Annotated in this window: 52 protein-coding genes, 1 tRNA gene and 1 pseudogene (1 of these 54 cut by a window edge); 32 read left to right on the plus strand and 22 right to left on the minus strand. The window is 65.6% G+C overall.

What is annotated here, in order from left to right:
* Positions 1–20: 20 nt before the first annotated feature.
* Together ACWEFV_RS22280 and ACWEFV_RS22285 are read left to right on the plus strand one after the other, a co-directional pair.
* A pseudogene (locus tag ACWEFV_RS22280) lies at positions 21–1403 on the plus strand (non-ribosomal peptide synthetase); the annotation flags it as partial.
* 114 nt (positions 1404–1517) lie between these two features.
* Positions 1518–7793 (plus strand): amino acid adenylation domain-containing protein, encoded by a 6276-nt coding sequence (locus ACWEFV_RS22285; RefSeq protein WP_450071912.1) that lies wholly within the window; start codon positions 1518–1520, stop codon positions 7791–7793.
* A 38-nt stretch (positions 7794–7831) separates the two neighbouring features.
* Here ACWEFV_RS22285 and ACWEFV_RS22290 read toward each other — a convergent pair whose 3' ends face one another.
* Positions 7832–8506, minus strand: coding sequence for a methyltransferase family protein (locus ACWEFV_RS22290; RefSeq protein WP_450071763.1), 675 nt, complete (start codon positions 8504–8506; stop codon positions 7832–7834).
* 163 nt (positions 8507–8669) lie between these two features.
* Here ACWEFV_RS22290 and ACWEFV_RS22295 point away from each other — a divergent pair, with 163 nt between their 5' ends.
* Positions 8670–9014 carry a hypothetical protein gene (locus tag ACWEFV_RS22295; RefSeq protein WP_450071764.1) on the plus strand — a complete coding sequence of 115 codons (345 nt, stop codon included), beginning with the start codon at positions 8670–8672 and terminating at the stop codon, positions 9012–9014.
* 6 nt (positions 9015–9020) lie between these two features.
* On the opposite strand, the gene ACWEFV_RS22300 is transcribed toward ACWEFV_RS22295, so the two are convergent.
* Positions 9021–9097, minus strand: a tRNA-Leu gene (locus ACWEFV_RS22300).
* A gap of 83 nt (positions 9098–9180) precedes the next feature.
* Between ACWEFV_RS22300 and ACWEFV_RS22305 the strand changes: the two genes are divergently transcribed.
* The 7 genes from ACWEFV_RS22305 (at position 9181) to ACWEFV_RS22335 (ending at position 15547) form a co-directional block, all read left to right on the plus strand.
* Positions 9181–9807 (plus strand): ANTAR domain-containing response regulator, encoded by a 627-nt coding sequence (locus ACWEFV_RS22305; RefSeq protein WP_135454576.1) that lies wholly within the window; start codon positions 9181–9183, stop codon positions 9805–9807.
* Positions 9808–10004: 197 nt separating this feature from the next.
* Complete coding sequence (locus tag ACWEFV_RS22310; RefSeq protein WP_450071765.1) at positions 10005–11216, plus strand: branched-chain amino acid ABC transporter substrate-binding protein; 1212 nt, start codon at positions 10005–10007, stop codon at positions 11214–11216.
* An 84-nt stretch (positions 11217–11300) separates the two neighbouring features.
* Complete coding sequence (locus tag ACWEFV_RS22315) at positions 11301–12338, plus strand: branched-chain amino acid ABC transporter permease (RefSeq protein WP_135454579.1); 1038 nt, start codon at positions 11301–11303, stop codon at positions 12336–12338.
* On the plus strand, positions 12335–13537 hold the full coding sequence (locus tag ACWEFV_RS22320; RefSeq protein WP_135454581.1) for a branched-chain amino acid ABC transporter permease: 1203 nt from the start codon (positions 12335–12337) through the stop codon (positions 13535–13537). The genes ACWEFV_RS22315 and ACWEFV_RS22320 overlap by 4 nt, the downstream gene beginning before the upstream one ends.
* A gap of 8 nt (positions 13538–13545) precedes the next feature.
* Complete coding sequence (locus ACWEFV_RS22325; protein WP_135460042.1) at positions 13546–14388, plus strand: ABC transporter ATP-binding protein; 843 nt, start codon at positions 13546–13548, stop codon at positions 14386–14388.
* Positions 14372–15118, plus strand: coding sequence for an ABC transporter ATP-binding protein (locus ACWEFV_RS22330; protein ID WP_450071766.1), 747 nt, complete (start codon positions 14372–14374; stop codon positions 15116–15118). The genes ACWEFV_RS22325 and ACWEFV_RS22330 overlap by 17 nt, the downstream gene beginning before the upstream one ends.
* A 102-nt stretch (positions 15119–15220) precedes the next feature.
* Entirely contained in the window at positions 15221–15547 is a 327-nt protein-coding gene (locus ACWEFV_RS22335) for a YnfA family protein (RefSeq protein WP_135460043.1), read from the plus strand.
* 3 nt (positions 15548–15550) lie between these two features.
* Here the strand turns inward: ACWEFV_RS22335 and ACWEFV_RS22340 are convergent, their stop codons facing one another.
* Both ACWEFV_RS22340 and ACWEFV_RS22345 read right to left on the minus strand, forming a co-directional pair.
* Positions 15551–16438 (minus strand): SCO6745 family protein, encoded by an 888-nt coding sequence (locus tag ACWEFV_RS22340; protein WP_450071767.1) that lies wholly within the window; start codon positions 16436–16438, stop codon positions 15551–15553.
* Between the two features lie 8 nt (positions 16439–16446).
* Positions 16447–17163 carry a FadR/GntR family transcriptional regulator gene (locus ACWEFV_RS22345; RefSeq protein ID WP_450071768.1) on the minus strand — a complete coding sequence of 239 codons (717 nt, stop codon included), beginning with the start codon at positions 17161–17163 and terminating at the stop codon, positions 16447–16449.
* Positions 17164–17287: 124 nt separating this feature from the next.
* Here ACWEFV_RS22345 and ACWEFV_RS22350 point away from each other — a divergent pair, with 124 nt between their 5' ends.
* On the plus strand, positions 17288–17803 hold the full coding sequence (locus ACWEFV_RS22350; protein ID WP_450071769.1) for a gluconokinase: 516 nt from the start codon (positions 17288–17290) through the stop codon (positions 17801–17803).
* Positions 17800–19245: a GntP family permease gene (locus ACWEFV_RS22355; protein ID WP_450071770.1), complete on the plus strand. Its 1446-nt coding sequence runs from the start codon at positions 17800–17802 to the stop codon at positions 19243–19245. The genes ACWEFV_RS22350 and ACWEFV_RS22355 overlap by 4 nt, the downstream gene beginning before the upstream one ends.
* A gap of 62 nt (positions 19246–19307) precedes the next feature.
* Here the strand turns inward: ACWEFV_RS22355 and ACWEFV_RS22360 are convergent, their stop codons facing one another.
* Genes ACWEFV_RS22360 through ACWEFV_RS22370 form a run of 3 tightly spaced genes read right to left on the minus strand, consistent with a single transcriptional unit; the run spans position 19308 to position 21475 of the window.
* Positions 19308–19802 carry an RDD family protein gene (locus ACWEFV_RS22360; RefSeq protein ID WP_450071771.1) on the minus strand — a complete coding sequence of 165 codons (495 nt, stop codon included), beginning with the start codon at positions 19800–19802 and terminating at the stop codon, positions 19308–19310.
* Between the two features lie 9 nt (positions 19803–19811).
* Positions 19812–20606 carry a DoxX family protein gene (locus ACWEFV_RS22365; RefSeq protein ID WP_450071772.1) on the minus strand — a complete coding sequence of 265 codons (795 nt, stop codon included), beginning with the start codon at positions 20604–20606 and terminating at the stop codon, positions 19812–19814.
* Between the two features lie 47 nt (positions 20607–20653).
* Positions 20654–21475 carry a tat pathway signal sequence gene (locus ACWEFV_RS22370; protein ID WP_450071773.1) on the minus strand — a complete coding sequence of 274 codons (822 nt, stop codon included), beginning with the start codon at positions 21473–21475 and terminating at the stop codon, positions 20654–20656.
* Positions 21476–21525: 50 nt separating this feature from the next.
* Between ACWEFV_RS22370 and ACWEFV_RS22375 the strand changes: the two genes are divergently transcribed.
* The 8 genes from ACWEFV_RS22375 to ACWEFV_RS22410 all read left to right on the plus strand — a co-directional run bounded on the left by ACWEFV_RS22375 (position 21526) and on the right by ACWEFV_RS22410 (position 31221).
* Positions 21526–22224: an MBL fold metallo-hydrolase gene (locus tag ACWEFV_RS22375; protein ID WP_450071774.1), complete on the plus strand. Its 699-nt coding sequence runs from the start codon at positions 21526–21528 to the stop codon at positions 22222–22224.
* Positions 22225–22268: 44 nt separating this feature from the next.
* Complete coding sequence (locus tag ACWEFV_RS22380) at positions 22269–23090, plus strand: acyl-CoA thioesterase domain-containing protein (RefSeq protein WP_450071775.1); 822 nt, start codon at positions 22269–22271, stop codon at positions 23088–23090.
* A 421-nt stretch (positions 23091–23511) separates the two neighbouring features.
* Positions 23512–25146, plus strand: coding sequence for an ABC transporter substrate-binding protein (locus tag ACWEFV_RS22385; RefSeq protein ID WP_450071776.1), 1635 nt, complete (start codon positions 23512–23514; stop codon positions 25144–25146).
* Entirely contained in the window at positions 25143–26066 is a 924-nt protein-coding gene (locus tag ACWEFV_RS22390) for an ABC transporter permease (protein ID WP_450071777.1), read from the plus strand. The genes ACWEFV_RS22385 and ACWEFV_RS22390 overlap by 4 nt, the downstream gene beginning before the upstream one ends.
* Position 26067: 1 nt before the next feature.
* Positions 26068–26934: an ABC transporter permease gene (locus ACWEFV_RS22395; protein WP_450071778.1), complete on the plus strand. Its 867-nt coding sequence runs from the start codon at positions 26068–26070 to the stop codon at positions 26932–26934.
* Positions 26931–28640 (plus strand): dipeptide ABC transporter ATP-binding protein, encoded by a 1710-nt coding sequence (locus ACWEFV_RS22400; protein ID WP_450071779.1) that lies wholly within the window; start codon positions 26931–26933, stop codon positions 28638–28640. Before ACWEFV_RS22395 ends, ACWEFV_RS22400 begins: the two co-directional genes overlap by 4 nt.
* Positions 28637–30007 (plus strand): LLM class flavin-dependent oxidoreductase, encoded by a 1371-nt coding sequence (locus ACWEFV_RS22405; RefSeq protein WP_450071780.1) that lies wholly within the window; start codon positions 28637–28639, stop codon positions 30005–30007. Before ACWEFV_RS22400 ends, ACWEFV_RS22405 begins: the two co-directional genes overlap by 4 nt.
* The gene (locus tag ACWEFV_RS22410; RefSeq protein WP_450071781.1) at positions 30004–31221 is read left to right on the plus strand and encodes an acyl-CoA dehydrogenase family protein; all 1218 of its coding nucleotides are present in this window, start codon (positions 30004–30006) and stop codon (positions 31219–31221) included. Before ACWEFV_RS22405 ends, ACWEFV_RS22410 begins: the two co-directional genes overlap by 4 nt.
* On the opposite strand, the gene ACWEFV_RS22415 is transcribed toward ACWEFV_RS22410, so the two are convergent.
* From ACWEFV_RS22415 to ACWEFV_RS22430, 4 genes are all read right to left on the minus strand, one after another.
* Positions 31218–31715, minus strand: coding sequence for a GtrA family protein (locus tag ACWEFV_RS22415; RefSeq protein ID WP_450071782.1), 498 nt, complete (start codon positions 31713–31715; stop codon positions 31218–31220). The two genes, ACWEFV_RS22410 and ACWEFV_RS22415, sit on opposite strands and share 4 nt — an antisense overlap.
* A gap of 78 nt (positions 31716–31793) precedes the next feature.
* On the minus strand, positions 31794–33101 hold the full coding sequence (locus ACWEFV_RS22420) for a cytochrome P450 (RefSeq protein WP_450071913.1): 1308 nt from the start codon (positions 33099–33101) through the stop codon (positions 31794–31796).
* 2 nt (positions 33102–33103) lie between these two features.
* Complete coding sequence (locus ACWEFV_RS22425) at positions 33104–33568, minus strand: hypothetical protein (protein WP_135454610.1); 465 nt, start codon at positions 33566–33568, stop codon at positions 33104–33106.
* A 41-nt stretch (positions 33569–33609) separates the two neighbouring features.
* Entirely contained in the window at positions 33610–34968 is a 1359-nt protein-coding gene (locus tag ACWEFV_RS22430) for an aromatic ring-hydroxylating oxygenase subunit alpha (protein WP_450071783.1), read from the minus strand.
* A 172-nt stretch (positions 34969–35140) separates the two neighbouring features.
* On the opposite strand from ACWEFV_RS22430, the gene ACWEFV_RS22435 reads away from it, so the two are divergent.
* The 4 genes from ACWEFV_RS22435 to ACWEFV_RS22450 are packed head-to-tail and all read left to right on the plus strand — an operon-like array spanning position 35141 to position 37496.
* Complete coding sequence (locus ACWEFV_RS22435; protein ID WP_450071784.1) at positions 35141–35614, plus strand: hypothetical protein; 474 nt, start codon at positions 35141–35143, stop codon at positions 35612–35614.
* A 19-nt stretch (positions 35615–35633) separates the two neighbouring features.
* The gene (locus ACWEFV_RS22440; protein WP_135454616.1) at positions 35634–36251 is read left to right on the plus strand and encodes a TetR/AcrR family transcriptional regulator; all 618 of its coding nucleotides are present in this window, start codon (positions 35634–35636) and stop codon (positions 36249–36251) included.
* Positions 36252–36286: 35 nt separating this feature from the next.
* A complete protein-coding gene (locus tag ACWEFV_RS22445) occupies positions 36287–37120 on the plus strand; it encodes an EamA family transporter (RefSeq protein ID WP_450071914.1) in 834 nt (277 codons plus the stop codon).
* A 19-nt stretch (positions 37121–37139) separates the two neighbouring features.
* A complete protein-coding gene (locus ACWEFV_RS22450) occupies positions 37140–37496 on the plus strand; it encodes a hypothetical protein (RefSeq protein WP_450071785.1) in 357 nt (118 codons plus the stop codon).
* A gap of 2 nt (positions 37497–37498) precedes the next feature.
* On the opposite strand, the gene ACWEFV_RS22455 is transcribed toward ACWEFV_RS22450, so the two are convergent.
* From ACWEFV_RS22455 to ACWEFV_RS22475, 5 genes are all read right to left on the minus strand, one after another.
* The gene (locus ACWEFV_RS22455) at positions 37499–38344 is read right to left on the minus strand and encodes an ABC transporter permease (protein ID WP_450071786.1); all 846 of its coding nucleotides are present in this window, start codon (positions 38342–38344) and stop codon (positions 37499–37501) included.
* Complete coding sequence (locus ACWEFV_RS22460; RefSeq protein WP_135454622.1) at positions 38341–39216, minus strand: ABC transporter permease; 876 nt, start codon at positions 39214–39216, stop codon at positions 38341–38343. Before ACWEFV_RS22460 ends, ACWEFV_RS22455 begins: the two co-directional genes overlap by 4 nt.
* A gap of 5 nt (positions 39217–39221) precedes the next feature.
* Entirely contained in the window at positions 39222–40415 is a 1194-nt protein-coding gene (locus tag ACWEFV_RS22465) for a polyamine ABC transporter substrate-binding protein (RefSeq protein ID WP_450071787.1), read from the minus strand.
* 60 nt (positions 40416–40475) lie between these two features.
* Complete coding sequence (locus ACWEFV_RS22470; RefSeq protein WP_450071788.1) at positions 40476–41504, minus strand: ABC transporter ATP-binding protein; 1029 nt, start codon at positions 41502–41504, stop codon at positions 40476–40478.
* 428 nt (positions 41505–41932) lie between these two features.
* Positions 41933–43402, minus strand: a complete 1470-nt coding sequence (locus tag ACWEFV_RS22475) for an MFS transporter (RefSeq protein WP_450071789.1) — start codon at positions 43400–43402, stop codon at positions 41933–41935.
* A gap of 121 nt (positions 43403–43523) precedes the next feature.
* Here ACWEFV_RS22475 and ACWEFV_RS22480 point away from each other — a divergent pair, with 121 nt between their 5' ends.
* The gene (locus ACWEFV_RS22480) at positions 43524–44945 is read left to right on the plus strand and encodes a purine-cytosine permease family protein (protein WP_450071790.1); all 1422 of its coding nucleotides are present in this window, start codon (positions 43524–43526) and stop codon (positions 44943–44945) included.
* Here ACWEFV_RS22480 and ACWEFV_RS22485 read toward each other — a convergent pair.
* Positions 44907–45971, minus strand: a complete 1065-nt coding sequence (locus ACWEFV_RS22485) for an isocitrate/isopropylmalate dehydrogenase family protein (RefSeq protein WP_450071791.1) — start codon at positions 45969–45971, stop codon at positions 44907–44909. The two genes, ACWEFV_RS22480 and ACWEFV_RS22485, sit on opposite strands and share 39 nt — an antisense overlap.
* A gap of 15 nt (positions 45972–45986) precedes the next feature.
* The gene (locus ACWEFV_RS22490) at positions 45987–46841 is read right to left on the minus strand and encodes an alpha/beta fold hydrolase (RefSeq protein ID WP_450071792.1); all 855 of its coding nucleotides are present in this window, start codon (positions 46839–46841) and stop codon (positions 45987–45989) included.
* 405 nt (positions 46842–47246) lie between these two features.
* Between ACWEFV_RS22490 and ACWEFV_RS22495 the strand changes: the two genes are divergently transcribed.
* Positions 47247–48125 carry a hypothetical protein gene (locus tag ACWEFV_RS22495; protein WP_450071793.1) on the plus strand — a complete coding sequence of 293 codons (879 nt, stop codon included), beginning with the start codon at positions 47247–47249 and terminating at the stop codon, positions 48123–48125.
* A gap of 64 nt (positions 48126–48189) precedes the next feature.
* Here ACWEFV_RS22495 and ACWEFV_RS22500 read toward each other — a convergent pair whose 3' ends face one another.
* Together ACWEFV_RS22500 and ACWEFV_RS22505 are read right to left on the minus strand one after the other, a co-directional pair.
* Entirely contained in the window at positions 48190–48492 is a 303-nt protein-coding gene (locus ACWEFV_RS22500; RefSeq protein ID WP_450071794.1) for a hypothetical protein, read from the minus strand.
* A gap of 357 nt (positions 48493–48849) precedes the next feature.
* Complete coding sequence (locus ACWEFV_RS22505; protein ID WP_090511401.1) at positions 48850–49371, minus strand: nuclear transport factor 2-like protein; 522 nt, start codon at positions 49369–49371, stop codon at positions 48850–48852.
* 160 nt (positions 49372–49531) lie between these two features.
* Between ACWEFV_RS22505 and ACWEFV_RS22510 the strand changes: the two genes are divergently transcribed.
* Positions 49532–49711, plus strand: a complete 180-nt coding sequence (locus ACWEFV_RS22510; protein ID WP_450071795.1) for a hypothetical protein — start codon at positions 49532–49534, stop codon at positions 49709–49711.
* On the opposite strand, the gene ACWEFV_RS22515 is transcribed toward ACWEFV_RS22510, so the two are convergent.
* Together ACWEFV_RS22515 and ACWEFV_RS22520 are read right to left on the minus strand one after the other, a co-directional pair.
* Entirely contained in the window at positions 49708–50553 is an 846-nt protein-coding gene (locus ACWEFV_RS22515) for an alpha/beta fold hydrolase (protein WP_135454644.1), read from the minus strand. The genes ACWEFV_RS22510 and ACWEFV_RS22515 overlap by 4 nt on opposite strands.
* Before the next feature lie 128 nt (positions 50554–50681).
* Positions 50682–52100 carry an MFS transporter gene (locus ACWEFV_RS22520; protein WP_450071796.1) on the minus strand — a complete coding sequence of 473 codons (1419 nt, stop codon included), beginning with the start codon at positions 52098–52100 and terminating at the stop codon, positions 50682–50684.
* A gap of 64 nt (positions 52101–52164) precedes the next feature.
* Between ACWEFV_RS22520 and ACWEFV_RS22525 the strand changes: the two genes are divergently transcribed.
* From ACWEFV_RS22525 to mgtA, 5 genes are all read left to right on the plus strand, one after another.
* Entirely contained in the window at positions 52165–52689 is a 525-nt protein-coding gene (locus tag ACWEFV_RS22525; RefSeq protein ID WP_450071797.1) for a CGNR zinc finger domain-containing protein, read from the plus strand.
* Between the two features lie 205 nt (positions 52690–52894).
* Positions 52895–54265 (plus strand): bifunctional lysylphosphatidylglycerol flippase/synthetase MprF, encoded by a 1371-nt coding sequence (locus ACWEFV_RS22530; RefSeq protein ID WP_450071798.1) that lies wholly within the window; start codon positions 52895–52897, stop codon positions 54263–54265.
* Positions 54266–54308: 43 nt separating this feature from the next.
* Complete coding sequence (locus ACWEFV_RS22535; protein ID WP_210115516.1) at positions 54309–55103, plus strand: rhomboid-like protein; 795 nt, start codon at positions 54309–54311, stop codon at positions 55101–55103.
* Positions 55100–56401, plus strand: coding sequence for a TrpB-like pyridoxal phosphate-dependent enzyme (locus tag ACWEFV_RS22540; RefSeq protein ID WP_450071799.1), 1302 nt, complete (start codon positions 55100–55102; stop codon positions 56399–56401). Before ACWEFV_RS22535 ends, ACWEFV_RS22540 begins: the two co-directional genes overlap by 4 nt.
* A 250-nt stretch (positions 56402–56651) precedes the next feature.
* On the plus strand, positions 56652–57412 hold the start of the coding sequence (gene mgtA, locus ACWEFV_RS22545; protein WP_450071915.1) for a magnesium-translocating P-type ATPase. It continues 1873 nt past the right edge of the window; the window shows 761 of its 2634 coding nt (coding positions 1–761); the start codon lies at positions 56652–56654; its stop codon lies beyond the right edge, outside the window.

Genomic DNA, 57412 nt, shown 5'->3' on the forward strand with positions numbered 1-57412 from the left:
TGCTCTCTGACTCCGCGCCGATGGCTGTGGTGACCACCGCTGATCTGGTGGATCGGTTGGGCGGACGTGGGTTGACGGTGATCGATGTCAACGACTCCGCTACGGCCGGTCGGCCGAGTACTCCACCGCCGGTCGAACCAACCGGCGAGGATGTCGCGTATCTGATCTACACGTCGGGTACTACGGGTGTGCCCAAAGGTGTGGCGGTTGCGCATCGGAATGTGGCGCGGTTGCTGCGGGCGGTGGACGCCGATGTCGAGTTGTCTGCGGGTCAGGTGTGGACGCAGTGTCATTCGTTGGCTTTCGACTTTTCGGTGTGGGAGATTTTCGGCGCACTGCTGCACGGCGGCCGGCTCGTGGTGGTGCCCGAAGAGGTGACGCGTTCGGCCGAAGAGTTCCACGCGTTGTTGGTCGATGAACATGTGAATGTGTTGAGTCAGACGCCGTCGGCGTTCTATGCGCTGGCCGCCGCAGATGTCGCCCGGCCTGACAGTCAGCTCTCACTCGAGCTCGTGGTGTTCGGCGGTGAGGCGCTGGAACCGCAGCGGCTTGCATCGTGGTTGGACCGGCATGCGGTGTCGCCGCGGTTGATCAATATGTACGGGATCACCGAGACGACGGTGCATGCGTCGTTCCGGGAGATCACCGCGGCCGATGTGGTGAACGCGGTCAGTCCGATCGGTGTACCTCTGGACGATCTCGCGTTCTTCGTGCTGGATCGCTGGTTGCGGCCCATGCCTGCGGGTGTGGTGGGCGAGTTGTACGTGGCCGGTGCGGGTTTGAGCTATGGCTATGTCGGTCGTTCTGGACTGAGCGCGTCGCGGTTCGTCGCGTGTCCGTTCGGTGAGGCCGACACGCCGGGGTTGCGGATGTATCGCACCGGGGATCTGGTGTCTTGGAACCCGGAAGGGGAGCTGCAGTACCTCGGGCGGGCCGATGAGCAGGTCAAGATTCGTGGCTATCGCATCGAGTTGGGTGAGATCGAGTCGGCGTTGAGGGCTTTGGCTGGGGTCGAGCAGGCGGTGGTGATCGCCCGTGAGGACCGTCCCGGCGACAAGCGTCTGGTCGGCTACATCACCGGGACCGCCGATCCGTCGGCAGCCCGTGCCGCGCTGGGGGAGAAGCTGCCGGCCTATATGGTGCCCACCGCGGTTGTGGTGATTGATGCGTTGCCGTTGACGGTCAACGGCAAGCTCGACAAGAAGGCTTTGCCTGCACCGGAATATCAGCACATCGATGACTATCGGGCCCCGTCGACTCCGACCGAGGAGATCCTGGCCGGGATCTACGCCCAGATCCTCGGACTGGACCGTGTCGGCGTGGACGACTCCTTCTTCGATCTCGGCGGGGATTCTCTACAGGCCATGCGCCTGGTCGCCGCGCTCAACAGAACCTTGGACGCCGGCCTCGAAGAGCGCGTCGTATTCGATGCCCCAACGGTAGCCCAGTTGGTCCATCGCATCGGTGGTGATGAGGCTCGGCGGCAGCCGTTGCTGGCCGTCGAGCGGCCAGAGGTGATGCCCCTGTCGTTCGCGCAGAGCCGGTTGTGGTTCATCGACCAATTGCAGGGCCCCTCACCGGTTTACAACTTGGTGGCAGGGTTGCAGCTTGACGGTCGGGTCGATGCCGATGCGCTGGGCGCGGCCTTCGCGGACCTGCTCGGTCGCCACGAGAGCCTGCGCACGTTATTCCCGACGGTCGACGGGACGCCTCAGCAGTTGGTTGTTCCCGCCGAGCAGACCAGGTTCTCCTGGGACGTCGTCGACGCCGCCGGATGGTCCGCCAGCCGGTTGCAGGACGCCGTCGAGGTAGCGGCGCGGCACAGTTTCGACCTGGCTGCCGAGATCCCCTTCCGGGCAACGATTTTCCGCGTTGCCGAGGACAAGCATGTGCTGGTCACGGTAGTGCACCACATCGCCGCCGACGGCTGGTCGATCACGCCGCTGGTGGCCGATCTGGGGACGGCATATGTCAGTCGGCGCGCAGGGAACGCGCCCGGCTGGGAACCGCTGGCGGTCCAATATGCCGATTACACCCTGTGGCAGCGCAGGCAGCTCGGCGATCTGGAGGACAGTGCCAGCCGTATCTCTCAGCAACTGAGTTTCTGGGCGGAATCACTTGCCGGGATGCCTGAACGGGTGGCGTTGCCGACCGACCGCCCGTATCCCCTGGTGGCTGACCATCATGGCGACAGGGTTGATGTGGCGTGGCCGGCCGAACTGCAGCAGCAGGTTGCTCGCCTGGCTCGCGATCACAACGCGACCAAGTTCATGGTGATCCAGGCGGCGCTGCTGACCCTGCTCTCGAAGCTGAGCTCAAGTTCCGATGTGGCCGTTGGCTTCCCGATCGCCGGACGTCGTGATCCAGCCCTCGATGAGCTGGTCGGGTTTTTCGTCAACACGTTGGTGCTACGCGCGGATCTGGCTGGAGATCCCAGCATTACCGAGGTGCTGGCTCAAGTGCGAGCCCGCAGCCTCGGCGCCTTCGAGCACCAGGATGTGCCTTTCGAGGTACTCGTCGAACGACTCAATCCAACCCGTTCGTTGACCCATCACCCTCTGGTGCAGGTGATGTTGGCCTGGCAGAACGTTCCGGGACAGGCCGATGCTGCCGGTGGCGGTTTGGTGCTGGGAGATCTGGAAGCCACCCAGCTTCCGCTGGACACCCACACCGCGCGCATGGATCTGTCCTTCTCGTTGGCCGAGTGCTGGACTGAAACCGGCGAGGCCGCAGGGATTTCCGGGACCGTGGAGTTCCGCACTGACGTGTTCGACGCAGCAAGCGTCGAAGCGTTGATCGATCGGTTGCAGCGGGTGCTCGAGGCGATGGCCCTCGACCCGACCCGGCGACTGTCCGCGATCGATGTGCTCGATGCCGATGAGCAGGCACGTCTGAATACGGTTGGCAATCTGGCGACACTGACGCGCCCGGCACCCGACCCGGTGTCGATTCCCGCGTTGTTCGAGGCACAGGTGGCCCGCGATTCTGATGCGACGGCGGTCATTTCCGACGGCAGACACATCACATATGGAGAGCTCGATCGCGCCGCGAATCGCTTGGCGCACAGGCTTATCGAGCAGGGTGTGGGCCCGGGGCAGCGAGTGGTCCTGCTGTGTTCGCGGTCAGTCGAGGCGATCGTGGCGATTTTCGCGGTGCTCAAGACCGGTGCGGCGTATGTGCCGATCGACCCAGCGGTACCCGACTCCCGACTGGAGTTCGTGGTGACCGACTCCGCCGCGGTGGCCGCGGTAACCACCGCTGATCTGGTCGACCGCCTGAGCGGGCATCGGTTGCGTGTGATTACCATCGACGACGCCGCGGTCGCCGAACGGCCGTACAGCGCACCGCAGGTGGGACCCCGCCCGGACGATATCGCTTATCTGATCTACACCTCCGGTACCACGGGCACGCCGAAAGGCGTCGCGATCCCGCACCACAATGTGACCCGGTTGCTACAGGCGCTGGACGCCGATCTCGAGTTGTCTGCGGGTCAGGTGTGGACGCAGTGTCATTCGTTGGCTTTCGACTTTTCGGTGTGGGAGATTTTCGGCGCGCTGCTGCACGGCGGCCGGCTGGTGGTGGTGTCCGATTCGGTGGCCCGATCGCCTGAAGAGTTCCATGCCTTGCTGGTCGCCGAGCGCGTCAGTGTGTTGAGTCAGACGCCGTCTGCGTTCTATGCGCTGCAAACGGTGGACGAGCTTTCCCCGGGAGCAGGTTCTGAGCTCCAACTCGAGTTGGTCGTGTTCGGCGGCGAGGCGCTGGACCCGACACGGCTGGGGGAGTGGTTGCAGGACCATCCGGTGCTTCCGCGGTTGATCAATATGTACGGGATCACCGAGACGACGGTGCACGCGTCGTTCCGGGAGATCACCGCCGCCGATACCGAGGTCGCGGTCAGCCCGATCGGTGTTCCGCTGAAGCACCTGGCCTTTGTCGTCCTGGATCGCTGGTTGCGGCCGGTGCCGGTCGGCGTGGTGGGTGAGTTGTATGTGGCCGGTGCGGGTTTGGGTGCCGGCTACGTGGGCCGGGCCGGGTTGAGTGCGACGCGGTTTGTGGCGTGTCCGTTCGGAGTGCCGGGACAGCGGATGTATCGCACCGGGGATCTGGTCTGTTGGCGCCCGGACGGGGAGCTGCAGTACCTCGGGCGTGCGGATGAGCAGGTCAAGATCCGCGGGTACCGCATCGAACTCGGTGAGATCCAGTCGGCGTTGAGGGCTTTGGATGGGGTCGAGCAGGCGGTGGTGATCGCCCGTGAAGACCGTCCGGGAGACAAGCGTCTGGTCGGTTACGTCACGGGAACCGCCGATCCCGATGAGCTGCGTGCCGAACTCGCGACAAAGCTCCCGTCCTACATGGTCCCGACCGCGGTGGTAGAGATCGAGGCTCTGCCATTGACGGTCAACGGCAAACTCGATGTTCGTGCGCTGCCGGCACCGGAATACCAGGACATCGATCGTTACCGTGCTCCGGCCACTCGTGTCGAGGAACTTCTGGCCGGCATCTTCGCCGAGGTCCTCGGGCTGGAGCAGGTCGGAGTCGACGACTCGTTCTTCGACCTTGGTGGAGACAGCATTTCGGCCATTCAGGTGATCTGGCGCGCGCACGGCGCCGGCCTGACCGGTCGACCACGCGACATCTTCGTCCAGCAGACCGTGGCCCGGCTCGCGCGGGTGGTCAGGATGGCCGACAGCACCGGCGGTGTGATCGACGAAGGGCTCGGCCCGGTGGTGGCGACCCCGATCATGCGGTGGTTGAAGAGCCTGGAACGCGCCGACGGCCCGATCGACGAGTTCAATCAGACCGTGGTGCTGCAGGCGCCCGCTGGTGCCTCCGAGGACGACGTCGTAATTCTGTTGCAGGCCTTGCTCGATCGGCACGGCATGCTCCGGTTACGCGCCGAGGATGACGGCGCCGGCGGATGGTCGTTGACGGTGCCAGAAGCGGACATGGTGGACGCGCGAGGTTACCTGCACACGGTCGACCTGTTGACGGAAGACGCGCTGGCAGCGGCGCGGTCGCGGTTGAATCCTGCCGCCGGGGCGATGTTGAGCGCGTTGTGGAGTTCGGCCACGGGACAGCTGGCGTTGGTCGTACACCATATGGCGGTCGACGGCGTGTCATGGCGAATTGTGTTGGAGGACCTCAATATCGCCTGGACTCAGCATCGCGGCGAGCAGCCCGTGCTGCTGCCGCCGGCGGGGACGTCGTTCAAGGGATGGGCCGAAGTGCTGGCCGAGTATGCGCGCGACCCCGAGGTGGTCGGCCAGGCGGAGGCGTGGCGGCAGGTGACAGGCATCCCGCCCGCGTTGCCCGCCCCGCGGCCCGCTGAGGATACGTTCGCGACCGCCGGATACCTGTCGGAATTCCTGGACGCCGAGACCACCCACATGCTGCTCGGCGACGTGCCGGCGGCATTTCACGCCGGAGTGCAGGAGATCCTGCTGATCGCGTTTGCCTTGGCGTGGGCGCAGTACCTGGGCACTGGCGGCGCGCCGATCGCGATCGATGTGGAAGGTCACGGGCGTCAAGAGGAGTTGGCCGGTCTGAGCGGCCCTGACGACCGAGATATCGACCTGTCGCGCACGGTCGGCTGGTTCACCACCAAGTACCCGGTGTCGTTGCACTTCGGGGGCCGCGGTGGCGGGCTGCGCTGGACGCAGGTGGTAGCTGGCGACGCGGCGCTCGGTGCGGTCATCAAGGATGCCAAAGAGCAGCTCCGGGCGCTGCCCGACGGCCTGACCTACGGCCTACTGCGCTACCTCAACCCCGACGTCGATCTGGCCGGATCCGATCCGGTGATCGGGTTCAACTACCTGGGCCGGCTGGGCTCCCCGGCGGCGTATGCGTCGGGTGACGTGTGGCGCTTCAGCCAGGAAGGCTTGTCGTTGACCGGCGCCGCTGGGGCGATGCCCATCGCGCTGGCGCACTCGGTGGAACTCAACGCGGTCACCATCGACACCGACAGTGGCCCCCATCTGAACGCCACCTGGACGTGGGCGCCCACCGCGCTGGATCGCGAAGCTGTCACCCGGATCAGCCGGTTGTGGTTCGACGCCCTGGCGGGTATCTGTGCCCATGTCAGGCGGGGTGGAGGCGGGTTGACCCCGTCGGACATCGCACCAGCACGGCTGGGGCAGCAGCAGATCGATGCGCTGCACAGCGAATTCCCCATTGCCGACGTGCTTCTGCTGACGCCCTTGCAGCAGGGACTCCTGTACCACGCCGGCATTGCGAACTCGTCCGGTGATGACGTCTACGCGGTGCAACTCGACCTGGCATTGAGTGGTCCGCTCGATGTGCACCGGCTCCATGACGCCGTGCAGACAGTGGTCAGCCGACATCCGCATCTGGCGGCCCGCTTCTGTCCACAATTCGAGCAACCCGTGCAGGTAATTCCCACCGATCCGGTGACGCCCTGGCGGTATATCGAGTTGGATGCCAACAGCATTGGCGTCGACGAGCAGATCGAGGAGATCTGCGCGGCCGAACGTGCCGCAGTGTGCGACCTCGAGAACCAGCCCGCCTTCCGAACCGCGCTCATCCGCATCGCGAACGACCGGCACCGGTTTGTACTGACCAATCACCACATCGTGCTCGACGGCTGGTCGATGCCGATCCTGATGCAGGAGGTCTTCGCCTGCTACCAGGGACTGCGGCTGCCCGCGGCCTCGCCGTATCGCAGTTTCATGACATGGCTGGCCGAGCGCGATCACCATGCCGCCCATGCGGCGTGGCGTGAGGTGTTGGCCGGTTTCGACACTCCGATTCTCGTGGGACCGCCGCAACAGCTGCGGTTCGGGCAGCGAAGCGTCGGCTCGTATCGGCTGCCTGCGAAGACGACGAGGGCCCTCACCAAGCTGGCGCGCTCGCATCACACCACCGTCAACGTCGTATTGCAGGGGGCCTGGGCACTTTTGCTCAGCTCGCTGACCGGAGAACATGACGTCGCCTTCGGAACTGTCGTCTCCGGTAGGTCGCCGGAGGTGGACGGCGCGGATTCGATGGTGGGCCTGCTGATCAACACGGTGCCGGTGCGGGCCACCTTCACCCCGGACACGACCACGGCGGACCTGCTGGACCAGCTGCAAAGTGCCCACAACGACACGCTCGAACACCAGCACGTGGCGCTCAGCGACATCCATCGCATGACCGGCCAGGACAAGTTGTTCGACACCGTCTTCGTCTACGAGAACTACCCGACTGACGTCGGAACGCAACCGGGCGGGGACGGATTGGCCATCACTGGTTTCAGCAGCCGCGACTACTACCACTATCCGATCGCGGTGCAAGCCGGGCCGGGCCGCGAGTTGGAGCTTCGCGTCCAATATGACACCGATGTGTTCGACGCGGAGACCATCGAAGCGCTCATGGAGCGGTTCAAGAAGGCATTGGTGGAGATGACCGCTCATCCGGGCCGCCGGTTGTCGTCCCTGGATCTGCTCAAGAGGACAGAGAAGTCGCTCCTGGATAGGTGGGGCCGCACAGCGGCGTTGGCTCCGTTGGCGACGACAGGGGCACCTGAGCCCGCAACATCTGGGACCGACGGCGCCTATCGCCCCCCGGCCACCTTGATTGAGCAGATCCTGGCCAGCATCTATGCCGAGGTGCTCGGTGTGGACCGGGTCGGGGTGGAGGAGTCGTTCTTCGATTTGGGCGGTGATTCGATTTCTGCGATGCGTGCTATCGCCGCGATCAACGGAGCTCTCGACGTCGAACTCACGATGCTCACACTGTTCGATGCCCCGTCGGTGCGGCGCCTGGCCCAGGAGTTGGCAAACGCGCCGGCGCAGTGAACGGTCGCCGCGCCGACCGCGGGGGACCGGCGCGGCGATCACCACATATAGGGCACCAGGCGGTAGCGGGCTTTCTGCGCGTACTCGCGGTATCCGTCCAACTCTTCGACCAGTAGCTTCTCTTCATCCCGGATGCGGACGATGAGCATGACGACGCCCGGTATGACGGGCAGGAGACCCCAGTAGGAGCCGAGTGCCAGGGGGAAGCCGATGATCGTCAGCACGTTGCCGGTGTACATGGGGTGCCGCACGAGCCCGTACAGGCCCGTGGAGACGAGCTTCTGATCCGACTCCACCTGGACGGTGGAGGCCGCGAAGCTGTTCTGGATGACCACCAGGCTCGTGACGCCCAGCCCGACGGCTACCAAGACATCACCGGCCACGCAGATCGCTGCCGGCACCGACGACCAGCTGAAGCGATGGTCGAGGGCGCTGACCACCACCATTGCCGCCAGTGAGGCGTACCAGCCGGCGATGAGGACTTTCTGCAGGGTCCGAGTCTCCGCACCCGGCCCGGCGTGCTTGCGCCGTTGGTGCGCATCAGGGTTTGCGCGTTGCAGGTAGATGGTGGGGATCCACGTCGAAAGGGCGAACACCACGAGGAAGGCCCAGGCTTGCCAGAAGTCGAAAGTTCCGGCGAGGGCGAACAGCACCAAGCCGAACACGGCGAGCTCGACGAGCCCGAATCCCACAACTCTCGCAACGGCTTTCACAATCCTCCTGTCGTCCGTCGCAGCATCGACTGCCCGCGGGCACAATGCAGCGCAGGGCTCAACCTACCGTCGGTCAGTCGGAAGACGGGTGCGTTTGGCCTCATGGCGCGATCCGGGCGGTGCAGCCACGTTTCGAAGACTTGCTGCCGTAGCGTCCGCTCGTATGTATGAAGTTCCCGACGGCAGACGGAAGACGGCCACCACGGTTGCCGTGGCCTCGGCAATCATCCTGGCGGTTTCTTTCGTGGCACTCTTTCTCGTCTTGAGCAGCGATGCGCTGACATCAAATCTGATGAGCGGCGCCTATCCGTCGACCACAGAGATGGTGCAGGCGCGCGGGGGAGCGGTACTGAGTGTTGCTTTGGCGATAGTCGGCTATGGCGGACTGATCCGGGCCGCGGTGATAAGCAAAACCACGACGGTGAAAGTTCTGAGCGGGGTGTTCGGCGTCGCGCTGATCGGGTACCTACCCGCCGCGCTCTTCGTCTGCGCTACTGCCTTCCAATGACTTCTCTGGTGCCCTCGGTGAGATTCGAACTCACACTGTACGGGTTTTGAATCCGTTTCCTCTGCCAGTTGGGATACGAGGGCGTGCCGATCAGTGCTGCGGCCTACCACCATAGAGGATGGCCCCGCGGTCGCCGAACGGCGGCCTCCACGACACAATGTTTCCCATGACCGGGTCACCGAATGACGCTGATAGCCCCCGCCGAGTGCTGATCGCCGAGGATGAGGCGCTCATCCGCCTCGACCTCGCCGAGATGCTCCGTGAAGAGGGCTACGAGGTCGTCGGCGAGGCCGGCGACGGGCAGGAGGCCGTCGAACTCGCCGAGGCACTCCGCCCGGACCTGGTGATCATGGACGTCAAGATGCCGCGTCGTGACGGGATCGACGCGGCCTCCGAGATCGCCAGTAAGCGCATCGCCCCGATCGTCATCCTGACCGCGTTCAGCCAGCGGGAGCTCGTCGAGCGCGCCCGTGATGCCGGGGCGATGGCGTACCTCGTCAAGCCCTTCAGCATCACCGACCTGGTCCCGGCCATCGAGGTCGCGGTCAGCCGGTTCAGCGAGATCGCCGCGCTGGAAAACGAAGTGGCGACGCTGGGGGATCGTCTGGAGACCCGCAAGCTGGTCGAGCGGGCCAAGGGTTTGCTGCAGACCAAACACCAGATGAGCGAGCCCGAGGCCTTCAAGTGGATTCAGCGGGCCGCGATGGACCGTCGTACCACCATGAAACGCGTGGCCGAGGTGGTGCTGGAGACCCTCGAGGATTCCGAGGACTCGCCCGTTCAGGAGAGCTGATCGGCGGGCCCGGTTGTTAATTGTGGGTTTCCGCCGGGCCGAAATTCCACGTTCACCCAGGATCCACGGAAGAACCATTCACTCAACATCCCGCACTCGGGCCGGTGGTTGGCTATGTTCTACCCGAAGCTCCGGCGCCCAGCCCTCACAAGGTCAGGGCGCCGGTGCCGCTGACAACTCTGACCCGGAGGTGAAGCGTGCGCGGTCGCGTGGCACGGAAAGCATTTGCTCTCGGAAGTGCGGGTGTGGTTGCCCTGGCGATTGCCGGCTGTAACCAATCCTCGCCGGAAGGCGAGGCATCGCAGACCAATTTGAACATCGTCGAGAAGGTTCAGATCGACGAGAACGGTGCCGAGATCAAGGCCGCCGAGGGTGTCAGCCCCGCCGACCCTGCCGGCGACGGCAAGGCCAACTGCCCGCCGGTGATGATCGGCATGATGGGCGCGCTCAACGGCCCGGATGCCGCGCTGGGCATCAACATCAAGAACGGCGTGCAGTTGGCGATCGACAAGCACAACGCCGCCAACGCCGGCTGCCAGGTGCAGCTCAAGAGCTTTGACACCGAGGGTGATCCGCAGAAGGCGAGCGGCGTCGCGCCGCAGATCGTCGACGAGGCGTTCATCATCGGCTTGATCGGCCCTGCGTTCTCGGGCGAGACCAAGGCCACCGGCGACGTGTTCAACCAGGCGGGCCTGGTCGCCGCGACGGCATCGGCCACCAACGTGACGTTGAGTGAGAACGGGTGGCGGACCTTCTTCCGCGGCCTGGCCAACGACGGCGTGCAGGGTCCCTCGGTGGCCAACTACCTCAAGAACACGCTCGGCAACAAGAAGGTGTGCGTTGTCGACGACAGCACCGACTATGGGCTCGGACTGGCCGAAGCGGTGCGTGAAACCCTTGGCCCGGTTGCCGATTCGTCGTGCAACATCTCGGTGAAGAAGGGCGACAAGGAGTTCTCGGCTGCGGTCACCCAGATCAAGGGTGCCGCGCCGGATTCCGTGTTCTACAGCGGTTACTACTCTGAGGCCGCACCGTTCGTGCAGCAGCTCAAGGACGGCGGTGTGACGGCGACGTTCGTCAGCGCCGACGGCACCAAGGACCCACAGTTCGTCAAGCAGGCAGGCGAATCGTCAAAGGGTTCGTTGCTGTCCTGCCCGTGCGGCCCGGCGACCGGTGCGTTCGCCGACGAATACACCCAGAAGTTCGGCCAGGCACCGGGCACGTACAGCACCGAGGGCTATGACCTGGGCACCATCCTGCTCAAGGGCATCGACTCCGGTGCCATCACCCGGCCGGCCCTGTTGGACTTCGTCCGCAAGTACGAGGGCCAGGGTGTGGCACGCAAGTACCAGTGGACCGACAAGGGCGAGCTGACCACCACCTTGATCTGGATGTACGAAGTCAAGTAGTCCCTCTGACGGAACGCGTCCGAGACCGTAGCCCGGACTCGGACGCGTTTCGTTTCACATCACGAAGTCAGGAGCCGCCGCCGGATGATCCACCAGTGCGTCGAGCAGTCCGCCTGCCTGGCATCCAACATCAGCTTCAACCTGGATGGCCTGCGAGACGGCTTCTGGCAGTTGACGATCGACGGCCTCTCATGGGGTGCGATCTACGCACTGGTGGCAGTCGGCTACACGCTGGTGTTCGGCGTGCTGCGCCTGATCAACTTCGCGCACTCCGAGATCTTCATGCTGGGCATGTTCGGCGCGTATTTCTGTCTGGATGTGATCCTCGGGTTCACCCCGAGCGGTAATGCCTACAACAAAGGCGTGGCGCTGACGGTGTTGTATCTGGCCATCGCCATGCTGTTCGCGATGCTGGTCTCGGGATCGGCTGCGGTCGGGCTGGAACTCATCGCCTACCGGCCGCTCCGAAAACGCAATGCCCGCGCCCTGACCTTCCTGATCACGGCCATCGGAATGTCGTTCGTGCTGCAGGAGTTCGTGCACTTCGTGTTGCCGAAGCTGATGAAGGGCTACGGCGGGAGTAACGCGCAACAGCCCATCGTCCTGGTCCAGCCGAAGGCTCAATTCACGATTTTCGGCGCCACGGTGTCGAACGTGACGCTGGTGATCGTGGGCGCGGCGCTGGTGCTCGCGGTGCTGACCGACATCGCGATCAATCGCACGAAGTTCGGCCGCGGTATCCGGGCCGTCGCGCAGGACCCGACCACGGCGACACTGATGGGGGTCTCCCGGGAACGCATCATCATGCGGACCTTCCTCATCGGCGGTCTGCTGGCGGGTGCCGCGGCGCTGCTCTATACGTTGAAGGTGCCGCAGGGCATCATCTACTCGGGCGGATTTCTGCTCGGTATCAAGGCATTCTCGGCGGCGGTGCTGGGCGGCATCGGTAATCTCCGCGGCGCCCTGCTGGGCGGTCTGCTCCTGGGCATCATGGAGAACTACGGGCAGGCGGTCTTCGGAACGCAGTGGCGCGACGTCGTGGCATTCGTTCTGCTGGTGCTGGTCCTGCTATTCCGGCCGACCGGCATACTCGGTGAAAGCCTCGGGAGGGCGCGGGTATGAGCGAGCATCACGGTTCAGAGTCCGCCGGGTCGGTGACCAGGACGCTGCTGGCTCCCGGCGACGCCATTCGCGACTGGTGGTCCACGCTGCCCCGGATGGCCAAATGGCTTGTCGGGGTGCTGGGTTTCGGATTGCTGGCGCTGCTGCCGTTGTTCACCCCGAGCTTCCTCAACACCACGGGCATCAGTTTCGGCGGCACCATGGCCCAGTTCGCGATGGTCGCCATCATCGCGATCGGGCTCAACGTCGTCGTCGGGCAGGCGGGCCTGCTCGACCTCGGTTATGTCGGCTTCTACGCGGTCGGCGCCTACACCGTCGCGCTGCTGACCAGCCCCGACAGCCCGTGGAACAAGGTGGGTCCCAACGGGTTTCTCAGCAAGGACTGGGCGTGGCTGTCCTGTGTGCCGCTGGCCATGGCGGTCACCGCGCTGGCCGGGCTCATCCTGGGAACGCCCACCCTGCGGTTGCGCGGAGACTATCTGGCCATCGTCACCCTCGGATTCGGTGAGATCATTCGCCTGCTCGCCGACAACCTGTCCGACGTCACCAACGGTTCGCGAGGGCTCAATCAGGTCGCGTACCCACGGCTGGGGGAAAGCGAGAAGCTGCCCAACGGCGTGTTCTCCAGCGGTAACTCGGCCGGTGAGGCGAACTACGGCACCTGGTGGTTCTGGCTGGGGCTGATCCTGATGATCGGCATCCTGCTGTTGGTCGGCAACCTGGAGCGCAGCCGCGTGGGGCGCGCCTGGGTGGCGGTCCGCGAGGACGAGGATGCCGCAGAGGTGATGGGCGTCAACACCTTCCGGTTCAAGCTGTGGGCTTTCGTGATCGGCGCCGCGATCGGTGGCCTCTCGGGTGCGCTCTATGCCGGCCAGGTCCAGTACGTCGCGCCGCCGACGTTCAACATCATCAACTCGATGTTGTTCCTGTGCGCGGTGGTACTGGGCGGTCAGGGCAACAAACTCGGCGTCATCTTCGGCGCGTTCATCATCGTGTATCTGCCCAACCGGCTTTTGGGGGTCGAGTTCCTCGGGATCAACCTCGGCGATCTGAAGTACCTGTTCTTCGGCCTCGCGCTGGTGGTGCTGATGATCTTCCGGCCGCAGGGGCTGTTCCCCGTGCGCCAGCAGCTGTTGACCTATGGCAGATCGGCTCGACAGTTGTTGCGCGGCAATACGGACAAGGAGCCGGCGCTGTGACCGAGCCCATGCCCGGCCTGACCGGGAGCGTCGAAGAACTGGCCGGGGTACACCGGGAAATCCAGGCAGCCGAGGGTGAGATCCTGTTGGAGACACAGGATCTCACGGTCAAGTTCGGTGGCCTGGTCGCCCTGGACTCGGTCAGCTTCAACATCCGCCGCGGTGAGATCCTCGGTCTGATCGGCCCCAACGGTGCGGGCAAGACCACCTGCTTCAACGCGATCACCGGCGTCTACCGGCCCAGCTCGGGATCGGTCATCTTCGACGGCGCCCCGCTGGGCCGGATCAAGCGCCACCAGATCACGCGTCGTGGAATCGCCCGTACGTTCCAGAACATCCGGCTCTTCGGCGAGATGACCGCGCTGGAGAACGTGATGGTGGGAACCGATGCGCGGCACAAGACCTCGGTGCCCGGAGCTCTGGTGCGTTCCCCACGCCATCGCCGCGAGGAGCGGTCGGCGATCGAGCGAGCGGCTGCATTACTTCACTTTGTCGGGATCGCCCATCGTGGCGAGGAGAAGGCCAAGAATCTGCCCTACGGTGACCAACGCCGCCTTGAGATCGCCCGCGCACTGGCCACCGAGCCCAAGCTGTTGTGCCTGGACGAGCCGGCCGCCGGGTTCAACCCGGCCGAGAAGGCGTCACTGATCGAGCTGATCCGCAAGATCCGCGACGACGGCTACACCGTGCTGTTGATCGAGCACGACATGCGTCTGGTGATGGGCGTGACCGACCGCATCGTGGTGCTCGAATTCGGCCGCAAGATCGCCGACGGATTGCCACACGAAATCCGCGAGGACCCGAAGGTCATCGCCGCGTATCTGGGGGTACCCGATGACGAGCTCGGCTGAGACCAGCCCGCCGGTGCTGCTCGAGGTGCGCGATGCGGTGGTGCACTACGGCCGGATCAAGGCGTTGCACGGGGTTTCGCTGGTGGTGCACGAGGGGGAGTTGGTGACCCTGCTGGGCTCCAACGGAGCCGGCAAGACGACCGTGATGCGGGCGATCTCGGGCCTCCGGCCGCTGACCTCGGGCTCGGTCTGGTTCGAGGGTCGCGACATCTCCCGGGTGAAAGCACATCAGCGCGTGATCGACGGGCTGATCCAGGCTCCCGAGGGTCGCGGGGTGTTCCCCGGCATGACCGTGCTGGAGAACCTCGAGATGGGTTGCTATGGACGCAAATTCGCGTCCCGCGCGGAGCATGACGAACGGTTGGACTGGGTGTTCGAAACGTTCCCCAGGCTGGCCGAGCGGCGCTCGCAGGTGGGCGGCACCCTCTCCGGCGGGGAACAGCAGATGCTGGCCATCGGCCGGGCGCTGATGGCCCGGCCCAGGGTGCTGTTGCTCGACGAGCCGTCGATGGGGCTGGCGCCGATGGTGATCTCGCAGATCTTCAAGATCATTTCCGAGATCAACGCCCAGGGCACCACGGTGTTGCTGGTCGAGCAGAACGCCCAGCAGGCGCTGAGCCGGTCCGACCGCGCCTACATCCTGGAGACCGGCAACGTCACCCGTACCGGTGATGCGCGGGAATTGTTGGCAGACGACAGCATTCGCGCCGCGTACTTAGGCGTCGCATAGCCCCAGCGCTCGAAACCCAGACGCCGCGAGCGTGCGGGTATGCCGGCGACACGCCGCGCTGGTTTCGATTTTTGCGCACGCTCACGGCACGCTGGGGTGGTGATGGTAGCCAAATCGATCGCACTGTTCGTCCTCGCCGCGGTATTGGAGATCGGCGGGGCCTGGCTGGTGTGGCAGGGCGTCCGCGAGCATCGCGGTTGGATGTGGATGGGCGCCGGGGTGATCGCGCTCGGCGCCTACGGCTTCGTCGCGGCGTTCCAGCCCGACGCCCATTTCGGTCGGGTGCTGGCCGCCTACGGCGGGGTGTTCATCGCCGGTTCGTTGTTGTGGGGCATGGCCGCCGACGGTTTCCGGCCCGACCGCTGGGACGTCACCGGTGCACTCGTGGCCCTGGCGGGCGTCGGTCTGATCATGTACGCCCCGCGCTGACCGTCAGCCCAGATGGGCGCTGTCGTCCTCGAGGTCGTCGCGGTTCAGACCCATCGGTGTGGCGGCCGGAACGTCCCCGGCGGCCACCACCTGCCGGGTGATCGGTGTCAGCACCCGGAACAGGGTGGTGATCTCGTCGTCGGTCAACGCATCCAGCGCACCGAGGGCCAGGGCATCGGTGCGGTCCTCGATGGCCTGCTTGATGTCTCGGCCGGCGTCGGTGAGGTCGCCCCCGTCGTCCAACCAGCCACGCGACCGCAATCGCTCGACGTATTCCGCCCACTGCTCGTCGTCGTAGTCGCGGCCGCGCATGATCATCTCGCGCGGCACCCGCCCGGCCGCGGCGTGCAGCACATTGCATTCCCGGCCGCTGATGCCCTCGGCGACCAGCACCGCGATATGGCCGTCGCCGCGTTGCTCACGCAGCAGGGTGACCGCGTGCCAGAGTTTGGCGACCGGCTCGTCCGGCCACGGCAGGGCCCGGTTGGCGGCGTAGAGCGGCCGGCCATCCAACGGCGCGGTGCGGGCGGCCTTGGCGGTCAGCTCGGCCGCGAGGCGCGTGGACTCTGAGTCGATCACCCCGGAGCGCCGCAGCGCCGCGACCGCCGAGTCCGACCGCACCTGCAGAAGCCTTGCCGGACTTGCCTTGTCCCAGGCCGCGGGCAGGGCCCTGGACACCCGTTCGGTGGTGAAGTTGTAGAAGGCCGCGGCGACGACTTCGGGCGGCACGATGCCCAGCGGGGCTGAGCGGGCGCCGAAGTACCCCATCCAGAAGCCGGGGTAGCCCAAGTCCGCGAATGCCGCGAGCGATTCCGGGGCGAAGTAGGTGACCCCGTGTACCGGCTCCAGCCGGTCGAAGAAACGACGTGCCAATGCCGGAGAACGACCCATACAGCTAGTTAAGCATCGGGTCCGTCGCCGTCGATCACCGCGGTGGCGGCCTCGTCGATGATGGCCCGCATCGCCCGTTCGGCGGAGTCCTCGTCGCGCAGCCGTATGGCCCGGGCCACCTCGTCGTGCAACGCGATGGCCGCCGGGTTGGGGGAGTCCGGCATCAGCCCGCGTTGGGTACGTCCGGCCAGGACCTCGGCCACGACGTCGTTGAGTGCACGGAACATCTCGTTGCCGCTGGCATCCAGGAGTGTCTGGTGGAAAACCTTGTCGGCCAACAGGTATGCGTCGAGATTGCCGGAACGGCCGTGCACCACCATGTCCGAGACCGCAGCGGCCAGGATTCGGCATTGATCCGGGTTGGCCCGCCGCGCGGCGAGCGCTGCGGCGGCAGGTTCAAAACCCCGCCGAAGTTCCGACAGTGATGCCAGCAGCGCGGCGCGGTCGCCGGCCTGCAGGCGCCAGCGGATCAGTCTGGGGTCGAACACATTCCACTTGCGCGAGGGCTGGACGGTGATCCCGACCCGGCGCCGCGATTCCACCATGCCCATCGACTCCAGCACCCGGATCACCTCGCGGGCGACGCTGCGGGATACCTCGTGCTCGGTGCTGAGCCGGTCCAGGGTCAGCACCTGGTCAGCCGCCAGCTCGCCGGAGACGATTCCGGTGCCGAGCGCGGTGAGCACGCTGGCGTGCAGCGCGCCGACGTTTGAGGGCGAGGACACGGTTACATCCTGTCATATCCGGCACCGGGAGGTTAATAAACAGATGTAATCGAGATGCGCTTGCAAACGTATGCTTTTTAAGCCAGGATGTGTGACGGCAGACACATATTGTGGAGGCGGATGTATGGGTTCACCAGTCGTGGTCATGGGCGTATCGGGGTCGGGCAAGTCGACCGTCGGCGCCGCGCTGGCGCAGCGGATGCGGGTACCGTTCGCCGACGCCGACGACTTTCACCCCGCCGCCAACATCGCCAAGATGTCTGCCGGCCACGCCCTCGACGACGACGATCGCTACCCCTGGCTGGAATCGATCGGTGAGTGGCTCGCCGAGCACCACGACGGCGGTGTGATGGGTTGCTCGGCGCTCAAACACAAGTACCGCGACCAATTGCGGCGACGCTGCGCCGATGTGGTGTTTCTGTATCTGAGCGGATCCGCCGAGGTGATCCGCCGGCGCCAGGCCAGCCGACCCGGGCATTTCATGCCGGCCGCGCTGCTGGACTCCCAATTCGCGACGCTGGAGCCGCTCGGTCCCGACGAGGCCGGTATCGCCATCGACGTGGATCAGGGCATCGACGCCATCGTCGATGAATATGTGGCCCGATCCGCCACTGCGACAACAGAACAGGGGAACCGATGACCTCGGCGCTCACTCCGCTCGCGGCCGGGACGGAACTGGTTGAACCGGTGGCGGGCGGCGCGCAGCTGGTCCTGGCCGCATTGGCCGGCATCGCCCTGATCGTCGTTCTCATCACCGTCGTCAAACTGCATCCGTTCCTGGCCCTGATCTTCGGCGCGCTGACCGTGGGCATGGCTGCGGGTGAGAACGTCAGCGACGTGCTCGCCTCGTTCTCCAGCGGCTTCGGTTCCACCGCTGCCAGCGTCGGGATATTGATCGCTCTCGGTGCGATGTTCGCCAAGCTGTTGGCCGACTCCGGGGGAGCGGACGAGATCGTGGACACCATCGTCGGGCACGCGTCACCGCGCGCGCTGCCGTGGGCAATGGCGTTGGTGGGCGCGGTTATCGGTCTGCCGATGTTCTTCGAGATCGGACTGGTGTTGTTGATGCCGGTGATCTACCTGGTGGCCCGTCGTTCTCAACTGTCCTTGATCACGGTCGGCATCCCCGCGCTGGCGGGCCTGTCGGCCATGCACGGATTCGTACCACCACACCCGGGACCCGTCGCCGCGATCTCATTGCTCAACGCCGACCTCGGTGTCACGCTGGCGCTGGGTGTGCTGGTGGCAATCCCAACGATCGTGGTGGCAGGTCCGCTGTTCGGCAAGTTGGCCGGACGATGGGTGGTCCTTGAGGTCCCCGACCGGTTCGACGCCTCGGACGCTCCGGGCCCGGACGCCGGCGGCGGTGCCGCGGCCGGCACGACCACGACGACGACCACCGCCACCAAGGCGCGACCGACCTTCGGCATCACCATGTTCAGCGTTCTGCTGCCGGTGGCACTGATGATGGGCAAGGCCCTCGTCGACATCTTCGTGGACGACAAGTCGCACCTGCTGCGTCAGACGTTCGACATCCTCGGCCAGCCCTTGATGGCGTTGCTGATCGCGGTGGTGGTCGGCATGTTCACCCTCGGTGGCGGCGCCAAGATGACTCGAGACCAAATCGTGAAATGCATTGAGTCGTCGCTGCCTCCGGTGGCCGGGATCATTCTGATCGTCGCCGCCGGTGGCGGGTTCAAGCAGGTCCTCGTCGACACCGGCATCGGCACCCTGCTCGCCGAATGGGCCAAGGGCGCCAACTTCTCGGTGGTTCTGCTGGCGTGGGTGCTGGCTGTGCTGATCCGGTTGGCCACGGGGTCGGCCACGGTGGCCACCATCACCGCGTCGTCGCTCATGCTGGGCCTGGTCGAGGGGATGAGTACCGGGGAGGTGTCCCTGGTCGTGCTCGCGGTGGGTGCCGGCTCGTTGTTCTTCTCCCACGTCAACGACGCCGGATTCTGGCTCGTGAAGGAGTATTTCGGGATGACCGTGGGCCAGACCATCAAATCCTGGTCACTGATGGAGACCACACTGTCGGTAGCGGGTCTGGTTTTCGTCCTGCTGCTGGGTCTGGTGATCTGAGCCGGCAACCCGAGCCCCCCACGTGGGGTGCCCGTGCGAACGGGCGCCCCACGCAACGGTTCTCAGCCCCGGACCACCTGTGTTCCGCCGGCGAGTTCGTCGTGCTTGCCCTGTTTGGTCGGGCTGCTGCTGATGGTCACCGCGATGATGATCATCGCGACGATGGCCAGGAAGCCGCCCACGAACGGGATGATCGTCAGCAGGGTGAAGGCGTTGCGAATCGCCGACTGCGCGGCCGTCGGCTTCGGCGCGTTGCCCGGACCGTGCACGGCGAGCCCGAGCATCTTCTTGCCCGGCGTCGCGCCCGTGGCCACCTCGAAAGCCACGTAATAGACGAACATCAGCAGTCCGGTGAACAGGCCGGTCACCCAGTAGTTCGACAGCGAGTCGGTGACGAACGACAGGAAGAACGCCACGATCATGACGAGGATGCCGTCGATCACCCGGGCAAACCAGCGCCGGCCCAGGCCGCCCGGGGTTTGCGTGCCGTAGGGCGGTGGGTAGCCGCCGGGTTGTCCGTACTGCCCGAATTCCGGTTGATAGTCACCCGTGCTCATGACACAACGCTACCGATCGCGGCGCTGGTCGAGTTGGGTTCGTGCGAGATCGGCAAGAGCGGCGGAGCGTTCCCGGGCCGCCTCAGCCAGTTCGGGTGCGCGTTCGCGGGCAACAAGGGCGAGCTCGCCGGCCCGCGCGCGGGCGGCGTCGGCCACTTCGGGTCCATGTTCGCGCGCGAGTTGGGCCAACTCGGCGGCCAATTCCGTCGCCCGTTCCACGGCCGCGTCGGCGAGTTCGCGGCCACGTTCGGCACCGACGGCCAGACCATGTCCGATCTTCTCGGCGATCGCGCTGTCGGCGATCGCGTCACCGCCTGCCGCCACACCGGGAACGGCGGCAGCGACACTGGCTGAGACCTGCCGCGCGGCACGGCGTCCACGCCATGCCAGCGACGGCTTGCCCGCGGTGTCGGCGGCCGCGATGATCAGGCCGCCCAGCAGGCTCACGTCGGTGAGAAACTCGCGGCGTTGCGCCGCAGCGTGTTGCGGATCGGAATCTTTCAGCAATGCCTGTGAGCCAATGCTTCTTGGAATCATCGTGACGGCAAGCGCCGCCGCGGTCAGCCGGGGGGCCCGGCCGAGGGCCAGGAGCAACCCACCGGCCACCTGCACCGCCGCGTTGACCCGGGTAACCGCGTCGGCGTTGTTCGGAACCCCGGCCCCCACCGGGCCAGGTAGTGCACTCAGCGCGCCGAGTGTTCTGCGTGTCGTCTCGGCGGAGGTACTCGGATCGCGCAGGGTGTCGACACCTCGGGCGATGAACGTCGCAGACAGCATGGGACGGGCGATTCGTCTGATCAACATGGGCTAGGAGTTCCCCTCGCCGGCCATGGCAAACCTGTCGGGTCAGGTCAGTGCCGCCCGGTCAGCAGCAGTTCGCTGAGGTGGGTGGTGGTCTGTACTCCGTCGTCGTAGCCGCCCTGATCGCCGAGCGCGTTCATGATCGCCAGCGTGTAGCGCTGCTGCGGCCCGGCGAAACCGACGCTGTTGACCACCCAGCCGCCCTGTTCGAGTGACCAGCCGTCCTTGTTGCCGGGGTTCATCGCCGGGCCGGCGCCCCAGACGCCCCACTGTTGGTTGGCGTCGACGTGCTGCAGCGCATCCACGATGCCCGCCGTCTCGGCCGGTGTGAGGCTGGTGAGGGTGTAGCTCATCAACCGGTCCAGATCCTCGGGCGTGGCCTTCTGGAAGCCCCAGTACGGGTAAATCCGGCTGAACCCCCGCTGCGGTTGCAGCCCGGTCAGCCCGTAGGCCGGGAAATCGGCGTTGAACGCCTGGTGGTCGGTGCCGCTGTACCGGGCCCACAGGGTGTCGGCGGCATCGTCGTCCGAAGAGCGCAGCATCGCCGCAATGAGTGCCCGGTCCGAATCGGTCAGCGTCACGGTGCCGGCACGTTGTCTGGTCAGCAGGTCGACGACCATCCCGAGCTTGATCGTGGACGCCGTCCACACTTGTTCGCCGGCGTGGGCATTCCGGTAGACGCCACCCGTGGTGCGGTCGCGCAGAACGTAGCCGACCGTGCCGGGGCGGGTCGCCAGATAGGCGTCAGCGCCTGCGATGCGCTCGGCGAAGTCGCAATCCGTTCCGGTCGTGCAGGCCGCATTCGCCGACGGGACGGTGCTGCCGCAGGCGATGACGACGAGTACACAAAGACAGAACAGGAGGCGGCGCATAGGAGTAGCTTCGCAGGCGTGCGTCGCATGGTCGGCATCGACGGTGGGCGATGAATTACGACTGGGAAGAGTTGGGCGGGGGTGTGTGGCGCACCCGCCTTCCTTTTCTGGATGTGACGGTCGGACTCGTCAGTGGCAGCGCGCAAGCCCTGTTGGTCGATTCCGGCACCACATTGGCCGAGGCCCGGGGGATCGAGGCCGACGTTGCGGAGCTGACAGGACAACGAGTCGGCCATATCGTCCTGACACACAACCATTTTGACCATGTCCTGGGCTGTTCATGGTTCAAGGACGTCGAAATCCATTGCACGCCAGAGGTTGCCGCCGCCATGGACTCCGGCCGGGCGCACCTGCGCGAGGATGCGATCCGCTACGGTGCCGACGCCGGCGATGTCGACGCGGCCATCGCATCGATGCCGGTTCCTGTGCACCAAGTGTCGGGCGGCGATATCGATCTCGGCGGCCGGACCGTGAGCATCAGTCGTCCGGGCCGGGGCCACACCAGCCACGACCTGATCGTCACAGTGCCGGACCGGCACACGGTGGTGTTCTGCGGTGACCTCGTCGAGCAGTCAGGTGACCCGGTTATCGACGCCGACTCCGACCTCGAAGCCTGGCCGGCCACCCTGGAGGCGGTGCTGGCCGCGGGCGGGCAAGACGGGGTGTTCGTCCCCGGCCACGGCGCAGTGGTCGACGCGCATTTCATCCGGCTCCAGCAGCGCTGGCTGAGCGCCTGGTCCACTTCGTGATCCCCGCCGACAAATTTAGTTAGCCCATATGCGACGATTCGCCGATGACCGAGGTTGACGCCCATTTCGTGCAGTCCGAGCAGGACAGGTTCCAGCCGACCCGCTTTGCACAGAGCCACTGGGGTGAAGATCATCTCAACGGCCCGGCGCTGGTGGGGCTCGCTGCCCGGGCGCTGGAATCAGCCTTCGGACTGCCCGAGTTTCTGCCGGCCCGGCTGACCGTCGACCTGTTCAAAGCCGCGCGTGGACTGCCGACGACGACGAAGGTGGCGTTGATCCGGGACGGTCGGCGGGTCCGCAACTCCGAATGCGAGCTGGTGCAGGACGGCGTGACCGTGGCGCGCGCGACGTTGGTGCAGTACCGGTTGAGCGCGCCCCCGCGGGGTGAAGAGTGGACGGCGCCCGCCCGGTGGTTCGAACCGCCGGCCGCACTCGATGGGGACCGGACGACGTATATGGGCAGTGATGCGGGTGGTTGGAGTCGCGCCATCGCCGAGCACCAGAATGCGTCCCGCAAGCGGTTCATGAACCGCACCATCACCGTGGTGCAGGGGCAGCCGAACTCGCCGTTCGTGCGGGCGGCAATGGCAGCGGAGGGCACCAGCCTGGTGACGAACCTGGGCACCGCCGGCGTCGGCTACATCAACGGTGATCTGACGGTCGCCTTGTCGCGCTTGCCCGGTGACGAGTGGATCGGCGTGCAGGCCGATTCGCATCTGGCCGCCGATGGTGTCGCGGTGGGCACATCGACGCTGATCGACAGTGCCGGGGCGTTCGGCACCGGCCTGATCACGGCCATCAGCAACCCGGCGGCTCAGATCGATTTCTCCGCCGACCCATTTCCGGAGCGCACCGCGCCGAGATGACCGTGTGAGCGGCGTAGCCCAATCGGGACGAGGTCCTCGGCTCTCCGCCACCGGCACCGGTTCGGTTGTGCGCTGACGCGTGCGATCTGGGCCACAAGCCGCAGGCTGGATCGGGCTGACCGGCCGTCCCGCGGACCCACGTCTACGAGGAGTTTTCCCGAACCGCGATCATCGCGGTGACAGATCGTGTTGGTCGATTTCGTAGTCCTTTTTGATCGGCCGGATTTGATCTCTTGTATCCGGCTTTCTGGTTGGGCATCGTGGCGGAGCTTCTGTACCACCCTTTGACCCCTGAGCAGCGCTCGCTACATCACCGATCGGCACGGTCATCTCCACCGTGCTCGGCTGCCCGGTACTCGACGCTCTCCGACCGACCGAAAGTACGCATCACATGCCTCGTACCGCGCTTCGCCATGCCCTGATGACGTCTGCCGCAGCCCTTTCAGTTGCGCTGGTTGGTGCCGGTTGCGGTGGTGGGTCCGAGACCGCGTCCTCGGGTGACGGCGGTACGCCCGTGCGCGGTGGCTCCATCGTGTACGGCGCCGATCGTGAGCCCACCTGCCTGGATCCGCACAACTTCGGTGACATGCCGCAGACCTACGTTGCCCGGCAGTACCTCGACTCATTGGTGTCCGAACGCCCCGATGGATCGGTGGTGCCGTGGCTGGCCGATTCATGGACGGTGTCACCGGACGGCCTGGTTTACACCTTCACGATCCGTTCCGGCGTGAAGTTCCACGACGGCACCCCCTTGGATGCCGCTGCGGTGAAGGCCAACTTCGAGCAGATCCTGGATCCGGCGACGCAGTCGCAGACCGATACGGGTTACCTGCGGCCGTACTACAAATCCTCGCGCGCGGTGAACCCCTCTACCTTCGAACTCACGCTGTCCTCGCCGTATTCGGCTCTGCTCCCGGTGCTTTCGCAGGCATTCTTCGGAATCGAGTCGCCCACGGCGATGGCCCGTGGGCTCGAGGCCAACTGCCAATCCCCGGTCGGCACCGGGCCATTCATCGTCAAGCAGTGGAACCGCGGCCAGAGCGTCGAACTGGACCGCAATCCTGACTACAACTCGGCCCCGCAGGATGCCAAGCACCAGGGTCCGGCCTATCTCGACCACGTCAGTTGGAAGTTCCTCGAAGACGGATCGGTCCGGTTCGCCGCGGTGCAGGGTCGCGATGCCGACATCATCTTCAACCCGCCGCCCCAGCAGAAGGCCGCGCTGGAAGCCGACCGCAACCTGGTCCTGCAGGCGTTCACCCATACCGGGCTGCCCAACGGCATCGCGCTGAACACCAGCCATAAGCCGTTCGACGACAAGGCTGTTCGGCAGGCCTTCATCCACGGCGCCAACGCCGAGGCAGCCGTCCGCAGCGCGTATCTCGGAGTGTTCGATTGGGAGCCGGGCCCGCTGTCGTCGACAACGCCCTACTTGCGTCCGGACTTGCGCGATCACTACGCGCACGACCCGGACAAGGCGAACGCCCTGCTGGATTCCGCGGGGTGGAACCAGCGTGACGCCGAGGGCTACCGGACCAAGGACGGCAAGCGGTTGACCGCTCAGTTGGTCTACTCGTCGGATCCGGGGGACACCCCGCCCGCTGATGTGACGCTGTTCCAGAACATCCAGGCCGCCGAGAAACAGATCGGCTTCGATGTGGTGCTCAAACCGCTTCCGGCCGACCAGTACTACGCGGCGTTCACCGACAAGGATGCCTATGACGGCCTGACCGGCGCGTACTGGAACAGCCCCACGCCCGCCGTGTTGTCGATCGTGTATTCCACCGACTCCCTCAAGGCTGCTCCGGGCAACAACATGTCCTGGGTCTCGGACCCCAAGATCGATGACCTGCTGCACCAGGCGGCAGCCTCGAACGACGTCGAGCAGCAGAAGAAGCTCTACGGCGAGGTCCAGCAGATCGTCGCTGAGAATGCCTATCACCTCGGGCTGTACCCCCAGACCACCCGCCTGGTCACCAAGAAGCGGCTCAAGGACGTCTGGATCGAGCCCTCGGAGGGTGAGCCGATACTGCACGACGCGTGGCTGGCGCCATGAGACGCATCCTGACCCGGATCGCCGGGATGATCGGAGTGCTCTGGGGCGCAGCGACATTGACATTCCTGGCTCAGCACCTGATGCCGGGCGACCCGGCTCAGACGATCCTCGGCGGTGCCGGCTCCAAACCCAGCCCCGAGCAACTGGCGGCGGTCAACGAGCAGTACGGATTCAACCGGCCGCTGCCGGTGCAGTACCTGGACTATCTCGGTGGATTGCTCCACGGTGATCACGGGACGTCATATGTGCTCAAGCAGCCGGTGGCCGACATCATCGGGCAGCAGGTGGGCCCGACACTGGTACTGACGATCACTGCTTTGGCGGCCTCCTGGGCGATTGCGGTGGTGGTCACCCTGCTCACCGCCCATCGCAGTCGGGCGCTGGCCACGATCGGTTCCGGCCTGGAGATCTTCCTGGCGGCCTTGCCCCAATATTGGCTGGGCATAGTGCTGTTGGTGATCTTCGCGTTCCAGCTGCACCTGTTTCCGGTGGTCGGCGACGATGGCGTGGCCGGGCTGGTACTGCCGGCCCTGACCCTGGCGCTGCCACTGGCCGGTTTCCTCGGCCAGGTGACCCGCGACGAGTTCTCCTCGGCGATGGAGCAACCGTTCGCGGTGTCGGCGCGGGCACGCGGCATGAGCGACTGGGGTGTGCGCTGGCGACATGCGTTGCGCCACGCGGTGTTGCCCGGTTTGTCGTTGTCGGGTTGGGCTCTGGGGTCGCTGTTCTCCACGGCCGTCATCGTCGAGATCGTTTTCGTGCGTCCCGGTTTGGGCCGCGTCCTGGTCGATGCTGTCTCCAAACAGGACATGCCGGTGGTGGTGGGTGTGACGCTGTTGGTCGCGTTGACGTACGTGGTGGCCAACCTGTTGGTGGACATCGCCTTCGTCCGTGTCGATCCGCGGCTCAGGAGGACATGAGATGGCGGTGCGGATCACCGATGGGCTCACAGCCGGAGCGAGCCTGCGCGGCTGGAGCGGCAGGCGGATTCGGCCCGGGGTGTGGATCGCAGGGCTCTACCTCGCGCTGATGCTGGCCTGGGCGGCGGCGCCATCGCTGTTCACCAGCGAGTCGCCGTATGACACCGATATCGAAGCACCGCTGCAGGTTCCGTCATGGGACCACTGGTTCGGCACCGATGCCTCCGGGCGCGATATCTACACCCGCGTCGTCTATGGTGCCCAGAGTTCACTCGCGATCGGCGTGGGGGCGACCGCGCTGGCGCTGAGCGTTGCCATCGTGTTCGGCCTCGCCTCGGGGCTGGGCGGCCGGTTCACCGACGGTGCGATCAGCCGGTTCCTGGAGGTCGTGCTCGCGCTGCCGGGCATGCTCGTCGCGTTGTTGTTCATCGCGATGCTCGGCCCGGGCGCGGCCACCCAGATTCTGGCGGTGGCGATCGGCTCGGCCGCCGGCTATGCGCGGATGATTCGGGGACAGGTACTGGCCGTCAAGGATTCCGGATATGTCAGTGCAGCGATCGCTCTGGGACACTCCCAACATCGCATCATCACCCGCCACATCTTCCCGAACGCAATGCGCCCATTGGTGGTGCTGGGAACCATGGGGGTCGGCCAGTCGATCGTGTGGGCGTCGTCGCTGAGCTTTCTCGGGCTCGGTGTCGCGCCGCCGGCGCCGGAGTGGGGCGCCATGCTCAACGCCGGGCGAGATTTCGTTTCCACCGCCTGGTGGCTGGAAGTGTTTCCGGGACTGGCGATCGTCGGCTGCACGCTGGCGGTCACCGTCGTCGGCCGCTATCTACAGCAACGTCTGGAAGGACGGCCGACATGACCGAGGTATTGCCGGAACGGGCCGAGCGGACTGATCGGAGGGTGGCCCGGTTGGTGGACGTCTCAGATCTCGAGGTCAGCTTCGGCACCGGGGGGAGTCGCCGCCAGGTGGTCCACGGCGTATCCCTGCATGTCGACGCGGGGGAATGCCTGGCCATCGTCGGAGAATCCGGCTCGGGCAAAAGCGTCACCGCGCGCACCCTGTTGGGCTTGACCGGCTCAGGCTCGAATGCTTCGCTGCAGGTGACGGCGAACCGGCTTGAGGTCGTGGGCGAATCGGTACTGGGATACCGCGACCGGGACTGGCGGGCCGTCCGCGGCAAGAAGGTCGGTTTCGTGTTGCAGGACGCCCTGGTGTCCCTGGATCCGCTGCGCAGCGTCGGCAGGGAGATCGCCGAGACATTGCGGCTGCATCGCTTCGGCAACCGCGCGCGGCGTGCCGCCCGGGTCATCGAATTACTCACCGCGGTAGGCATTCCGGAGCCGCAGCTGCGGGCCCGGCAGCTCCCGCATGAGCTGTCGGGCGGTCAACGCCAGCGGGCGCTGATCGCATCGGCGATCGCGTTGGACCCGCCGCTGCTCATCGCGGACGAGCCGACCACCGCACTGGATGTCACGGTGCAAGTCCAGATCCTCGGCCTGCTGGCAGAGATGAAGGAACGCGGCACCGGCCTCATCGTGATCAGCCATGACCTGGCTGTGGTGAGCCGGCTGGCCGACCGGGTGGCAGTGATGCGCAACGGACGAGTGGTGGAACAGGGGCCAGTGGCCGCGGTGCTCTCGACGCCCTCGCATCCCTACACCCGGTCATTGCTCGACGCGGTGCCCGCCGCGCATCGTAAGGGCACCCGGCTGTCGGATATGCCGCCGCGGCCCGTGCATCCCGTGCCTCGCAGCGCACCGCCCGCTGACGGGATCCTGCTGCGCGCCGACGGTTTGGTGAAGAAGTTCGCCGGCCCCGACGGCGTGGCCCGCACCGCCGTCGACGGTGTCTCGTTCAGCCTCGGGGTCGGCGAGACACTCGGCATCGTCGGAGAATCCGGATCGGGCAAGACCACCACGGCACGGTTGGCCCTGGCCCTGCTGGATCCCGATGACGGCACAGTGGAGTTGGCCGGTGAACCGTGGAGCGAGGCGACCGAAGCTCAACGGCGGCCCCGGCGCCGCCGTATCTCGGTGATCTACCAAGACCCGCTCGGATCTTTCGATCCACGTTGGACGGTGCGCCGGATCATCGAGGATGCCCTGCCCGCCGATCGGTTCCCGGATGCCGACGCCCGCCGCCGTCGCACCGAGGATCTCCTCGCCGATGTCGGGCTCAGCCCGGAACACCTGGACCGTCGGCCGCTCCTGCTCTCGGGCGGCCAGCGTCAGCGGGTCGCCATCGCCCGAGCGCTTGCTGCCGAGCCGGACGTGATCGTCTGCGACGAACCGGTGTCGGCGCTCGACGTCACCATCCAGGCTCAGGTGCTCGACCTGCTGACCGACCTGCAGGACCGGCTCAAGTTGTCCTACCTGTTCATCTCGCACGACCTCGGTGTCATCCACCACATGGCCGACCGGGTTCTGGTGATGCGTCAAGGGCGTGTCGTCGAGTCAGGACCGGCTGCAGACATTTTCGACAATCCGCAGGATCCCTACACCCTTGAGCTGCTCGCGAGTCTCCCGACGGGCGAGCCCGAATCCGTTGCCGGAGGTTTACCATGACCCGCCAGATCGTGCTCAACGCGTTCGACATGAACTGCGTCGCCCATATTGTCGCCGGAACATGGCGGCATCCGGAGTCGCAGGCGGTGCGCTACAAGGACATCGACTACTGGCTGGATCTTGCCAAGGTGCTCGAGCGTGGTCTGTTCGACGGGCTGTTCATCGCCGATGTACTGGGCATCTATGACGTCTACGGCGGTGGTCCGGCGGCCGCGCTGCGCTCCGGTGCCCAGGTACCGGTGAACGATCCGCTGCTCGTGGTACCCGCCATGGCCACTGTTACGAAAAATCTGGGGTTCGGCATCACCGCAGCCACATCGTTCGAGCATCCGTATTCGTTCGCCCGCCGGATGTCGACCCTGGACCACCTCACCAAGGGGAGGGTCGGCTGGAACATCGTCACCGGGTACCTGGAGAGCGCCGCGCGGAATCACGGCCTGGACACCATCACCCCGCACGCCGATCGTTACGACATCGCCGACGAGTACACCGAGGTGCTGTACAAACTGTGGGAGGGCTCGTGGGAGGACGACGCCGTCGGCGTCGATCCGGGCCGGGCCACCTATGCAGACCCGGACAAGGTGCATCCGATCGCCCATGACGGCAAGCATTTTCGAGTTCCGGGCATCCACCTGTGCGAGCCGTCGCCTCAACGCACACCGGTGCTCTACCAGGCCGGTGCATCCAACCGGGGCCGACAGTTCGGGGCTGAGAACGCCGAGGTGATCTTCATCGGCGCACCGACCAAGGAAATACTGCGTGAGGCGGTGGCCGACATCAGGGCCCGCGCTGCCGCGGCCGGGCGTGACCCCTATGACGTGAAGATCGTCAACGGCCATGTGGTGGTGACCGGGGCAACCGAACGGGCCGCCCAGGCCCGCTATGACGAGTTCCGCCGCTATACCGATCCCGAAGGCGCCCTTGCCCTGTGGTCCGGGTGGCTCGGAACCGACCTGTCGCGTTTCGACCTCGACGACCCGGTTGCGGTCACCGACAACGAGTTCCTCAAGTCCTCGGTGGAGATGTTCGGCCAGGGCCAGTGGACGCTGCGGGACTTCATCGACGCGAAAGCCATCGACGCCGAGGGCGGATTCACCGTCGGCTCCCCGACGCAGGTGGCCGACGAGCTGCAGGAGTGGGTCGAGGAAACCGATGTCGACGGGTTCAACCTGACCAACGTGATCACCCCGGGTTCGTTCGTCGACTTCGTCGACCATGTGGTGCCGGAGCTGCAACGACGCGGCCTGTACAAGACCTCGTATGACGAGGGAACCCTGCGCCACAAGCTGTTCGGCCGCGGCCCCCGCCTGCCAGAAACCCACCGCGCCGCCAACTACCGCCACGCCAACCAGGAGGCAATCCGATGACATCCACCACTGCTCAGCCCGTCACCTACGGATCCGATCGGCTCGCCAACCTGATCGCCGCGATCGGAGAGGGCGCGCTGGAGCGCGAGCGGACCGGCGAACGACCCTTCGCCGCAATCGATCTCGTTCGCGCCGAGCGGCTCGGCGCGCTGCGGGTGCCCAGCGCCGACGGTGGCGGCGGGGCGAGCCTGCGTGAACTGTTCGCCCTGGTCATCGAATTGGCCACCGCCGACGTGAACGTCGCACACATCCTGCGCGGACATTTCTCCCACGTCGAGGAGCGGCTGCGGCTCGATGCCGAGCAGCGCCGCCGGGTGACCGAGTTGGCGCTGTCCGGCGCGATCGTCGGTAATGCCTCGACCGAACTGGGCTCGACCCCGGCCGGTGGGTTCACCTGGCAGACCAAGCTCACCCGCGACGGCGACGGATATCGGCTCAACGGAAAGAAGTTCTTCACCACCGGCACGCTGTACGCCGACTACGCCGAGGTGCTGGCCAGCAATCCCGAGGGGGCGTCGGTGATCGCCCTCGTTCCCACCGACCGGCCCGGATTCACGGTGGTCGACGACTGGGACGGCATGGGGCAGCGCGCCACCGGAACCGGTACTGCCACTTTCGAGGACATCGTGGTATCCGCTGACGAGGTGCTGGAGTTCGCCCCGCCGAACGCCGACGACGAGGAGCAGTCGCTGTACCTGTCCGGCGCGTTCTTCCAGCTGTACGTGACGGCACTGGAAGTCGGTGTGGTGCACGCACTTCGCAATGATGCGGTGGCGCATGTGCTTCAGCGCCCACGCAGCTTCGCCTGGGCGCCGACCCCCACGGCCGCCGATGATCCACTGTTGCAGCGCGAGATCGGTGAGATCGCGGCCGCCGCGTACGCCGGGCAGGCCACGGTGCTGGCCGCCGCCGACGCCCTGGCCCTGGCGTTCGAAGCCGACACCGACGGGACCGACCCGGGCCTCGAACTCGCCCATGAGGCGTCCGCGCAGGCCGCGGCCGCCAAGATCGTGGTCGATGCCCTGGCGCAGAAGGCGGCGGGGCAGATCTTCGACGTCGGCGGGGCATCGGTGGTGCGGCAGTCGCATCTGCTCGATCGGCATTGGCGCAACATCCGGACGCTGGCCTCACACAACCCGTCGTCATACAAAGCGCAGGCGCTCGGTGCCCTTCACGTCCGCGGCACTCGCCTGCCGGGCAGTGGCTACTTCTAATCCGACCGGGCCCGCGGTCCGGCGGGATCAGCACGAAACACCACCCACCGCATCGCGCTGTACATGTAGACCGCCTCGCAGCCGCCGGCAACGATCCGGGCCAGGTGGTACTCGACACCCACGGCCGCCAGCCCGCTGGATACACCCAGGATGAACGCCAGGTAGTTGATCACGACGACCACCACGTACACCGTCAGTTGAGGACCGACAGCGGCGTGTGAGCGGAAGTTCAGTGTCCGGTTCAAGTAGTACGCGAGGCCGAAGGCACCGGCGTATCCCACGGTCACCGCGAGCGGTAGCGGAACCCGGAAGACGCCGTGCAGGACCGTCAGAATCGTGAGATCGACGCCGAAGGTGAAGGTGTTGATCACCACAAAGCCGAGGAATGTCGGGGCCACAACAGAATTCAGTAGCGCCGGCAGGGCGTGCACCACCAGGACGCACAACCGGTGGAACCGCTCGGCGGCAGATACCCGGCTTAGTTCGTCTCGCACATGGACACCGTGGCATCGGAAGATGTCAGGTGCGTGAGCGCCGAGCGAACTCCGATGGAGCCCCGGCGATCCCGCGCATCATGTCTCGGTCCGGGCCGGGGTGAACCTGATGTTCAGGCGGGTCAGCCCCCGCAGGATGAATGTGGGCAGATAGCGGTACTTGCGGGCGTCCGCAGGACCGTGCACCTCCTCGTCGATCCAGATGCGCTCGGTCCGGTCGAGCAATCGGTTCAGGCTGACCAGGCCTTCGGTGCGGGCCAGCGGGGCACCCGGACAACTGTGCGGTCCGCGACCGAATGCCACGTGGTTGCGGGCGTTGACGCGGTCCGCATCGAAGCGGTCTGGATCGTCGAACTTGGCCGGATCCCGGTTCATTGCCGCGTTCACCAGCATGACGATGGTCCCGGCCGCAACGTCTTTGCCGCCGATCGTCACGGGGACCCTGGTGAGCCGGAAGTCTCCGCGCACCGGGCTCTCGTACCGCAGTGACTCTTCGATGAAGCGCGGGATCAGCGTACGGTCAGCACGGAGTCGGCCTTGCAGCTGCTGATCTTCGGCCAAGATCATCACGGCGGCCGACAACAATCGCACAGTGGTCTCCTGTCCCGCCGCGAACAGGTTGGCGGCCACCCGGACCGCGTCGATCACCTCCGGGGTGCTCCCGTCGGGGAAGGTCGCGGAGGCCACGCCCGTCAGAACGTCGTCACGTGGTCGGGCACGCCGGTCACCGATGTACTCGGTGAACTTCCCGTAGAGGTACTCGAGGGGGGTCTGCTGTAACGACTCGCCCTTGCTGCTGCCGATGGTGCCCGTGTGGCCGCCGTGCAGCAGCGCTTCCTGAAACTCGGGATGGTCGGATTCGGGGACTCCGAGCAGGTCCGCGATCACCAGCATCGCGAACGGGCCCGCGAAATCATCGATGAACTCGCAGCCGCCGCCGGTCAGGGCGGTGTCGTACTGCCGGTCGGCGATCCGCCAGATGAACTGTTCGTTCTCCTTGAGGCGCTTGGGTGTGATCATCCTCGACAGCAGGGCGCGATGATCCGTGTGTTTCGGCGGATCGAACGTGGGCAGCTGGTCGTTGAACGGCAGGTCGTCGCGGTGGGTCTCGATCAGGCTCGAGATGTCGGTAGCACCCGATCCGTCGAGTGGAACCGGAAAGCCGGGAAACGGGCCGGTGACCGACAGGCACGAGGAGAAGCGTTCACTGTCGTTGTAGATCGCCACGCCCTCGTCGTATCCGGTCACCATGACGACGCCGTGGTGTGCCTCCTGGTACAGCGGGCCTTCAGCGCGGAGCTGTGCAAGGTAGGCGTAGGGATCGTGCAGCAGGGTGTTGTCGGTGAAGAAGTCGATCGCATCGACATCGCCGCGAGTGATTTCGATACTCACTCCGAGATCTCAACTCCCTCATAGCTGGTCAACATCTCGGTGTTGGGCAGCGCCATCTGCAGGTACAGATCGATATGACGGATCTTGTCCTCGGCGGTGAACTCGTATACCGAGATCGAGTTGACCACCGACTCGAAATCGCCCATCTTCGTGTGTTCCTCGAGTTCGAGGTACACCACACCGTCGACTTCGCTGACTCGCTTGAACAGGCCGTCCCACTCCGAGGCCGAGGCCCAATTGGTCATGAAATCGGTGTACTCGTCCCAGTTCATCACCTCTTTGAAGTTGCCGATCCGTTCGAACTCGTCGACCGCGACCAGGGCCGCCAGCGGCGCCCAGCCGTCGATCCCGAACCCTGGCTGTTTTGCGGCGTTTACCAACTGCTTGGTGGTGACCGCGTACTGCACCACTGCGCGACAGCGGCCGGTGTAGTCGTCGACAACCTCATGGACGTGTTTCACGCAAAGTTCCTTCTCTGTGGTGGTTTTCGAGATCTGGTAGATCAGGACCCGGCGCCTGCGGCAGCGAGGTACTTGTCGACGACCGAATGGAAGTGCGCGATCACGACCTCTTCCTTGACCAAGGCCATGTGCTTCAGCGCGGTGTTGCGCAACCCGATCTGCTGGCGCGGCATCTGTTCGTAATCCTGTTGTAGCGCTTCGAAATACTTGTAGCTGCCGGCCTCGTCGACCACTATCGCCTCGGCGGTGAAAGCCGCCTTCAGCTCGTCGGGCAACCACATGTAGCTGGCGACGTGCCAGATGCATCGGTTGGGGTCACCGTCCGGGTGGGGCAGAGACATGATGATCGTCGCCTCTCCGGCGCGGATGGTCATGAAGAAGTTCGGGAACCATACCCAGCCGTGGTTGTCGCTCATCTGGGCGTCGGTCAGCCCGCTGACGTCAAGCCCCATGCCGGTCAACGTGTCTCGTGTCGCTGTCTGCAGCAGTGTGCGGGCGGTGACCCCGTCGGGAAATGTCAGCGATCCGTCGTCGGCGCGGTACCCGGCGACGAGTTCGGAGAAGCGGGGGAGCACCGCGACGGTGGACGGGAACGTCTCAGGTAGGTCCATGATGCCGTCGACCTGTTGCTCCGGGGTGGCGCCGACGACGTCGAACGGGGCCATCGACACGCTGTGCTGGTCGAAGAACCGGTACCGGCTCGTGGCCGGGTCGATGTTGATCACCCGCAGCAGCTGCGGGTGGATGCCGTCGATGTGGTAGCCCTCCTGGAAGGCGTCCAGGACCACTTTCCAGTTGCAGTCGATGGCCTCGGTCACGTCCATCACGGTGACCATCTCGTCGAGGTGATACGGCGCCAGCATGGTCGCGACCTCCTCGCCGATGAAGTCCGCCAGGGGTTCGGCGGTCGGATCAGGGTTGAGGAAGATGAACCCGGCGAATGTGCCCACCGAAACCTCGATCAGCCCGTGGGTGTCCTTGTCGATCGGTCCGGCCAGGGCCTCCCGCAACATTCCTTTGAGCCGCCCGTCGAGGTCATACGACCACAAGTGGTACTGGCACAGGAAGCCGCGCTTGGCGTTTCCGCGGGCGTCACGGCACAGCACGTTGCCCCGGTGCCGGCATGCGTTCACGAAGCCTCGGATGGTGTCGTCCTTGCCGCGCACGACGATGTAGGACTGATCGAAGATCTGGTACTGCTTCCAGTCGCCGGCCTTGGTCAACTCGTCCACCCGGCCGACCACCTGCCAGACTCTCTTCCAGATCGAATCACGTTCCTGAGCAACGAATTCCGGTGCGACATAGCGACTAGTCGGAATCTGCATCCGATAGGCATCGGGCGCGATGTCATCCAGGCCGGTGGCGTTCTCGACCCAATTTCCGGGGCGTGCTGTCTGCACGGGCGGACCTCCTCTATCGATCACTGGGCGGTGAGGTGCTGACGGCCGGTGTGCCCGGCCTTGTCGGCGCCAGGAAGTAGTTTGTGACTGCGATCACTACTATACATTTATGTATATCTAATACAACTGTGCATATATCGGATCGAGTCATGGCGATCGGGGAGGTGTTCTGGTGCGGTCTCTGTTGGAGGTCATGGCCGAAAGTGCGGAGCAAGCGGTGATCTGGGCCGGCGGACTCATCTGTGACCGAGCACTTGAGGGTTGGGCGGTGGTCGTCTGGCTGCCTGAACTGGCCGCGACGCCGGCGCTGGAGATCGTCGGCGCCCAGACGCGGGTTTGCGCCCTGGATGCCGAGATGACCGGCGCCGGGGCGCCGCTGGTGCGGATTTCACAGGCTGGGGCTCCGCCGATCCAGACGTATGTCTGCGACGTGCCGGCCTCGGATTGCCCGCCGAGTGAAGGGATTTGCCTGGTGAGCGCCGACAGCGCATTTCAGCATCGACTCAGCGGTGCCGCGCGCGCCTTCAAAGCGCAGGCACTGAACGCCTGCGGAAGTCCCGCGGATGTCGGAAAGACGGAAGCCTTCCGACATGCCGACCGGGGGTGGGCGGCGCGGCCGGCGGTCGCCGCCACACCCGTTGGCTAACGTTTGACAGGATGGGGCCATGGCCGAACGCTGGACGAAGCAACGCCGCTTGGAACACACGCGCAACGTCCTGCTGGACGCTGCCGAAGAGGTATTTGCGCGCAAGGGGTTTGACGGGGCCGCGTTAGAGGACATCGCCGAGGTCGGGGGCTACACCCGCGGCGCCATCTACTCCCACTTCGGGAGCAAGGCGGAGTTGTTCCTGGCAGTGGTCGAACGACAGCGCCAACAGTTCCTCGACGGCTTCGCCGACGTCATCGCCACATTTCACAGACTCGACGATCTCGATGCCGATGAACTCGGTGACCGCTGGCGGGATCTGGTCGCCGCCGAGGGGCCCGACCGCGCCGTCCTCGGATGCGAGTACACCCTGTTCCTGCTGCGCAATCCCGACGCGCGGGAACGAGTGGCAGCACAGCGAGAGGAGACCGCTCGCGCCCTCGCCGACTACATCTCCAAGGGCGCCGCGCGCCTGGGCGGCCACCTGAGTATCCCGGCGCTGGACCTGGCCCGGGTCATTCTGGCCGCCAACGACGGCGTCACCCTCAACAGCCTGCTCGACGACCAGGCGGTCTACCGTCCGTTCCTTCGCATGGTTCTGGCCAATATCGTTGTCCCCAAGGGGAACAACTTGTGACCAAGACCGGACATCCGGCGCACACCGGCGCGCTGATGGCCATGGCGTCCATGCTGTGCGTGCAGATCGGGCTGGCGGTGGCAGTCGGCCTGATCGATGACATCGGAGCCGAGGGTGCCGCGTGGCTGCGCCTGGCGTGGGCCGGCGTTCTGATGCTCGTGATCGTGCGGCCGCGCCCGTCGGCCTTCACCAAATCCGCATTCTGGACCTGCGTCGCGCTCGGTGTGGTCACGGCCGGAGTGACGATGCTCTTCATGGCGGCCCTGTCCCGGATCCCGCTCGGCACAGCCAGCGCACTGGAATTCCTCGGCCCGCTCGGGGTCGCCGTCGCCCACGGGAAGGGGCGCAATCGGATTCTGTGGCCCGGGCTGGCCGCGGCCGGCGTGGTGCTACTCACCGAACCCTGGACGGGCGACGTCGACCTCATCGGTGTGCTCTACGCGCTGTGCGCCGCATTGTGCTGGGCCTGCTACATCCTGCTCACGCAACGCGTCGGCGACGAGGTGGCCGGTATCCAGGGCTTGGCGGTGTCCATGCCGGTCGCCGGCCTGGTCGGCACCGCGGTTGTCGGGCCGTCGGTATTTCCTCAGTTGACACCGCAGTTGCTCTTGATCGGAGTGGGGCTCGCGATCCTACTGCCGGTGATCCCTTTCACCCTCGAGATGTCTGCGCTCCGGTATCTGAGCACCGCCGCGTTCGGCACGCTGATGGCCCTGGAGCCGGCATTCGCGATGCTGGTCGGTTTCGTTCTGCTCCACCAGGTCCCGGCTCCGGCCGCCGTGATCGGCATCTGCCTCGTGGTGGCTGCAGGCGTCGGCGCGGCGCGTACCGGGGCGCGTGCCACTCCGGTCCCTGCCGAGATCGGCTGATCAGGTTACGCTGGCGCCAATGTCACGTGGAATCTTCAATTCCCCAGTCGCTCGGTGGTTCAATGCGGCCGCCGTGGGCCTCACCCGAGTCCCGGTGCTCGGCCGATGGATCGGCCACGGTGTGGTGGTCATCCGGTACACCGGCCGAAGGTCGGGCCGCACGTTCGAGACTCCGGTTTCCGTGACGCGCGACGGCAACCAGGTGACCATCAATGTGATGACGCCGGACAGCAAGAACTGGTGGCGCAACTTCCTCGGCGGGGGCGGCCGGCTCACCTTGCTGAACCTGGATGGCAGTGACCGTGCGGGGCACGCCGTTGCCCACCGTGACGGCCACGGCAAAGTGACCGTCACGGTGCAACTCGACGCACCCTGAGCTCAGGCGTCGACGCGCTTGCGCCGGTACAGCGTTCCGACCATGAGCAACAACAGGCTCACCACCAGGATCGCCGTGGCCAGCACGTTGATCTGCGGGGGCACCGCGGCCTTGACCGCCGCGTTGACATACAGCGGATAGGTGACCGTGGAGCCGCTGACGAAATACGTGATGATGAAGTCGTCCAGGGACAACGCGAACGACAACATCGCCGCGGCGACGATGCCCGGAACGATCAGCGGCAGCGTCACTTTGAAGAACGTTCTGGTCGGGCTCGCCCCGAGATCCATCGACGCGTCCTCGAGCGTCCAGTCGAAGCCGCGTACCCGGGCGCGCACCGTCATCGCGATGAAGCTGATCTGAAAGGCTATGTGGGCCAGCACGATCGTGGCGTAGCCGGTGGCCCAGTGCAGATCGAGGAACAGGGTCAGCAGCGACGCACCCATGACCACCTCGGGCGCGGTCAGCGGTAGCACGAGAAAGGTGTCGACCGCTTTCTGGCCGCGGAATCGTTGGCGCACCAGAGCGATTGCCACCAGTGTGCCCAGCACCAAGGCGATGGCGGTCGACACTGCGGCGACATTGAGGCTGAGCTTCAGCGCCTCGGTGAGTGCCGGGTACTTGAACGGGTGGGCCCAGTTGTCGAGCGTGAATCCCTGCCAGGTGTAGTTGAACTTGCCCGCCGGCTTGTTAAACGAGAACAGCACGATGACGAAGATCGGCAGGAACAGGTACAGCAAGACCAGACCGGCGACGATCCGCAGGGTCCAATCACCCCACCTCGGTGATCCCTTGACCACCGTCGGTACGGCCGGGCTCGTGGCTTCCGCCATCGCGGTCGATGTCATACCAAGTCCTCCGTGCCCAGCGCCCGCGTATAGAGCAGCACCCCGACCAGGATGATCGCCATCAGCACCATGCTGAGGGCTGCTGCTGCCGGGTAGTCCTTGACCACCAGGAACTGCTTCTGGATCACGTTGCCGATCATGGTGGTCTGAGTGCTGCCGAGGTAATCGGCATTGATGAAATCGCCGGCCGCGGGGATGAACACCAGCATGCTTCCGGCCAGCACGCCCGGCATCGACAGCGGCAGAATGACTTTGGTGAAGCTGCGGGTGTTCGACGAGTACAGGTCTTTGGACGCCTCGATCAGGCGTGGATCGATCTTCTCCAGACTCACGTAGAGCGGCAGGATCATGAAGATGATCCAGTTGTAGGTGAGGCCGCCGATCACCGCCCAGCTCGTCGAGAGCAGCCGACCTTCGCTCGGCAGCAATCCGATGGCCCCGAGCGCGTTGACCACCACCCCGTCGTCGGCCAGGATCGTCTTCCACGCGATGGTGCGGATCAGGAAGGTGACGAAGAACGGCAGGATCACCAGGCCCAAGATCAGGTTCTTGTACCGGCCGGCCTTGAAGGCGATGACGTAGGCCAGCGGAAACGCCAGCAGCGCACACAGCACGGTGGCGACAAATGCGTAGCCGAACGTCCGCAGGATCTGGTCCTGATACTCGCTGAATGCATGCAGGTAATTGCCGAAATTCCAGTCGAACTCGAGCGTCGGCAGATACACCGAACCGCCCGACGTCGACAACGAGGTGCGTGCCAACGAGAAGAAGGGCACCACGAAGAAGATCCCGAGGTACACCAGGGCCGGCAGGATCATCAGATACGGGGCGATCTTGCTCCGCTGCCGGCTACTGGTGGCTACTCCCGCCATCGGCGTCAGCCTCCGGTCACTGCGGCGTACAGACTGTTGAACTCCTGAGTCTGCTCGTCAGTGAGGGCCGGCCACGACTTGAGCTTGGCAAGGATGTCGGCCGGCGGGTTGATCAGCGGGTTGCTGGCCAGCTTGGGGTCGATCTTGGCCAGTTCGTCTGTCATGTCCGACAACACCGGAACGAACTGGGTGAACGCGATGAGCTTGGCGTAGTTCGCCCGGTCATAGACGTAGTCGATCCACGCTTCGGCGGCCTTCTGGTTCTGTGTGGTGTAGGGGATCACCATGGTGTCGATGAACCAGTCGCCGCCGGTCTCGGGCACGATGAACTTCAGGTCCGGGTTGTCGGCCTGCAGCTGGACCACGTCACCCGAATACGCCTGGGCGACAGCGATATTGCCGGCCGCGAGGTCGTCGGCGTAGTCGTTGCCGGTGAACCGGCGGATCTGGCCCTTGTCCTTCTGTTCGCGGATGAAATCGACGGCTTTCTTGATCGCCTCGGTGGTCGGTTCCTCAACGGAGTTGCCCTGCCACTGCATGATCATGCCGAGCCCGTCCTGGGTGTCGGACAGCAGGCTGACCCGACCCTTGAACGCGGGATCCCACAGATCGTCGATCTTGGTGATGTCACGTCCGGTGGCGGCGCGGTTGTACGCCAGGCCGACCATGCCGGTCATGTACGGCGCGGTGTAGTTGCGTCCCGGATCGGCCTTCGAATTGAGGAGGTCTTGGCGCAGGTTCTTCTTGTTGGGGACCCGTGTCTCGCTGATCTCGTTGAGCCACTTGAGTCCGGCGAGCCGCACCGCCATGAACTCGGTGGGCACGACGAGGTCGGAGCCGATGTCCTGCTGACGGGACAATGGTTCCTTGACCTTGGCGAACCACTGCTCGTTGTCGTTGAAATCTTCTTTGTAGTCCACCGTCAGACCGGTCTTGGTCTGGAATCCGGCGACGAACCCGTCGGCCATGTACAGCGGCCAGTTCGAGACGCGGAGGGTGCCGGTGGCCGGTGAGCCGTCGTCGGGTGCAGCCGAGGTGGCCGGGGCGCTGGATTTCTCGCCCGAGCTACAGGCGGCCAGGACCGAGGGCCCCAGCGCCAGTGCCGCCGCGGCAGCTGCACCGCCGCCCAGGAATCGACGGCGTGACGTGCGGTTCGCGGTAAGCCGGGCGAGCAGTCGGGGATCGAGGTTGTCGGGCATGGGCGACCTTTCGGGGAATTCGGGCGCTTCCGTGAATGAGGGGTGGCGGCTGGCGAGTGTCTACGTGTCGTCGAGCATCTCTTCGAGGTCTTCGGCGGTGGGTATGTCCGCGGCAGGCAGTACGCGCGAAGCTTCCGGCGACCAACTGACATGCACCGCGTCACCCGGGCGCAGCAGGGGTAGGTCCTGCTCGGGCCCGACATGGGCGATGATCGTCGAATCATCCGGCGCGGCAAGGGAAAGCCGGAGCACCGGACCCTGGAAGGTCAGGTCCTTGACGGTGGCGGGCACGGTGGCCACATCCCCGGTCGGAATATCCATGGAGACGCGGACCCGCTCGGGACGGATCATCAGGGTCGCCTGACCGCCGGGTTCGATGGTGGTATCGCCAGGTTTGGCCTTGAGCGTCGTTCCGAGCACGTCCACCTCGACGAAGTCCCGGTTGGTCCGCCCCGTCTGCCGGCCCGGCCACAGGTTGGCCTGACCGATGAAGCTGGCGACGAACACGGTCGCCGGGCGGTCGTAGATCTCGGTGGGGCTGCCGATCTGCTCAACGTTTCCGTTGTTCATCACCGCGATCCGGTCGCTCATGGTGAGCGCCTCTTCCTGATCGTGGGTGACGTAGATGAACGTGATGCCGACCTCGCGCTGGATACGTTTCAGTTCGAACTGCATCGCATGGCGCAGTTTGAGATCGAGGGCGCCGAGCGGCTCGTCGAGCAGAAGTGCGCTGGGGTAGTTGACCAGGGCGCGGGCCAATGCGACCCGCTGCTGCTGGCCGCCCGAGAGCTGGCCCGGCTTGCGCTTGGCGAAGTCGGTGAGCCGGACGATCTCCAGCAGCTCGTCGACGCTGCGCTTGATCTCGGCCTTTTCCTTCTTCATGCTCCGCGGCCCGTAGGCAACGTTGTCCCACACTGTCATGTGCGGGAACAGCGCGTAGTGCTGGAAGACCGTGTTGACGTTGCGCTTGTGCGGTGGCACGCGAGAGACGTCGACGCCCTCGAGCCGGATGGCGCCCGCGGTCGGGCTTTCGAAGCCGGCGATCATGCGCAGCGTGGTGGTCTTCCCGCAGCCCGAGGGGCCCAGCATCGAGAAGAACTCACCCGATGCGATGGTGAAGTCCGCCTCGGCTACGGCTACGTAGTCGCCGAACCGTTTCGTGACGTGGTCGATCTCTATGACCGGCTCGCCACTGCGTGGCGAGCCGTCGTGTCCCGTCGACTTGTCGACGGCGGTGATATCTGGGCCGGTCAGCGGAATCCTCCTCCAGTACAGCCGGGAAGCTGTCGGTAAACAATCGCCGATGGAGCCGACCTTCGCAACCGTTTCCGCAATGAATTAACAATTTTTCAATGGAATCCTTCGTCAGAACCGGGTTGACAGCGCGATTCCATAGCATGGCAGCGAGCGGCCACGGCGGGTGCGGTCGGTCCATGGTCCGGATGGTCAGTGACTGGCTGGGCTCAAGTTTCGCAGCTCAGCGGGCTGGCACGACGGGAATCCGGCGACTGGAGGAATCAGCCCCACTCGTGGTTCATCGCGCGGGACTCGGACATGGTGCGCACAGACTCGCCGTGGCGGTCGGGTGCGCGCGACACCGCGATGAGAGCCATCGCGAGGGCGGCTGTGACCGCTCCGGCGACGAAGATCGTCACGAAGCTGCCCTCCGATGGCACCATGCGATGCCCGAGCAGCACCGCGACGACCGCCGCCGCGACGGAGCTGCCGATGGTCCGCGCGATCGCGTTCATGCTCGTGGCGATGCCTGTCTCGCCGGCGTCCACCTCACTGACGACCAGCGCGGGCAACGCGCCGTATCCCAGGCTGATGTAGGCGTTGGCCAGCACGCCGGCCAGGACCACCTGCCAGGGCCGGTCATGGGCGACGGCGAGCATGACGAATCCGGCGATACCGGCGACCGCGGCCACCACCAGCACTCGACGCGCGCCGTACCGGTCGATGTACCGGCCGCTGACCAGCGCCACCACAAAACCGGTCAACGCTCCGGGGAGCAGGAAATACACGCTGGCTTGCAGCACGCTGGCCCCGAATCCGTAGCCGGCGGCCTGACGGGACATCTGCACGAACTGGGTGAGGCCGAGGAAAGCGAAGTACAGCCCCATGCCGACCAGGATCGTGGCCAGGTTGGTCAGCAGGATGGGTCGCCGGGCCAGCATCGTGGTCGAGACCAGAGGATCGGCGGTCCGTCGTTCCCACCACCACCAGCCGACCAGCACGCCGACACCGCCGGCCAGAAAGCCGATCGTCCCCGGATGCGTCCACCCCCACGAGTTGCCCTGGGTGATCGCCAGCAGCACCGACGACAGGCCGACCGCCAGGCCCGCGGCGCCCAGCCAGTCGATTGTGCCGCCGGCCTCAGGCTTGCGGTTGGGCACAATCGCGACCGCCACCACGATGACGACGGCGGTGAAAGCGGTGGTGAGCCAGAAGACGCGGTGATACCCGGCGTCGCCCGACATCAGCAGGCCGGTGACGACGAGGCCGACACCGCCGCCGAAACCGAGCGTTCCGGACAACACCGACATCGCGCCGACCAGACGATCCTCGGCGAGTTCTTCCCGCAGGATCGCGATGCTGATCGGGTAGAGCGCGTAGGAGGCGCCCTGCAGGATGCGTGCCGCCACCAGCAGCGGCACCGACGCGGTCACCGCGGCCAGCACTGAACCTGCCAGCACCACCACCAGCACACCGAGCAGGACGCGTTTCTTGCTGTAGAGATCGGCGAGCCGGCCGATCAGCGGGGTCGAGGCCGCTGCCGCCAGCAGGTTGGCGGTGACGGCCCAGCTGACCGCCACCCCGGAGGTGTTCAGCTGGCGGGCGATGATGCCCAGGATCGGGACTACCGCGGTCTGGAGGATGGCGACGGTAAGTGCCACCAGGCTCAGGCCGGCGATCAGGACACCGGGGCGGCGGGGCGCCCCGGGCACAGCGGGGGAGGCGGACCGGTCGGTTTCGGTCCTCGCCACTTACCGCTCCGATCCATAGCTAATCTTTGTGTTTCTCGATTATGGCCTTGGGTTGTCACGGGCCTGCCCACCGGGGTGATCGCTCAGTGCCACACCGTCGGGACCGTGGTCGAATAGACGAATGGCTTTCGGAGTCAGTGCGCTCAACGCGTCCACGTTCAGCGGGCGCCGCCCGACCGGCGCGGGTGATCTGACCGTGGAAACCCATGGGATCGCACCCCTGGCCGCCGACCAACGGTACGGACACCCCGCCCGGCTGTTCACGGTGTGGTTCGCGCCGCAGGTGAACATGACCGGAGTATTCACCGGGACATTGGCGATCACCCTCGGGTTGGGCTTCTGGCTGGGACTGCTGGCCATGGTGATCGGCACGGTTCTGGGTTCCGCCGTGGTCGCATACCTCTCGACGTGGGGGCCCCGCACCGGGGCGGGTCAACTTCCCAACGCGCGCATGGCATTCGGCGGGCTGGTCGTGGTGCCGGGCATCTTGCAGTGGGGATCGTCGATCGCCTGGGACGCACTTGTCGGGTTGTTCGGCGGGGAGGCGCTCGCGGCGCTGCTGGGCATCCCGTTCTGGAGCGCGGTGTTGATCGTCCTCGCCGTCCAGGGCGTCGTCGGATTCTTCGGCTACGAGTTGATCCACCGGCTGCAGGCGGTGTTGACCGTCATCCTCTTCATCACCTTCGCGGTCTTCACCGTCAAACTGGTCGGCGGACATGACATCGTCGTGGCGCCGTCCGCGGCAGGTGCCGATCTGGCCGGAGCTTTCGTTTTCGAGGTCACCATTGCACTGAGCCTGGCGATCTCGTGGGCCAGCTACGCCGCCGATTTCAGTCGCTATCTCCCGAGCGACTCGCCGCGGCGGCAGGTGTTCGGATACTCGTTCGCCGGGATCGTGTTGGGCTACATATTCGTTCAGGGCATCGGGATCGCGGCCGCGTCGGTGATCGGCGAGCACACCGCCGACGGTGTTCACGCCGTCATGGGCGGGGGCCTGCTCGGCGGCCTGGCCTTGTTGGTGATCGCGCTCGCGGCGATCGGCTCGGGCGTGATGAACGACTACAGCGGCTCCTTGGCATTACAGACCATCGGTGTGCGGGTGCGTCGGCCGGTTTCGGCGATCATCGTGACGGCACTGGCCTTCGGCTTGATCCTGTGGTTGCACGCCGCGGACACCGCGACCAGGTTCACCGATGTCCTGCTGTTGGTCAGCTATTGGATTCCGGCGTTTGTCGCCGTGATCGTGGTGGATTGGGCGATCCGTACCCGTGGACGCAGCAGTATCGATCCAAGCGCCGAACTCACCGGGCGCCGCGATGCGGTGGCGGCCCTGGTCACCTTCCTGGTGGCTTACGTAATCGCCGTACCGTTCATGAATACCACCCTGATCCAGGGTGCGGTGGCCACCGCATGGCACGGGGCCGACCTCGCCTACTTCGTCAATTTTCTTGTGGCGCTGCTTCTTTACGGTGGTTACCGACTGCTGACACGGCGGGTGGCTCGGTCAGGGCAGTGCGGCCAGGACATGCTCGGTGAACGCTGACGTGGACGCGCTGCCCCCGACGTCGGCGGTACCCACACCGGCATCGAGGGTCCGCCGCACGGCGTCCTCGATGCGATCTGCGGCAACACCGAGCGCCGGTGTGCCGCCGTCGCGGCCCGCCAGCCACCGCAGCAGCATCGCGGTGGACAGGATCATCGCGACCGGGTTGGCGATGTCGCGTCCGGCGATGTCGGGCGCGGACCCGTGGGCTGCCTGCGCCATCGCGTGAGTGTGCGAGGCGTTGATGGAGGGCGCCATCCCGAGTGAGCCACTCAACTGGCCCGCGAGGTCGGACAGGATGTCGCCGAACATGTTTTCGGCGACGATCACATCGAAGTCGCGGGGGTGGCTCACCAATCGAGCGGCGAGTGCGTCGATGTGCTCCCCACGGACTTCGACGTCCGGGTAACTTTCTGCGACCGCCAGGCACACGTCCCGGAACAGCCCGGTGGTTTTGGCCAGGACATTCGTCTTGTGGGCGATGGTGACCGACTTGCGCCGAGCGGTCGCCAACTGGAATGCCTGATGAGCGATCCGCTCACAGGCGGTCCGGGTGAAAACGGCGACGGCCAGCGCGACATCGGGTGTGGGCATGAATTCGCCTGCGCCGTCGTACATGTTGCGGTCGGCGTAGAACCCTTCGGTGTTCTCCCGGACGATGACCACGTCGAGATCGGGACATACGGCGTGGACAGATGCACTCAGGGTGCGGGCCGGCCGGATGTTGGCGAACAAGTTGTAGCGCTTGCGGATTGCCCCGCCGGGGGACAGTGTGCCGCGGAACTGCTCGGGGTAGCCGGCGTTGTCGTGCGGACCGAGGATCCAGCCGGGCAGCCCGTCGAGTTCGGCCAGCGTCGGTTCTGGCAGTGGGGTTCCGAATTCACCGATCGCTTCGAGGCCGAACGGCAGTTCGCGCCAGTGCACGCCGATCGACACACCGGCCAAGGCCCGTTCAGCGACGCTGGTGGCCGAATCCACGATCTCAGGCCCGATACCGTCGCCGAGAAGCACTCCCAGGGTCAGCACACTGTCATCCTCCGCTCAAACCGGATGGGCTGCGAACCACTGCAGCAACATTTCCGCGATTTCCGCAGGTTTCTCTTCCGGAAGCCAGTGCGAGGCCCCGTGGAGCGTTTCGAACCGGTAAGGACCACCGACGTAATTCGCGGTGTCGTGCGCCGGTTTGGCGGTGATCGCGATGTCGCGGTCACTCCAGACATATAGCGTCGGCACGGAGATCTTGTCTGCTGCGCCCAGGCCGGGGCCGGACCGGCTCAACGGCATGGCGCGGTACCAGTTCAGCGCGGCGGTCAGGGCCCCGGGCTCAGCCATGGCCCGAGCGTCGCGTTCGGCGGCCTCGGGCGGTAGCCCGCTGTGGATCAAAGATCGGGCAATGGCTGCGCCTTCGCCGTCGCGCCCGAGCATCAACCGCTCGGACACCCACGGCAGTTGATTGACGTACATGTACCACGACGCGAGTCCCTGTCGGCTGGTCAGGAGGGACCGCAGGAACGCCATCGGGTGGGGCACCGACAGCGCCGACAACGACGCCAGCTTCTCAGGTGCGTGGCCGGCCACGCTCCAGGCCACTGCGGCGCCCCAGTCATGACCCACGAGATGGACACGGTCGGCGCCGCTGGCATCGATCAGAGCGAGGGTGTCCTTCACCAATTCCGTCGCGCGGTAGTCGCGGCGACGAGTCGGCCGGGCGCCGGGCGAGTACCCCCGCTGATTGGGCGCCAGGCACCGGAACCCCTTGGCGGTCAGCAGAGAGATGACCGGCTCCCAGCTGATGTTCTGCTGCGGAAAGCCGTGAAGCAGCACGACCACCGGACCGTTGGCGGGACCGTGATCGATGACATCGAAGACGAACTCCCCGCGGCGGTATTGATCCATACGTGCATCATGCCAAGCCGTTCGGTGGACACGTGGGCGTTGGGGTGTGGCTGACCCCGTCCCCGGCGATGCCGGCGGAGGGGAGCGCTTCGCGACGGTGGGCGTCCGGAGGCCCGGCGATCGCGATGTGCCGACCCGCGCGGCCGTTGCCGGTACGGCCAACTACATCGGCCGTCGGCACAAGCTTTCTCCGGTCAGATGTGTACTTCCCGTCGCGAGTACGTCGGCATTGACGAGAGTGGTTGTTTGCCAGGCGATCCCGTCTAGCCGCTGACTTCATCGGCCGTGACCTTTCGGTGGCCAACTTGTAACGGCAACGTGGCGGCGGTCGGGTGCCTGCCCGGTTGCAGCGCGTGCACGGATTGTTGTACCAATCATCAGGTGTGCGCGGGAAGGATCATCTGAATGAGCGGGATTGGGGCAGAAGACGTTCCAGGGCACTGGCTGACCGCGGCAGAAGTCGCCCGGGCATCGCAGCTGCGCGAGGACTTGGTCGAGCGATTCCTGCCGGCCGGACAACCGCAGGAGAATCTCTACGGACGCGATCTCGTGTCGGTCGCCCGGTTCGTCAAGGTGCTCACCGATCTGGGAACACCGACCGCTGCCGTCGAAGTGGCTGTGGCCGAATTGCGGGCCCGCCCGGACGCGGCGTTCAATGTGGCTCTTCGGGGCGGCGGCAGTGCCGGTCGGTGGCCTATGAGTCCGAAGCTGACCGGTAACCGGACCCGAGTGTGGAAGGCGATCGGTGCGACGACCGCCGCCGCGTTACTCGTCGGCGGCGTCGTGGCGGTCACGCTGCCAGGGCACGAGGATGAGGCGACCGCTGCAGGACCGACACGTGCCGCCGCGGCGAAACCCGTTCCTGCCGAGGTGGTTGCGTCAGCCGTACGTGACGAGCCGGGCGCCAAGCCCGCCCAGGCTTTTTCCGCGGCCAAACCGGATCCGGTCTGCGTTCAGTGGCAGCGGGCCAGCGCTGGGTACGACGGCAAGCAACAGGCCTGGGTCAAGACCGATCATCGGGTTCCGGCCTCGCGCTGGTCAGCCAAGCAACGGTCGGTGACACTGGCTGTCGTCCCGGTCATGCGCGAGGAGGCCGCTGAATTGCGCGCATTGGCCGACAAGGCCGCGGATCCGCTTCTGGCGGGATTGCTGCGGGCTCAGTCCCGGTACGTGGACAGCTACGCCGCCAAGCTGCCGAAGTTCGAACCGGCACAGCATGCTAACTGGACAGCAGCCACCGCGATGGACGCTGCGGTGAAAGCGGTTTGCTCAACGCCACGTTGAGCGTTTCGGCCCGGTATCTGGTGGGGCACTTGGGGATGAGTGCCCCACCAGAAATCGGGCTTGGTTACATCGGCATCCAGCGATCGAGGAACCAGAAGCCCCAACCGCGGCCATCACCGGCAGGCATCGGGGTCACCCGCTGGCCATTCCACTCGAACGGTTGATGATCGCGGCGCGCGGCGTCGATGTTACGACCGTGCCAGTCGTCGGGCCGAAAGCCACGGTCGTCATGGCGGTCGCACTGAGGCGCACCCGGACGGTCGCAACCAGGGCCCGGGTCGGCGTTGGCGGTGCCGATGCCCAGCAACCCGGCCATGCCGATTCCTGCCGCCATCGCCGATATGCCCACGGATTTTTTGAAAGGCATTGCTTTACTCCGTTTCTGACCAGTGCGACGACGGTGCCGCACGGAGAGCAAAGCTATTTCGGTGGATTGTGTTTGCCCTGTGCTGACGGTTGGCACGTGCTGTGTGGTCGGTAACGGGATGAAAACTGCTTGGAATCAATGATATTGAATGCTGACAGCCAACTCCCAGACCCGACCCGGCCGAGCGCTGCCAATGCGGGCGAGACGACGGCCTTTTTTCGAGGTCAACCCCTCAGCCGGGCCGGCGGCTGAGGTTCTCAGCAACGGCGAAGGTGCATTCGTGATGCGCCAAGGCACTTCCCAGGAAGAGACCGAGCTGCCAACAGTAATGCCGGCCCTGCGCGCGGAAACCCACATTCACCAGGTCAGGTTGTGCTTCTCGAAGTGACGGGCCAACGCCTCCATGTACTCGTCGCCGTGGAAGGGTCCGCGGGCACCGATCGCCTTTTCCAGGAACGGGCCGTACTCCTCGTCATTGACGTAGGTCGACCAGTGGGTGATCTGCCCGTCGTCGTTGGTATCGATGAAGCTGATCGAGTAGAAGCCCATCGTCTCGCCGTCGGCTGTCGTGCCCTCCCAGCGGTAGCGCATGACGAGGCCGTTCTCGGCAGGCCAGAACTTGTGGTCGACGGGTTTCCAGTCGGGGAAGACCACCGAATAGGCCTTGGCCTCAACGGTGGCCGCGACGTCGAAGGAGGTCGCCACGTCCTTGAGCACGAGTTCCTGCCCTGCCACGAAGTAGGGCGAGGTGTACACGGCGTCGTCGGTGAACTCCCACTCGTCGTATGACTCGCCTTCCTGCACTTTCCGCAGCACGTACTTGTCGCGGTAGCTCTCCGCCATGCGGCGGTGTTTGGCGATTCGATCGACCAGATCCATTGCGGTCCTTATCCGTTGGGGGAGCGGTAGGGCCAGTCAAACGGCTCATGTGGCGTGGCCCACACAAGTAATATACATACCTGTATCAAAGATACAACGATGAATTTTCTGGCTGGTGGGGGTTGCCGAGAACCTGTGTCCGCCCTGGGTGGATGCGGTCGTGGCTGAACGGTGGACCCGGCAGCGGGTGCAGGCCGAACTGCCGGCCAAGGCGCTGATCGCCGCCAACGTGGGAATCACGCTGGGCAGCCCCATCGATTCCGAGGACCTCTACCGGCCGCTCGTGGAGATGGTGGTGGTAAACGTCGAGTCCGCGGAATCGACCGTGCTGGAGACCTAGGCCCGGGTCAAGAACCCCAGCACGGTCTGCTCGAAGGCCTCCTTGGCCTCGATCATGGCCCAGTGTCCACAGTTCGGGAACACGTGCAGTTCGGCGTTCGGGATCGTCCGCATCGGGATCAGTGCCATATCGAGCGGGCTGACCCGGTCATCGCGGCCCCAGGTCAGCAGCGTGGGGGCGGCCACCCTGTGCATCTGTGCCCACGGCATCGGCGCATCGGACGAGCGCATGGCGGCCATCATTCCCGCAAAAGCCGCTTTGCCGTACATCCGCTTGGCCGCGGCCAGCGTCGTGGGGTCGGTTGCCAGTTCCCACCGCTGTTCGATGAGTTCGTCGGTGACCAGTGCCGGGTCGAACACCATCGAGTTCAACCAATCGATCAGGCGCTGGCGGGTCGGGTCTTCGGTGAATTCCTGCAGCAGCCGGATGCCTTCGCTGGGGCCCGGGCTGAATACGTTGGTTCCAATGCCACCGATGGTGACGAGCCTGCCAATGCGGTCCGGCTGCCGGATGGCGAAGTTGATGCCCACACCGCCGCCCATCGAGTTGCCGACGATGTGCACACGGTCGATGCCGAGGGCGTCGACGAAGGGGGCCACGACGCCCTGCGCGGTCACCATCGGGTGGCCGCCGATATCGTCGGTGACGCCGAATCCCGGGAATTCCAGTATCAGGCAACGGAATTGCTGGGCGAAGGTGGGCAGGATTCCCCGGAAATTGCGCCAGCCGGTCACTCCGGGCCCGGAGCCGTGCAGGAACAACAGCGCCGGTCCATCACCGGTGTCGTAATACCGCAAGACGCCTGCGGATGTCTCGATCTCCCTCAGTTCCAGCTCGGTCATGCCGACCAACCTACGGGTGTCTGGCCACCGGCTGGTCGGCGGTCCCGCCCCGTGGAACACGATCTCGTGAGGCGTCCGTCACTGCTCCGCCGGTTTGCCGTGGGAGTAGATCGGAATCCGTCACCGCCTTATCTAACGACGTTGCAGGATCTTTCGCGGTGGAACAGCACGGTGCTGATCGCCCCGCCGCAGAGGGCAACGGCGCCACAAGTAAGGACGGCGACCACCACCGCGAATGTTGACGCTCCGTCGCGCACATTCGCTGCCTGACTGATGGTGCCGCACAATGCGATGCCGATGGTCAGCCCGAGTTGCCGGGCGGCATTGGCCGCTGCGGCGGCCACTCCCGCCCGTGCCGGCGGGACCGACGTCGCCGCGACGGCGGGCAGCACGGGGGACACGATCGCGGCACCGATGCCGGTCCCGATGAGCATCGCGATCAGTGAAGTCCAATCCGGGTGCAACATCAATGTCGCACCGGGCAGACAGGCCAGTCCGGTGAGCAACGTTCCGCCGCCGAGCACCCAGCTGCGCGGTGCATGGTGCAACCGCGCGCTCAAGGTCAGCGACACCAGGATGAACGCGGCAAGTTGTACCGTCAGCACCAGAGCGGCTTGCAGGGGCTGCATGCCACGGTTGGTCTGCAACCACCACGACAGGACCGGTAGTGCGGCGAAAGCTGCGAAGTAGTAAGCGAATCCGGCAACGAGCACGGCGATGAATCCTCGTGTCGCGAAAAGGTCCGGCGGTAGTAGCGGATGGGCGGCGCGGCGTTGGACCGAGACGAACAAGCAGACCGCGGCGAGGCTCACCGCGGCCGCCCCCAGGGTCCCGGCCGACGTCCAACCGGACTCACCGGCATTGATCACCGCGAATGTGGTCCCTGTCATCGCCGTGGTGATGAGGGCCATTCCCACGACGTCGAGTCGTGCGTGCACCGGGTGCTCCCGTGACAGCGATTGCACGCCGATGATCACGGCGAACACACATATCGGCACCGCACCGAGAAACAACCAGCGCCACGTGATGAATTGGGTCACGGCTCCACCGGCGATCGTTCCCATGGTGCTGCCGATTCCCGCGACCGCACCCCATACAGCGAACGCGATTCCGCGCGTCCGACCGCGGTAATGCTCGGTCAAGAGCGGAACGACCGTTCCGAAGATCGCCGCGCCGCCCGTCCCCTGGATGACGCGCGCCGCAACCAGAACGCCACCGTTCGTGGCGGCCGCACATCCCACCGATGCCACCCCGAAAACGATCAGCCCGACCAAGAACAGCCGCCGGTGTCCCCACCGATCTCCGAGGGTTCCCATGGCCATCACGAGCGCGGCGAGTGCGAGGGTGTACCCGTCGATGATCCATTGGGCTGTTGCGAATCCGGCACCGAGCCGGCCTGCGATGTTCCCGGCGCTGACCGTCACGACGGTGGTGAACGCGAGTAAGAGGAAGGTCGCCAGGCAACAGGCCACCAACGGGCGCCAATCCCGGTGTCGATCGGGTGCAACGTCGTGAACGGGGGCGGAATTGGGGGAGCTCGTGGGCATGGTCTGACCCTGATGTAATGGTCTTGTGCATGTAAACCATTACATGGAGCCCTTGCTGCGGAACGTGACCGATCTGGTCAATCGGCCCGCCTCCACACCGGCCGACCTGGAACAGCGCTGGACGGCTCGTCACATGCCCATCCACTGTCGCGTCACGCGCGCCGACGTACGACAGGTGAGGGATTTCCTGGCAATCTGGGCGGATGTCGTCGACGCCGACACTGAAGAGAGCCGGGTCACGCTTCTCAACCAGCTACTGGCTCGATTCGCCACCAGTCCGTCGATCACCAATCACGATGGCAGTGGCTGGCATCTGCACTACCGCGATGCCGACGCCGGCTTCGCCGCAACGCTGGCCGGGGCCACGAGCGCTGCGGCGGCTCAGTTCCTCACCGAACGCGGGATGCAACGTATCCGGCGTTGCGCCCGCGAAGGATGCACCACGGCATTCGTCGACTTCACCCGACCCGGCACACAGAAGTACTGCAGTCACGGCTGCGCCAATCGCGATGCGGTCAGGAGACACCGAGCCAATCCCGCCCGCGGCGCGCCGCTGAAACCTCCTCGCAGGCAGGGCCGCGCCGTTTGACGATCGGATAGCGACCCCGGCGCCGGGCCGAGGGCGCACTCGGTCTGAGCTCTGTCGGGTTCGCCCGTCAGCGGCTTGTCAGCACGCGGCATGCCAGGTTCGTATATTGGGTGGTAGAGCGAACGATCCGTGCGTTCCGGTCAACACTGGGAAGACCGCAGATGTGACTACGTCACCGGCACCCTCATCACGCCCACGTTCCGGCGTGACGACCGATCCTGCCGGGACCGACACGTACCGCAGGTTCCGGTTGCGAATCCTGCTGTGCGTGGTGGTAGTGACCCTCGCGGGCAGTGCGACGGCACTGGTTCTCGAGCACAACACCGGCCGGGTCGGCCACGAGTCGGTGCTGACGAGTCTGGTCGCGGTGTCATTGGCCGCGACGATTCTGCTGCACGGTCTTCTCCTCGGACGCCCGCTGACCTTGGCTCATGGGGCTACCGCCGCGGCGGCACTGTTGCTGGCGACATTCGCCGTGATGCTTGGGCATCCGGCAGACGCGTGGATCTGCCTCGTCCTCTCCGCCGCGATGTTGATCAGACCGCGGAGGTCGACGGCTCAACCAGATGCCTTACGTTCGGTGGCCGCTCTGGTCGACAACACACAGGGCGACCCACTGGCGCCCTTCGCAATGGCTGCGGGCAAAAGCTACGTGTTCTCAGCGGACGGCACGGCTGCGCTGGCCTATCGGACGGTGGCCGGTTTTGCGGTGGCCAGCGGCGATCCGATCGGAGACCAGGCCCGTTACCCGGAGGTTGTCGCCACATTCGCTGCCCTGTGTCGGACGCAGGGCTGGCGCATCCTGGTGCTGGGCGCTTCGGAGCGCAGCCTGACGTTGTGGCGCGATCGTGCGGTGATCGGCACCGCGCTGCGGGGCATCCCCATCGGACGTGACGTCGTGGTGGAGGTCGACCGTTTCGACTTGGCCGGCCGGTCCAAGCGCAATCTCAGGCAGGCTGTCCAGCGAACTCGCAATGCGGGCGTCACTAGCGAAGTGATCGCTGAGTCGGACGTCGATGAGACGCTTCGGGCTGAACTTGTCGATGTGATGCGGCAGTCGGGTAAGGCGGTCGGCGCCGAGCGCGGGTTCTCGATGATGCTCGGTGACACCTTGTCCGGCCGCTATCCCGGTGTGTGGCTGATCGTCGGACGGGACCGTGGGGGACGGATACAGGCGTTCCAGCGTTTTGCCGGCGCGGGTGGCGGGACCGAACTGAGTCTTGATCTCCCGTGGCGCCGGCTGAGCGCCCCGAATGGGATCGACGAGCGGCTCACCGTGGACATGATCGGCTGGGCACGATCGCACGGGGGAGAGCGGGTCTCGCTGGCATTCGCCCCATTTCCCGATCTCTTCGGGAATGACCGCAGCGGGGAGGTTCTTGTCCGAGTGCTGCGGACACTCGCTCATGTCGGGGATCGGCTCATCAAGCTGGAGTCGTTGTATCGATATGTGCGCAAGTTCGGTGCGATGGCTGAGCATCGGTACGTGTTATTGCCGGTGGTCGACGCGCTTCCGGCGGCTGCCGTGTTCTTGATACTTGAACTAGCTCCGCACCGCACCTCAGCAGCCGATTGACCAGCATTTTTCGGTGCCCACCAGGTCGGTATGCTGGATCGGGATGTTGTCGCGAGTGTTCTCCAGTTTGGTCCGGGTGCGTGTCACCCTGGCCTACGCGGCGGCACTGTTCACGATCGCGTCCCTGCTGCTCATCTTGGGGCCCAAGGTGCAGGACCGCGTGGTCAGTCATCTGAGCACCAATCTGGAGAACCTGGGGCAGGGCCACCTGGGAACACTCCTGGGAAGTGCCTTCGTCACCGCCGAGGGATACACGTACCTGCTGCTGCCAGGACTGGTGTGCCTGCTGGCGCTGGCAGAGCTGGTGTGGTGCAGCAGGCGGTTGATCCAAGCGTTCGCGCTCGGTCATGTCGGAGCCACCCTGATCGTCGCGGCCGGTTTGGCCGCCGCGATCAAGCTCGGCTGGCTGCCGATCTCGGTTGCCCACGCCCAAGACGTGGGGCTGAGCTACGGCGCGATCGCCGTCCTCGGCACCCTGACCGCGGCGATACCGATGCGGTGGCGCGCGGCGTGGATTGCCGGCTGGGTGACAATTGCCCTGGTGATCGCGGTATCGGGGACAGATTTCACTGCGGTCGGACACGCCATCGCGTTGATTCTCGGGATCGTGTTGTCGACCCGGTTCAGCTCTGACTCGACCTGGACACCGGCCCGGCTGGTGCTGCTGGCCATCGGTGTCGGGTTCGGACTGCTGCTTCTGGTTGGAGTGTCCTTTTCGGTGGCGCCGATCGCGCTGCCCGCGGGTGTTGTGGTCGCCGCGATCGCGACATGGGCTTGGTGGCGGTGGCTCGGTGCGTCGAAGCCCGGCGACGCGCGCCTGATTACAGTGTCCGCATGACTTTGCACGCCGACGCTACTCATCCGGATCTGGTTTCCGTCGGGGTGCCGACGCACTGGTACAACCTGGCCGCCGAGCTGGACCAGCCGATCCCGCCCCATCTGCATCCGGGCACCAAGGAACCGGTCGGCCCCGATGACCTCGCGGCGCTCTTCCCGAGCGGATTGATCGCCCAGGAAGTATCCACCGAGCCGTACATCGAGATCCCGGAGGTGGTGCGCGACATCTACTCGATGTGGCGTCCCTCGCCGCTGATCCGGGCCCGTCGGTTCGAGCAGGCGCTGAACACCGGCGCCCACATCTACGTCAAGTACGAGGGTGTCAGCCCGGTCGGCAGCCACAAGACCAATTCTGCGGTGGCGCAGGCCTATTACAACAGCATCGACGGAGTCCGGAAGCTGACCACCGAGACAGGTGCCGGGCAGTGGGGTAGCGCCCTGTCGTTCGCCGGAGCCCAGTTCGGCCTCGAGGTCGAGGTATGGCAGGTCCGTGCATCCTATGAGTCGAAGCCCTACCGCGGTCATCTGATTCGCACGTACGGCGGCACCGTGCACTCGAGCCCGTCGAATCTCACCGAGTCGGGTCGCGCGATCCTCGCGGCGACGCCCGACACCACCGGCAGTCTCGGGATGGCGGTGAGCGAGGCGGTCGAGGTGGCGGCAGCCAACGCCGACACCCGCTATGCCCTCGGCAGCGTGCTGAACCACGTGGTCCTGCATCAGAGCGTGATCGGGCTGGAGGCCGTTGCGCAGCTCGCCGCCGTCGAGCCGGACGGGGCCGACGTCGTCTTCGGCTGCGCCGGTGGCGGATCCAACCTCGCCGGCCTGGCATTCCCGTTCCTGCGCGAGAAGATCCATGGCCGGTCGAACCCGAAGGTGATCGCCGCGGAGCCGGCCGCGTGTCCGTCGATCACACAGGGCGAGTACCGCTACGACCACGGCGACGTGGCAGGCCTGACCCCGCTACTCAAGATGCACACGCTCGGAATGGATTTCGTACCCGACCCGATCCATGCGGGTGGGCTGCGCTACCACGGGATGGCGCCGGCGCTGAGCCATACCGTCGAGCTGGGTCTGGTCGAAGGCGTCGCTGTCGGGCAGCATGATGCGTTCTCTGCGGGGGTGCTGTTCGCGCGGACCCAGGGCATCGTGCCCGCACCCGAGGCCACGCACGCGATCGCCGCCGCCGCCGCACACGTGGCCGATGATCCGGCCGAGCAGGTGGTCGTGATCGGGCTTTCGGGTCACGGCCAACTCGATCTGCCGGCGTATGCGGAGTTCTTGGACGGGAATTTCTGAGCCTGCCCGAGGGGTCTTGACCGTCGGGCGAACGGATTCCCATAGGCCGCCGCACCTTTGAGCTCGAGGTGCCAACCGGTGCCGCCGAGGGTCCCGGCCGGATGGCCGAAGCTCGGAGACACGACGTGGCCGGCAGACACACGAGTAGTCGGCTACGCGACCAGGCGGTGTGACCACTGACTTGTTGCGTTGCGCTCACGTCAAAACCGGTGCAGCAAACCGGTGTGGCGGATTAGGCTCCGAGCATCCACTGGTGACGAACTGTGGGGGCACCATCGATACGGTGACCGCGGGCCAGGCCGCATCAGCCCCGTTGTCGGAGCTGATGTCGACGCTGCATACGCAATCTGAGGGTCTGTCGTCGGCGGAGGCAGCCGCACGTCTGTCCGAGCATGGGCCGAACATCATTCGCACGCATCACGTCAGTGCCTGGGCAGTGCTCAGACGACAACTGAACAATGCTGTGCTGATCCTGTTGGCCGTGACCGCCGTGGCCTCGGCCTTTCTCGGCGACGCCACGCAGTCGATCATCATCGGAATCATCCTGGTGATCAGCATCGGGCTCGGATTCGTCAACGAGTACCGGGCAGAACGGGCCACTGAAGCCCTGCATTCACGGGTGCAGCACACCGCAGTCGCGCGCCGTGACGGGAAGGCCGTCAAGGTTGATGTGACCGAGTTGGTGCCCGGGGACGTCATCCAACTCACGCTGGGCGAGGCGGTGCCCGCTGATGTCAGGCTGTTCGATGTCAACGGTCTCGAGTGCAACGAGGGCATTCTGACCGGTGAGTCGATGACCGCACAGAAGTCGGCCGATGTGGTGGCGATGGACACCGCGCTGGCCGATGCGACGGATCTCGCCTTCATGGGCACCATCGTCAGCGAGGGCACCGGCATGGGTGTCGTGTACGCGACCGGCGCTGACGCTGAGTTCGGCCGGATCGCGGTCGGACTGAGCCAGAATGCGCCCGAGACCGACTTCCAAGCGGGTCTGCGGAAGTTCTCCTATCT

It is taken from the genome of Mycobacterium sp. NPDC004974, assembly GCF_053600815.1.

Bases quoted from the DNA above. Each gene is read 5' to 3' on its own strand.
- ACWEFV_RS22285 (WP_450071912.1), top strand. From the start codon at position 1,518: ATGCCCCTGTCGTTCGCGCAGAGCCGGTTGTGGTTCATCGACCAATTG.
- ACWEFV_RS22295 (WP_450071764.1), top strand. From the start codon at position 8,670: ATGTATGAAGTTCCCGACGGCAGACGGAAGACGGCCACCACGGTTGCC.
- ACWEFV_RS22305 (WP_135454576.1), top strand. From the start codon at position 9,181: ATGACCGGGTCACCGAATGACGCTGATAGCCCCCGCCGAGTGCTGATC.
- ACWEFV_RS22315 (WP_135454579.1), top strand. From the start codon at position 11,301: ATGATCCACCAGTGCGTCGAGCAGTCCGCCTGCCTGGCATCCAACATC.
- ACWEFV_RS22320 (WP_135454581.1), top strand. From the start codon at position 12,335: ATGAGCGAGCATCACGGTTCAGAGTCCGCCGGGTCGGTGACCAGGACG.
- ACWEFV_RS22325 (WP_135460042.1), top strand. From the start codon at position 13,546: ATGCCCGGCCTGACCGGGAGCGTCGAAGAACTGGCCGGGGTACACCGG.
- ACWEFV_RS22330 (WP_450071766.1), top strand. From the start codon at position 14,372: ATGACGAGCTCGGCTGAGACCAGCCCGCCGGTGCTGCTCGAGGTGCGC.
- ACWEFV_RS22335 (WP_135460043.1), top strand. From the start codon at position 15,221: ATGGTAGCCAAATCGATCGCACTGTTCGTCCTCGCCGCGGTATTGGAG.
- ACWEFV_RS22340 (WP_450071767.1), bottom strand. From the start codon at position 16,438: ATGGGTCGTTCTCCGGCATTGGCACGTCGTTTCTTCGACCGGCTGGAG.
- ACWEFV_RS22350 (WP_450071769.1), top strand. From the start codon at position 17,288: ATGGGTTCACCAGTCGTGGTCATGGGCGTATCGGGGTCGGGCAAGTCG.
- ACWEFV_RS22355 (WP_450071770.1), top strand. From the start codon at position 17,800: ATGACCTCGGCGCTCACTCCGCTCGCGGCCGGGACGGAACTGGTTGAA.
- ACWEFV_RS22360 (WP_450071771.1), bottom strand. From the start codon at position 19,802: ATGAGCACGGGTGACTATCAACCGGAATTCGGGCAGTACGGACAACCC.
- ACWEFV_RS22365 (WP_450071772.1), bottom strand. From the start codon at position 20,606: ATGTTGATCAGACGAATCGCCCGTCCCATGCTGTCTGCGACGTTCATC.
- ACWEFV_RS22370 (WP_450071773.1), bottom strand. From the start codon at position 21,475: ATGCGCCGCCTCCTGTTCTGTCTTTGTGTACTCGTCGTCATCGCCTGC.
- ACWEFV_RS22375 (WP_450071774.1), top strand. From the start codon at position 21,526: ATGAATTACGACTGGGAAGAGTTGGGCGGGGGTGTGTGGCGCACCCGC.
- ACWEFV_RS22380 (WP_450071775.1), top strand. From the start codon at position 22,269: ATGACCGAGGTTGACGCCCATTTCGTGCAGTCCGAGCAGGACAGGTTC.
- ACWEFV_RS22385 (WP_450071776.1), top strand. From the start codon at position 23,512: ATGACGTCTGCCGCAGCCCTTTCAGTTGCGCTGGTTGGTGCCGGTTGC.
- ACWEFV_RS22390 (WP_450071777.1), top strand. From the start codon at position 25,143: ATGAGACGCATCCTGACCCGGATCGCCGGGATGATCGGAGTGCTCTGG.
- ACWEFV_RS22395 (WP_450071778.1), top strand. From the start codon at position 26,068: ATGGCGGTGCGGATCACCGATGGGCTCACAGCCGGAGCGAGCCTGCGC.
- ACWEFV_RS22400 (WP_450071779.1), top strand. From the start codon at position 26,931: ATGACCGAGGTATTGCCGGAACGGGCCGAGCGGACTGATCGGAGGGTG.
- ACWEFV_RS22405 (WP_450071780.1), top strand. From the start codon at position 28,637: ATGACCCGCCAGATCGTGCTCAACGCGTTCGACATGAACTGCGTCGCC.
- ACWEFV_RS22410 (WP_450071781.1), top strand. From the start codon at position 30,004: ATGACATCCACCACTGCTCAGCCCGTCACCTACGGATCCGATCGGCTC.
- ACWEFV_RS22440 (WP_135454616.1), top strand. From the start codon at position 35,634: ATGGCCGAACGCTGGACGAAGCAACGCCGCTTGGAACACACGCGCAAC.
- ACWEFV_RS22445 (WP_450071914.1), top strand. From the start codon at position 36,287: ATGGCCATGGCGTCCATGCTGTGCGTGCAGATCGGGCTGGCGGTGGCA.
- ACWEFV_RS22450 (WP_450071785.1), top strand. From the start codon at position 37,140: ATGTCACGTGGAATCTTCAATTCCCCAGTCGCTCGGTGGTTCAATGCG.
- ACWEFV_RS22455 (WP_450071786.1), bottom strand. From the start codon at position 38,344: ATGACATCGACCGCGATGGCGGAAGCCACGAGCCCGGCCGTACCGACG.
- ACWEFV_RS22460 (WP_135454622.1), bottom strand. From the start codon at position 39,216: ATGGCGGGAGTAGCCACCAGTAGCCGGCAGCGGAGCAAGATCGCCCCG.
- ACWEFV_RS22465 (WP_450071787.1), bottom strand. From the start codon at position 40,415: ATGCCCGACAACCTCGATCCCCGACTGCTCGCCCGGCTTACCGCGAAC.
- ACWEFV_RS22470 (WP_450071788.1), bottom strand. From the start codon at position 41,504: ATGCTGGGCCCCTCGGGCTGCGGGAAGACCACCACGCTGCGCATGATC.
- ACWEFV_RS22480 (WP_450071790.1), top strand. From the start codon at position 43,524: ATGGCTTTCGGAGTCAGTGCGCTCAACGCGTCCACGTTCAGCGGGCGC.
- ACWEFV_RS22490 (WP_450071792.1), bottom strand. From the start codon at position 46,841: ATGGATCAATACCGCCGCGGGGAGTTCGTCTTCGATGTCATCGATCAC.
- ACWEFV_RS22495 (WP_450071793.1), top strand. From the start codon at position 47,247: ATGAGCGGGATTGGGGCAGAAGACGTTCCAGGGCACTGGCTGACCGCG.
- ACWEFV_RS22500 (WP_450071794.1), bottom strand. From the start codon at position 48,492: ATGCCTTTCAAAAAATCCGTGGGCATATCGGCGATGGCGGCAGGAATC.
- ACWEFV_RS22505 (WP_090511401.1), bottom strand. From the start codon at position 49,371: ATGGATCTGGTCGATCGAATCGCCAAACACCGCCGCATGGCGGAGAGC.
- ACWEFV_RS22515 (WP_135454644.1), bottom strand. From the start codon at position 50,553: ATGACCGAGCTGGAACTGAGGGAGATCGAGACATCCGCAGGCGTCTTG.
- ACWEFV_RS22520 (WP_450071796.1), bottom strand. From the start codon at position 52,100: ATGCCCACGAGCTCCCCCAATTCCGCCCCCGTTCACGACGTTGCACCC.
- ACWEFV_RS22535 (WP_210115516.1), top strand. From the start codon at position 54,309: ATGTTGTCGCGAGTGTTCTCCAGTTTGGTCCGGGTGCGTGTCACCCTG.
- ACWEFV_RS22540 (WP_450071799.1), top strand. From the start codon at position 55,100: ATGACTTTGCACGCCGACGCTACTCATCCGGATCTGGTTTCCGTCGGG.